This window comes from Streptomyces sp. NPDC006140, assembly GCF_040628815.1.
Taxonomy (GTDB): domain Bacteria; phylum Actinomycetota; class Actinomycetes; order Streptomycetales; family Streptomycetaceae; genus Streptomyces.
In genome coordinates this window covers 1-56,673 of record NZ_JBEXTS010000008.1, presented here as the reverse complement: position 1 = coordinate 56,673, position 56,673 = coordinate 1, and the positions used below count along the sequence as shown (strand labels likewise).

Here is a 56,673-nt window from a genome sequence, read left to right as displayed (position 1 = left end):
CCCGGGGGCCGGCGGTGTGCGCGCAGCTCGTCGTGCCGAAGGCGCGGTCGACGGAGGCGCGCAGCTCGTGCACGAGGAGCCGGTGGACCAGCCGCCCGTCGGTGAACTCCGCCTCCCGCAGCGCCAGCCGGACGCCGTGCACCGCGTCGTCGGCGAGCCGCCGGGCCTCCGCCAGTGAGGTACCGGTCGCGGCGATCGGGTTCCAGGCGCCTGACGCCGCGTCAGTGTGTTGGTCCTGCACGGCGTCCAGGAGATGGGCCAGGCGTCCGAAGAGGCGTCCGGCCTCGGCGAGCGGCGCGGCGTTGCGCGGCCGGCCGGCGAGGACGGCCGTGTGGGCGAAGGCCGCGGCCGTCGCGGTCTCGGTCGGTTCGGTGACCGTCAGGATCGGCGTCCCGGGCCCGGCCAGCGCCTCGATGCCGGTCTGCCGGTCCACGGCGTCGACCAGGAGGGCGGTGTCGAACCCCACGGCGGTGCCGGTACGGGCGCCGGCCGCGTCCCAGCTCGCGGCGACCCGGCGAGCGGCGCGCGCCACCGGCCGGCGGGCCAACAGCCCGTCGCCGTCGATGACGTGGTCGCGCACCTTCGCCGAGGCCAGCACCAGGGACACGGCCGCCGCCAGCCGGGCCCCCTCGCCGTGCGCGACGGAGGCGGTGCGCATGCCGCGCAACGGGCACGGCCCGGCCGTACGCCGCCCCGCCGCACCGGGATCGGCCTGAGCCTCCGTCAAAACTGATATGAGAAGCCCGTCGTAGTTCGTCACTATTCGAGCGAACTGTCCGTGGTCGCCGCGCAGTGCGAGGCACAGTCCGCACAAATGCGCCATCCACTGGCTGGTGAGCTTCTCCCCGAGACGGTGTCTGCAGGGCCTGACGATTCCGAACACGGCGCTCCCCCGAGCTTCGTTACGACGCTGAGCTGCGGCATCGTATCGACCGGGCCATTCACCCGTACGCCCCGCCCGTCACCCGGACGCCGAGAAGAATCGTATTTCACTCACAGTCAGCAGCCGTTTGGGAAACGACCCTTGGGACACACGGACTCTCGACGGATTCGCTGTGCACCAGTACCGTCACAAACCCCCCGCGCGGCGTCTATCCACTTGGCGCGCCATCCGCATCATGGACGACCATAGGGGTGCGGAAAGCAGAAAGACCGCTGTGAGAGGAGGCGTCCATGGGATCGGTACGCAAGGCAAGTGCCTGGCTTGGCCTCGTCGACGACAACGAAGACGAGCGTTACTACGACGACGACTACTCCGACGGGACCGAGCCCGGGGAGGCCTGGGTCACCGATCCGCGCGTCAAGGTGGCCTCGGACGTCGCCGAGGAGAAGGGCCGCCGCATCGGCACGGTGACCCCGGACAGCTTCCGGGACGCCCGCGCCATCGGCGAGCTGTTCCGCGAGGGCGTGCCGGTCATCATGAACCTCACGGCCATGGACGCCGGCGACGCCAAGCGTGTGGTCGACTTCGCGGCCGGGCTGATCTTCGGCCTGCGCGGTTCGATCGAGAGAGTGTCGACCCGTGTGTTCCTGCTGACCCCCGCCAACACGGAGATCGTGAACGGCGACCCGGCCGCGCACCGCACGGACGGCTTCTTCAACCAGAGCTGAGGCAGGGCCGCTCACCGGCCCTGCCCCCGCGGTTCACCGGCCGGGGTCTACCGGAAGGCGTCGAGCCCGGTGAGCGCCTTGCCCAGCACGAGCTGGTGCATCTCGACGGTGCCCTCGTAGGTGAGCACCGACTCGAGGTTCGTCGCGTGCCGCATGACGGGATATTCGAGGGAGATCCCGTTGGCCCCCAGGATCGTGCGGGCCGTGCGGCAGATCTCGATCGCCTCCCGCACGTTGTTGAGCTTGCCGAAGCTGACCTGCTCGGGACGCAGGCGGCCGGCGTCCATCCGCCGCCCCAGATGATGGGCGAGCAGCATCCCCTTGTGCAGTTCCACCGCCATGTCGGCGAGTTTGGCCTGGGTCAGCTGGAAGCCGCCGATGGGCCGCCCGAACTGCTCCCGTGACTTCGCGTAGTCGACGGCGGCCTCGAAGCAGCTGCGGGCCGCGCCCATGGCGCCCCAGACGATCCCGTACCGGGCGTGCGACAGACAGCTGAGGGGTCCGCGCAGGCCGGTGACCTCCGGGAGGACGGCGTCGGCGGGCAGCCGTACGTCGTCGAGGACGAGTTCACTGGTGACGGAGGCGCGCAGGGACCACTTGCGCTTGATCTCCGGCGCGGAGAACCCACGCGCGTCGGTGGGTACGGCGAACCCGCGGATCCCGTCCTCGCTCTGCGCCCAGACGACGGCGACTCCGGCGACCGACCCGTTGGTGATCCACATCTTGCGGCCGTTGAGGATCCAGTCCGTGCCGTCACGCTTGGCGTACGTGCGCATGGAGGCGGGGTCGGAGCCGTGGTCGGGCTCGGTGAGACCGAAGCAGCCGATGACCTCGCCGGCGGCCATGCGGGGCAGCCACTGCTGCTTCTGCTCCTCGCTGCCGAAGCGGTGGAGGGCGTACATGGCGAGGGAGCCCTGCACGGAGACGAGGGAGCGGATGCCGGAGTCGGCGGCCTCCAGTTCCAGGCAGGCGAGCCCGTACTGCACGGCGCTCGCCCCGGCGCAGCCGTACCCCTCCAGGGACATTCCGAGGGCACCGAGGCTCCCGAGTTCCCGGGCGAGCTCCCGGATGCCGGGCAGTTCGCCCTTCTCGTACCACTCGGCGACGTACGGCAGCACCCGGTCGGCGGCCCAGGACCGCACGGTGTCCCTGATGCCGAGGTCCTCCGGTTCCAGCAGGTCGTCGAGCCCGAGGGGGTCGGCGGGATCGAAGGGAGGCAGCTTGGACGGACCGGACATGATCGACACCCTCCGAGACTCTTTAACTAGCACCGCTAGCCAAGACGCTACGACGCCCGCCCACCCCGGCACCACCCGTAACTGCCAACTGAGAGGTCGAGGTCACCTGTGGGGGTACTTCGCCGTCGGCGTCTGCAGGCCCCATGCGCCAGACCCCCGAGCCGCCCGGAACCCGACACGCACCGCAAGCCGCCAACCGACGCGACCCGCCGCCGGGCGACTTCACCTCTCGCCCAACTCCTACGGGCGGCGCACGGATGAACAATGCCCCACGCACCCCGCCAGCCGCCAGGCCGCCCACCCCCACGGGAAACCTCGACCTCTCAGTTGGCAGTTACGGCGGTGCGTGGGTGGGCAAAAGCGACACACCCACCGGCACCCGCCGACGACGAAGCACCCCCACAGGCGACCCCAGCCCCTCCCCCGACAGCTCCGGGCGGGCGTGGTGGGCCAAGGTGGGTCACACCGAGACGCGTGACTCCGCGGCGTCCCGAGGGGCAGGTACCTCCACCGCCCCCGCCTCACACTGCATGACCCGCGGCAACCGCAACGCCATCACCGCCCCGAGCAGCAACAACCCCGCACTCACCAGCAACGTCACATGCAGCCCGTGCACGAACGCGTCCCGGGCCGCATGCCGCAGAGCAACACCCGCGGAACCGCCCAGCTGCGCAGCAACCTCGTACGCCTCCCCCAGCGAATGCCCCGCCGAGGAGGACGCCGACTCCGGCACCCCGCGCACGCCCGACAGCCCGGGCGCGTACGCCGCGTTCATCACGCTGCCGAGCAGGGCGATCCCGATCCCCGCCCCCAGCTGGTACGACGTCTCCCCGATCGCCGCCGCACCACCGGCCTGCTCCTGCGGCGCCTCGCTCAGCATCGACTCGTACGCCCCGAACAGCGTCGTCTCCAGCCCGAAGCCCAGCAGTACGAACCCGGTGAGCATCAGTGCGCAGTCGTCGGTCCGGCCCAGCGCCGTCAGCAGCACCACCGCGAACGCGGTGAGGCAGAACCCGGCGCACACCATCCGCCGCGGCCCGAACCACCGCAGCATCCGCGCCCCGGCCAGCCCGGCCGCCATCGCCGCGAACGTCAGCGGCAGCAGCCGCAGCCCCGTCTCCAGCGGCGACAGCCCGAGCACCAGTTGCAGGTACTGCGCCGCGATCAGCTCAAGGCCCACCAGCGCGAGCATCGCCAGCACGATGCACCCGACGGACGTGCTGAACGCCGGCCGGGCGAACATCGTGAGGTCGACCAGCGGATGCTCCCGCCGCCGCTGCCGCCGCACGAACCCCACGAGCAGCGCCGCGCCCGCCACCAGCGGCAGCACGGTGAACAGGCTCCCCACCGGTTCCCCGCCCCCGAGCCGCTTGACGCCCAGCACCACGCCGAACAGACCGGCGGCCGCCATCAGCGCGCCGACGACGTCCCAGGGCCCGTTGCCGTCGCCCTTCGACTCCGGCAGCAGCAGACGTCCCACCGGGAGGCTGACCAGCATCAACGGAATGTTGACGAGGAAGACCGAGCCCCACCAGAAGTGCTCCAGCAGGAAGCCGCCGAGCAGCGGTCCGACCGCGGCCCCCACCGCGGCCACGGCGCTCCAGACGCCGATCGCGAGCGCCCGCTCCCGCCGGTCGGGGAAGACCTGCCGCAGGATCGACAGGGTCGCCGGCATGATCATCGCGCCGCCCACCCCGAGCAGCGCCCGCGCCACGATCAGCAGTTGCGCGCTGTCCGCGAGGGCGGCGAGGGCCGAGGCGACGCCGAAGAGCGCGTATCCGAGGAGCAGGACCCTTCTGCGGCCGACGCGGTCGCCGAGCGTGCCGAACAGGATCAGCAGCGACGCGCAGACCAGCGGGTAGACGTCGACGATCCAGAGCAGCTCGATCCCGCCGGGCTTGAGGTCCTCGGTGACGGCGGGGACCGCCACGTGCAGCACGGTGGCGTCGACGGCGACGAGCAGCAGGCTGACGCAGAGGACGACCAGGACCACCCAGCGGTTGGCACCGGCCCCGGCCGCCCGACGGCGCAGCGCAGCGGCGGCCGTGGTCGTCCCGGACATGTACGTACCTCCAAGATGTTCCTCGCGATCGGCGGGCTCACGGGGTGGGGGACGCCCCCGCGACTCGGCCGGAGAGGAGCGGTGGTCTCCGGCCCGCGCAAACGAAAAGCGAGTGACACGTCAGCGTACGCGAGTCCGCGCCGGAGCCCAGTGGCGGACCTCTCACAGCTTCGACCAGGAGATGTGGTGTACGTCACTCACCCCCTCGTCGACCACGCCCCGGCCGACCGGCCGGTTCCCGCCCCGGTCGATAATCGGGCCCGTGACCGATCTTGAGACGCGCGCGGCCCCGTCCCGCGCCGGGGCGCTGCGCCGGGCGGCCCCGGCGCTCCTCGGGTACGCGGCCGTACGCGCCCTGGGCCTGATCGTCCTGGCCCTGTGGAGCGCGGCGCGGGACAAGAGCGCGTACACGCTGCTGACCGCCCGCTGGGACGCGCTCTGGTACACCAGGGTCGCCGAACTCGGCTACGGCTACGAGGTGCGGCTGGCGAACGGGGACGTGCACTCGAACCTCGCGTTCTTCCCGCTGCTGCCGTGGCTGGAGCGGCTGGTGGCGGCGGTGTCCCCGCTGTCGTACGCGGACGGGGGTTTCCTGGTCAGCCTGTTCGCCTCGCTCGCCGCGGCGTGGGGGATCTTCGCGGTGGCGGACCGGGTGTACGGCCGCCGGGCCGGGGTGTGCGCGGTGCTGCTGTGGGCCGTCCTGCCGGTCGGGATCGTGCAGTCGATGGCGTACAGCGAGTCCCTGTTCACGGCGCTCGCCGCCTGGTCCCTGTACGCGGTGCTGACCGGCCGCTGGCCGACGGCGGGCGTGCTGGCCCTGCTGGCGGGGCTGACCCGTCCGGTGGGGGTGGCGGTGGTGGCCGCCGTGTGGGTGGCGGTGGTGGCCGCCGTGTGGGTGACGGCGGTGGTCTCGTTCGTGCGGGAGCGGCGCGCGGCCGGGGCGGACGGCGCGCACGGCGGGACGCACGCTGCCGGCTCGGCCGGCGGAGGCGCTCGGCGGGACGACGACCCCGCCGCCCACGCCGGCGACCGCCCCCGGGCCCGCCGCGTCCTGGGCATGCTGCTCGCGCCCCTCGGCACCGCCGGCTACGTCCTCTGGGTCGGCCACCGCACGGGCAAGGGCCCGCTGGGCTATCTCGATGTCCAGGCCGGCTGGCGCAACGGCTTCGACGGCGGTTACGCGTTCGCCCGGTTCGTCGGCGAAAAGTTCACGTCGTTCCCCTCGGCCCTGGCCGGCGTGGGGCTGATCCTCGGGGTCGCGTCAGTCATCTGGCTGTATGCGGTCGGCGTACGTCAGCGCCAGCCGCTGCCGCTGCTGGTCTACACCGGCGTCGTCACCGCGCTCGCCCTGTGCGCGTCGAGCTACTTCGGCTCGAAACCGCGCCTGCTGATGCCCGCCTTCCCCCTGCTGCTGCCCCTCGCCCTGGCCCTGGCGAGGCGGAGTATCCGCAGGTCAGCCTGGGTGCTCGGGGCGGTGGCGGTCGCCTCGGCGGCGTACGGGGCGTTCTGGCTGAACGGCTCCGGTCCGCCCTGACCCGCTGTGAGCGCCGGGAGAATTCCGCCCCATGCTCCGGTGAACGAATTCAAAAGCGCGATAAAACCCGCCCCCGGAATGATCAAAGGAATTGAAGGCCACGGCGGCCGACGATTGCAGATTCGCTGGAAATAAACCCCCTCCTGAGAGGAATCCCACATCACATCGTCATCACAAAGCCGTTGATTCGACCGGGATCTGAGCTCACTCGCTGTAACGTCGATTGGGTGCGTACCGAACCGAAGCTCACCCGTCTGGACCGGGTGTTCGCCCGGCTGGACCGTGAGCCGGAACGACCGGCCCACATCGATGTGCCGAAGATGAGCAGGCACCGCATCGTGCTCTTCGCGGCGACCCTGGCCTTCTACGGCGCGATCGTGTGGGCCGTGATCATCACGTCCTGGCTGGTCCGGCTCGACTGGCAGGTCATGTTCTTCCGGCCGTACCAGCAGTGGTCGGGGATCCACTGGTTCGTCGACTACTACGTGGTGCTCGGCCAGCGCGGCCCGACCGCCGTGATGGTCGCGGCCTGGCTGGGCTGGCGCTCCTGGCGGCAGCACACGCTGCGCCCGCTGCTCGCCCTCGGCGTCTCGCTGCTGCTGCTGAACGTGACGGTCGGCGCCGCGAAGTACGGCATGGGCCGCCTGGGACCGCACTACGCGACGGTGATCGGCTCGAACGAGATGTGGCGCGGCGGCGATATATTTCCGAGCGGTCACACCGCCAACGCCGTGGTGACCTGGGGAATCCTGGCCTATCTGGCCTCCACTCCGAGAGCGCGCCGCTGGCTGTCCGCCGTGTCCGCCGTGACCTCGCTCGGCGTGGGCATGGCGACCGTCTATCTCGGTACGCACTGGCTGAGCGATGTGCTGCTCGGCTGGGCCGCCGGCCTGCTGATCCTGCTCGCCCTGCCCTGGTTCGAGCCGCTCATCGCCCGGTCCGAGGAGCGCATCTTCGACCTGCGGGACCGCTGGCGGGAGCGCCGGAGCCGGGCCGCGACCGCCCCGGCCGGCCCCCCGCCCGCGGTGGTCACACCGCTGCCCGCCGACCGGGAGGACGTCGCGGCCCGCTCGCCCCGTGCCCCGGCCTACCTGGCGCCGGGCCCGCACACGTCCCGCTCGGAGCGCACGCCGATCACCCCCGCCGGCAGCCGCCGGCCCCCGCAGCCGGAGCGCCACCCGCGCGGCTCGACCCCTTCGGCCCGGCCGCTGACGGGCGGCTGACCACGGCGGACGACCGGGCCGGTACGCACACCCGGCCGGACAGGGCGAAGGCCCCGGTTCCCGAGCGGAACCGGGGCCTTCGCCGTGTCTCAGCCCTTCCAGGCCCGCGCCACCCGGCCGCCCTTCACCTCGAAGTTCAGCCGGCCCACGCGGTACTCCATCGTGATGATCGCCCCCGGCGGCAGCGCGCGCACCGTCGCCCAGCCGCGCTCGCGCGCGAGGCGTTCGGCCCGGTCGGCCGCGAGGCCGACATAGGTGTCCGGGCTGTCGTCGGGTTCCGCGGAAGGTGTCGGAATCGGTGCCATGCGGCCACGCTATGTCCTGCCCGGCGACCGGGGAAGGCCGGGCCCGCGACCCCGGTCGCCGTCCGTCTCCTGTCACGCTTCTGTCACAAGATCACGACAGGCGTTTCGGGGAGTGCCGGTCACACGGACGAGCGGTTCCGTAGGCCTTCCGCAGGCATTCGACCGTAATTCCCGGCAGTCGCATGAGCTGATGGAAAAGCCCGTCGGAATGACCCGGGAGAAGTTCCCCCGGGACTCGTTCCATTCCGGCCCCGCACCGGGTCCGCGGGGCGGTACACCGCACCGGAATTGGCAGGGCTTCGGCGTGAAGAGGCCGGTACGCCCCCTGTCGGAGCCCGCGGTGCCGCGAGCATCATGACGTGGGCTCGCGGGGACGTGTGGCGCGGGCTGCGGCGGGCCCGGTACGCGATGAGCGAAGGGGCGAGCGAGCGATGGGGACGCAGACCGTACAGGCGACGGCGCCCGAACAGCGGACGCGGCACGGGCGGGTGGTGGTCGACTGGCTCACGACGACGGACCACAAGAAGATCGGCCATCTCTACCTGATCACGTCGTTCGTGTTCTTCCTGGTCGCCGGCGTGATGGCGCTGCTGATGCGGGCCGAGCTGGCGCGGCCCGGGCTCCAGATCATCAACAACGAGCAGTTCAACCAGGCGTTCACGCTGCACGGCACGATCATGCTGCTGCTGTTCGCGACGCCGACCTTCGCGGGCTTCGCGAACGAGCTGATGCCGCTGCAGATCGGCGCGCCCGACGTCGCGTTCCCGCGGCTGAACATGTTCTCGTACTGGCTGTTCCTCTTCGGCGGGCTGATCGTGCTCGGCTCGCTGCTGGTGCCCTCCGGGCCGGCCGACTTCGGCTGGTTCGCCTACGCCCCGCTCAACAGCGCGGAACGCACGCCGGGCATCGGCGCCGACCTGTGGATCATGGGTCTGGCGCTGTCCGGCTTCGGCACGATCCTGGGCGCGGTCAACTTCATCACCACGATCATCGGGATGCGCGCCCCCGGCATGACGATGTTCCGGATGCCGATCTTCGTGTGGAACACGCTGTTCACGTCGATCCTGATCCTGATGGCGTTCCCGGTGCTGGCGGCGGCGCTGCTGGTGCTGGAGGCGGACCGGCGGTTCGGCTCGCAGGTCTTCGACGCGGCCAACGGCGGGGCGATCCTGTGGCAGCACCTGTTCTGGTTCTTCGGCCATCCCGAGGTGTACATCATCGCGCTGCCGTTCTTCGGCATCATCACGGAGATCATCCCGGTCTTCAGCCGCAAGCCGCTGTTCGGCTATCTGACGCTGGTCGGGGCGACGATGGCGATCACCGGCCTGTCGATGATCGTGTGGGCGCACCACATGTTCGCCACCGGCGCGGTGCTGCTGCCGTTCTTCTCCTTCATGAGCTTCCTGATCGCGGTGCCGACGGGCGTGAAGTTCTTCAACTGGGCGGGCACCATGCTGAAGGGCTCGCTGTCCTTCGAGACGCCGATGCTGTGGGCGACGGGCTTCCTGGTGACGTTCCTGTTCGGCGGGCTCACCGGGGTGATCCTGGCGTCGCCACCGCTGGACTTCCATGTGACGGACACGTACTTCGTGGTCGCGCACTTCCACTACGTGGTCTTCGGCACGGTCGTCTTCGCGATCTTCGCGGGGTTCTACTTCTGGTGGCCCAAGTTCACCGGGAAGATGCTCGACGAGCGGCTCGGCAAGATCCAGTTCTGGGCGCTCTTCGTCGGCTTCCACACCACGTTCCTGGTGCAGCACTGGCTGGGCGCCGAGGGCATGCCCCGCCGCTACGCCGACTACCTGGCGGCGGACGGCTTCACGGCGCTCAACACCGTGTCGACCATCGGCGCGTTCCTGCTCGGCATCTCGACGCTGCCGTTCCTCTACAACGTGTGGAAGACCGCCAAGTACGGCGAGAAGGTCGAGGTCGACGACCCCTGGGGCTACGGCCGCTCCCTGGAGTGGGCGACCTCCTGCCCGCCGCCCCGGCACAACTTCACGACGCTGCCCCGGATCCGCTCCGAGTCGCCGGCGTTCGACCTGCACCATCCCGAGTACGCGGCGGTGACTGCGCAGCCCGAGCCAGAGCCCCATCAAGCCGGTCGCGAGTCCTCCTGACCGCCTCGATCAGCCCCTCCGGCTCCAGCACCTCGAACTCGAAGCCCAGCATCACCACGTGGATGACCATCACGTCGAGGCTGCCCGCGCCGCAGCGCAGCAGGCAGGTGTCGGGACCCTCGGCCTGAAGCACTCCGGCGGAGGGCGAGATGTGCGCGGCGGCCTCCTCCAGGGGCGCCAGGAGCCGCACGACGGCGTGGGTGGCGTACACGCGCGTGGAGACGCCCTGGGAGACGTAGGCGGCGAGGTCCTCGGCGGGCGGCTCGCGGGGCGGGAAGCGGGGGCCGTGCGGCGGCTTGGGCGTGAGGCGGTCCACGCGGAACGTGCGCCAGTCCTGCCGGTCGAGGTCCCAGGCGACCAGGTACCAGCGGCGCTCGGTGCACACCAGGCGGTGCGGTTCGACCGTGCGGCGGGAGGAGGTGCCGTCGTGGCCCTCGTACTCGAAGCGCAGCCGTTCGGCGTCCCGGCACAGGTGGGCGAGTTCGGTCAGCACGGCCGGGTCGACCGCGGAGGGCGCCGGGCCGCGCAGCATGGGCACGGTGAAGGCGTTGAGGGCGCCCACGCGGCGGCGCAGCCGGTCGGGCAGCACCTGTTCCAGCTTGGCGAGGGCGCGGACGGAGGTCTCGCCGATGCCCTCGATGCCCTGTCCGGCGGCCGTGCGCAGTCCGACGGCCACGGCCACGGCCTCGTCGTCGTCCAGCAGCAGCGGCGGCAGTTCGGCGCCCGCGCCCAGCTGGTAGCCGCCGCCGGTGCCGGGGCTGGCGTTGACCGGGTAGCCGAGTTCGCGCAGCCGGTCCACGTCCCGGCGCAGGGTGCGGGCGCTCACGCCGAGCCGGTCGGCCAGGTCGGCGCCGGACCACTCGCGGTGGGCCTGGAGCAGGGACAGCAGACGCAGCAGACGTGCCGAGGTCTCCAACATGGGGCGAGTCTGCCAGCCCTTGCGGACAGCTGCTGTCCTCAAGGCGTGTAGGGCAGTTGCGGGACGGTGAAGCAGGTGCGGTTCATGTCCCCCTGGCCGACCCAGCCCTTCCCGTCCTGCCAGCGGGCCACCGACAGGCAGGTGTCGCTGGTCTTCGGCGGCTCGGGCAGCCGTGCGAACTCGACGGGGAGGAGCAGGCCGCCGGCGGTGTAGCCCTGGCTGCGGTTCATGTAGGCGTCGACGCACGCGCGCGTGATGCCCGTGCGCGCGCAGGACCGCGCGGCGTCCGTGAACCAGCGGGCGGCCGCCCAGCCCTCCAGCTGCCACTGGGAGTGCGTCTTCAGGTCCTTCGTCGCCTCGCGGAACTCCCGTACGGCCGGGTGGCGGGTGTCGTCGAAGTTGCGGCTGGAGCCGGTCGCCCAGAGGGCGTTGCGGCAGCGCGGGGCGTCCTTGTAGTCGGCGGCGACGGTGGACGTCCAGTTCTGCACGTTGGTCACCTTGGCGGTGACGTCGGCGCCGACCTCGTCCATGGCCTGGCACAGCCGGGCGTTGCCGTGCCCGTCGATGGCGTCGAACACCAGGTCGGCGCCCTGCTCCTTCAGGTCGGCGGCGACGGCGCGGAAGTTGGGCAGGGCGAAGTCGACCTGCTCGGTGACGACCTGGTAGCCCTCGGCGCGCAGGCCCCGCTCGACCAGCCGGGCGTAGGCGGCGGACGCGGACTGGTTGTAGGAGACGACGGCCGCCGTGCGGGCGCCGTGCTCGCGCTTGAAGTAGCGGTAGACCTCGGTGCCGCCGTACAGGGTGCCGTCCCAGCCGGTGGTGCCGTTCCTGGGCGCGAGGCTGCCGTAGATGCCGTAGAGGTGCGGATAGGTGTCGTAGGCGGCGCCGATGGGCTGGCCGCCGATGTCGGGCACGCGCGCGCGGGAGACGCGCGAGGCGCCCGCGTAGTCGAGGGCGGTGGTGGCGACGAGGGCGACGACCTCGTCCTCCTCGACCAGTTTGTGCACGCACTCGTTGTTGCCGACGCCGCTGCCGCCGTCGTCGCACAGGCGCACCTCGACGCGGCGGCCGTCGATGCCGCCGCGCGCGTTGAGCCGGTCGAACCAGGCCCTGGCCCCGTCGCGCGGGCCGGTGAAGGCGGCGCCGCCGACGGGGCTGGTGGCGCTGGTGATGATGCCGACCCGCAGCGGCGCGGTGTCGCGGGGCGCGGGGCTGCGGTCGTCGTGCTCGAAGTCGCTCTCCGGGAGCCGGCTGCCGCAGGCCGCGCTCAGGGCGAGCAGCAGCGCGGCGGCGACGGCCTCAGCAGCCCGGGACCGGCGACGCATTGCCGCTCAGTTGCACCAGCGCGCACAGCGTCTTGGCGGACACCTTCCAGGTGCCGTCCTGCTCCACGGCCGTCCCGGAGGCGTCGGGCAAGGCGGTGGCGCCCTTCAGGGTGAGCGTGTACGTCACGTCCGCCTCGGTCGCCGAGGTGAACTCGACCTTGGTGACCTGCGCCTGCACCTGCCCGCCGCGCGCGTCACCGCTGAAGGCCTCCAGGACGGGGGCCATCCGGTCGCCGTTCTCCAGGACGGCGACCTTGTCCTGGGCGGAGGTCTTCGGGTCGAAGAACTTCTGCCAGTTCCGCTTGATCTCCGCCTCGGCCGCCGCACGGTCCGCGGGCGCGCTGGCCGGGGCGCTCGTGGTGCGCTCCGCGGTCGGTGTGGGTGGCGTGGTGCCGTCTCCGCCGCCGTTGTCGTCGCCGCATGCCGCGAGGGCCGGGAAGAGGGCCAGTACGAGGGCGGCCGTGATCGCCGTGCCCCGTCCCGCGGTGCGCGGGCCCCCTGTCGCGTTCCCCCGCCTGAGGTCGCTGCCGAGAACCATCTGGCTCACCACCGGGTGTCGGTCCGGGCCATGCGCGCCCGGTGCTTTCAGGGTCAGCTTCCACAGGGCATAGTGCAAGCGATCGGCGGACTTGAACAGGCAGCCAGGCGCGTGCCCAGCCACGACCGACGTGTGGGAGCCAGCGATGCGGACAAGCCGACTGAGGACCGTGCATCCCGTCCTGTGGGCCGGCTGGGCCGCGCTGGCCGCCGGCGCGGTGCTGTGCGTCGTCGGCTGGTACGGCGTCTCCGGCGAGCGTTACGCCGAACGGCAGCTGCCCTACCTGGCCTCCTGCACGGTCCCCGGCGCCGCGCTGATCATCGCCGGGGCGGTGCTGCTGGCGCACGGGAGGGGCTCGGTGGCCGCCGCGCGCGTGGAGGAGCTGTACGGCCTGCTGGTGGCGGCCGAGCCGGCCGAGGCGGAGGAGACCGGGCAGGCCGCCACCGCGCCGCTCGCGGTCAGCGGCGAGCTGCGGATGGTGCCGGGCGGCACGCTGTGGCACCGCGCGGACTGCCCGCTGGTCGCGGGGAAGGCGGAGGCGGTCCCGGTCGATTCCAAGCTGGTGGCGAGCGGTGAGCTGGGCCCCTGCCCGATCTGCGAGCCGGCCGAAGAAACCGACTGATGTCCTCGCTCACGTACGACCTCACCCTCGCCGGCCTCTCCGTCGGCAGCGCGGCGGCGCTGACCGGGATCGGCCTGATCGTGACGTACCGCGCGACCGGGGTGCTCAACTTCGCGCACGGCGCGATCGCGATGGTGTGCGCGTACGCGCTGCGGCAGTGCGTGGTCGAGTGGGGCTGGCCGCTGTGGCTCGGGGCGGTCGTGACGCTGCTGGTGCTGGCGCCAGGGCTGGGGGTGGTCCTGGAGCGGTTCGTCTTCCGGCCCCTGTCGCTCCTCGGCTCGGACCCGGCGCAGACGCTGGTGGCGTCCATCGGGGTGTTCGTGCTGCTGGTGGGCGGGGCGGCGCTGCTGTGGGGGCAGGGGGCGCGGGACGACGCGCCGGAGCTGGTGCGGGACGAGCCGTGGGGTCAGCTGGCGGTGGTGCTGGTGCTGGCCGCCGGGGTCGCGGCGGTGGTGCGCCGGACGCGGTTCGGGCGGGAGCTGCGGGCCGTGGTCGACGACCGGCAACTGGCCGTGCTGGGCGGGATCGACGCGGACCGGGTCGCGGCGGCGGGCTGGGCGTTCGGCTCGTTCACGGCGGGCCTGACGGGCGTGCTGCTGGCGCCCTACGTGCGGCTCGACCCGTACGGGCTGCCGCTGCTCGTGATGGAGGTCGTGGCGGTCGCGGTGGCCGCGCGGATGCGGAGTCTGCCGGTCGCGGTGGTGGTGGCGCTGGGCATCGGGGTGGCGCAGAGCCAGCTGACGCGGCTGCACCCGTCCGGGTGGGGCGAGCCGCTGCTCCAGGCGGCCGGCACGAACCTGTTCGTCGTCGCGCTGCTGGTCGCCGCGCTGGTGCTGCCAGGGGTCGGCACCCGCGACGCGCTGCCGCGCACGGCGACCGCCCGGGTGCCGACGCCGCCCGGCGCGTGGATCGTGGCGGGCGTGCTGTTCCTGCTGCCGCTGGGCCTCGCCGGCCGGGACCTGCACACGTCGGTGCAAGTGCCGGCGCTGGCCGTGATCCTGCTGTCCCTGGTGGTGGTCACCGGCCGCGGCGGCCAGATCTCGCTGGGGCAGGCGGCCTACGCGGGGCTCGGCGCCCTGTTCACGGCGCTGCTGGCGGCCGGCCGCTTCCCGGGCCTGCCGGCCCTGCCGGAGCTGGCGGCCCTCGCGGTGGCGGTCGTCCTGGTGGCGCCGCTCGGCCTGCTGACGGGCTGGCCGGCGATCGGCCGCCGGGGCCTGGCGCTGGCGCTGGCGACGTTCGCGATCGGCGTGGGGGTGAGCCGCTTCGTCTTCGCCCAGCCGTACGCCACGGCGGGCCTGTCGCTGGGCCGCCCGGCCGGTTTCGACGGGGACCGGGCGTACTACGTCCTGGAGCTGGTCCTGCTGGCGGTCGCCCTGCTCGCGGCGCACGCGCTGCGCCGGGGCCGGACGGGCCGGGCGCTGGCGGCCATGCGGGACCACGAGGCGGGCGCGCAGGCGGCGGGCGTCCAGGTGCCGTCCCTCAAGCTGCGCGCCTTCGTGGCGGGCGCCGCGCTCGCCGCGCTGGGCGGCGGCATGCTCGGCATGGGCCTGCGCGCCTTCGACGCCGCCGCGTACGACCCGGTGCGCGGGCTGCTGTGGTTCGCCGCGGTGGTGGTGCTGGGCGCCGACAGCACCCTGGGCGCCCTCGCCGCCGCGGCCCTCCTGGTCGGCCTGGACGCGGGCACCCGCGGCGGCGTCGCGGCGGCCCTGATCGGCGTCCTGGCCGTCCTGGTGGGCCGCTTCCCCGGCGGCCCGTACGAGGCCCTGCGCACGACGACGGAACGCCTGCGGCTACGGCGCGCACCGGCCCTCACACCGGTGGGGGCCCGGGCCCGCCGGCTGCTGCGCCCGGAGCCGCGGACGGCCAGGGCGGCACCGGTGCCGGTGGGGGCGACAGCCACGGGTGCCGGGACATCCCGCACCGGCGGCCGCCCACCGGCCTCCCCGGTCCCCCGCACACCGCCCGCCCCCACCGCTCCCCTGCTCACCGCCCGTCACCTGCACGCCCGCTACGGCGGCTTCACCGCCCTCCACGGGGTCGACCTCGACCTCTCCCCCGGGCGGATCACCGCCGTCGTGGGCCCCAACGGGGCCGGGAAGAGCACCCTGTTCCACTGTCTGGCCGGGACGCTGCGGCCCGCGCGCGGGGCCGTGCGGCTCGGTGGGCGGGACATCACCGCGCTGCCCGCGCACGCCCGCGCCCGCCTCGGGGTCGCGCGGACCTTCCAGCAACTGGCCGTCTTCCCCTCGCTGTCCGTGGCCGAGAACGTCCGGGTCGGTGCCGAGCAGGGCCGGTTGACCGACCGGGGGGCCGTGGAGCGCACGCTCAGGCTGCTCGGGCTGGACGGGCCCGTGCGGGCACTGCCCGCCGCCGCGCTGCCCACGGGGACGCTGCGCCGCGTCGAACTGGCCCGGGTCCTGGCCGGCAGCCCCCGCGTGCTGCTGCTCGACGAACCCGCCGCCGGCCTCGACACCGCCGAAGTCGCCGCCCTGGCACGCGTCCTGAAGGCCCTGGCCGCCGACGGCACGGCCCTGCTCGTCGTCGAACACGACCTGGACCTGGTGGCCGGCCTCGCCGACGTCGTGCACGTGATGACCGCGGGCCGGATCGTCGCCTCCGGTCCCCCCGAGCGCGTGTTGGACGCCCTGGGCACAGGGGCCGACCGATGAGCACCTTGAACGCCCTGGAGCCGGGAGCCAGCCGGTCGGCCTCCCGGACACCCCGGAGCGCGGGAGGCGGCCCATGACCACCGTCTCCCTGCGCCACGCGCGCGTGCGCTACGGCCCGCTGGAGGCCCTGCACGGCGTCACCCTCGCCGCCCCCGGCCCCGGTCTCACCGTGCTGCTGGGCCGCAACGGCTCCGGCCGTACGACGGTCCTGCGCGCGCTGGCCGGCACCGTCCCCCTGTCGGGCGGCGCGGTGGTGTGGGACGGGGCCGACGTGACCCGCGTACCCGCGTACGAGCGGGCCCGGCGCGGACTGTGCCTGGTCCCGGAGCGGCAGGCCGTGTTCGGTTCGCTCACCGTGCGCGAGAACCTCGCACTCGCCGCCCCGGACCACGACGCGGCCCTGGACGCCTACCCGCAGCTGCGGCCTCTGCTGGAGCGCCGCGCCGGCACCCTGTCCGGCGGGGAGCAGCGCATGCTCGCCCTGTCCCGGGCACTGCTGGCCCGCGCGCGCGTGGTGCTCGTCGACGAGCCCGCCCAGGGCATGTCGCCCGCGGTCGCGGCCCGCACCTACGAGCTGCTGGGCGGGCTGGACGCGTGCGTGGTGGTCGCCGAGCAACGGCTGCCGCCCGCCCTGCGCGGCCGGCCCGTCCTGGTGTACGAACTGCGGCGCGGAGCCGTCGTGTTCGCCGGGGAGGCGGGCGAGATCGCGCCCTGACCCGGGACGCCGGAACCCCGCCCGATCAGACCGACCGGACGGGGCCCGTGTCCCGGCGAGGGGGAGCAGCGGCTCAGATCTCTAGACGCAGGCCGGGCACGATCACATCGGGGTCGTCGCCGATGGCTGCCTTGTTGGCGGCGTAGAGGCGCTGCCAGGTGGTCCCGTGCCGGGCGGCGACGCCGCTGAGGGTGTCGCCCTCGCGGACGGTGTAGTCGCCGCGGGACGAGCCGCGGTCCGGGTGTTCCGCCGCACGCGCCGGCGCCGTCGAGGGCTTCGCCGGCGCGGACTCGGGGGCGCTCACCGGGCCGGTGGCGGGCGCGCCGCCGCTCGCCCCGGCGCGTGCCGAGCAGGTCGGCCAGGCGTCCCAGCCCTGCGCCTGCTGGACCTTGGTGGCGACGGCGATCTGCTGGGACCTGCTCGCCCGGTCGGCGGTGGGCGCGTAGGCGGTGCCGCCGTAGGCCCGCCAGGTGGAGGCGGCGAACTGGAGTCCGCCGTAGTAGCCGTTGCCGGTGTTGATGTGCCAGTTGCCGCCGCTCTCGCACTGGGCGATGCGGTCCCACACTCCGCTGTCAGCCGCCGCGGCGTTGCCGGTCGCGGCCAGCAGTCCGAGGGGCGCGAGCAGTGCCGCCCCGGCGAGGACCGCCGTCGTACGGACCTGGTTCTTCCGGGCGTTGGGGCGAGTGGTATCGGCACATTCGGACATCTGGTTCCCTCTCGAAACACCCGGGGTCCCCCAAGGCGGAACGCCACGTCCCGCGCCATGGGACGCGGAGGTCGCGCTCGCCCCGTCCACCGGTGCGGTGCTGTGCCCGGTTCCGGAGAACCGTGCGGCCGGCGGACGTACCCGAGCGGTGCTCGCTGCACACGGCCGAGGAATCTAAGGAGGTTGACGGCCCGGCATCAACCAGTCGCCTGTCGCAGCAGGCCAATTCACCGATACCTCGGGTAACGGCGATTTCCGGACACCCACTTCATTCGCGGATTTCCGGATTTGTCGACCAACCCACCCGATGACCTGTGACCCAGTTCACCGCCCCAACGCCCTTTGCGCGGCGCCCAATTGACGCTGAGTGCGCGATTCCGGACCGAACGTGACCGTGCGCGCTGGATGGTTCGATTCCGTTCGCTCTGGGGCGTGACTCCCGCCACAGATCGCCCGTTGTCTTCTTCATGAGCCGGGACCCGCCCGGACCACGGACCGGGAGCCACCCGGCCCCGCCCCGCACCACATCCCCGAGGGAGCCACCCGTGCCGCGCATGCTCGACGTCAGCGACGAGGTACGCGCCGAGATCGGCGACGAAGAAGCCGACCGCCTGCTCGCCGGAGAGACCGCCCCGGGCAGTTACGACTGCACGTCCTGCCGCACTCCGGGCGACTCCGAGCAGGAGCGCACCAGTACCGTCCTGTTCATCGGGGACGAGACCGCCGTCCTCGCCTTCGCCCACGCCGGCTGCCTGCCCTCGCAGGTCGTCCAGGTCACCGAGGAGCAGCTCCGGGGCGCCGTGAAGTCCATCACCGGCGACACCGTCGACCTGGAGCCCGACAAGGTGGTGCCCGAGCAGGCGGTGCTCGGCGTGACCAGCGGACTGGTCCTGATCGGCGGGGAGTTGCACCCGGCCCTGGTGGTGGAGCCGACCGCGCCCATCGCCCGGCCCGGCACGACCGGCACCGGCGACGACTTCCTGCCACTGCTGATCGAGCAGGGCTTCATGCCGCTGACCGAGCTGTCCGCCGTACCGCCGGTGCTGCACGGCTGGTCGGTGCTGCTGGCGGTGGGCCGGCTGCACGCGGTGCTTCAGCCGGGCAGCAACGGCGGCCAGCCGGTGGCCTGGTGGCAGGCGCACCAGCCGCTGCAGGTCACCGAGGGCTGGCGGGCGGCCGCCAACAAGCACCAGCAGGTGCTGATGTTCGCCGCGCCGGTCGGCTCGATCGGCCGCCAGCCGCGCGAGGACCTGCTGCGGGACGCGCTGGACAAGGCGGCGGCCAACGGACAGCTCGTCGGTGCGGCGCTGCCCCTGGCCGGCACCTGAGCCGCGTGTCACCCGCGTGGGCCGCAGCCCTGCGAAAGCCGTAACCGGGGCCGCATCCCTTGACCCGCGGGGTCGTTTGGACATACGTGCACGCATACGACGTTCCCCGCCGCCAGTCCTTCTCGTCGGTCCCCTCCGCGCGGTCGGCCCAGGACTCCCAGGGCGGCCCATCGGCCACGCCGATCTATGACGCGCTCTACGCCGAGTACGTCAAGTCCTTCCGCGCACTGCCCGGCGACCGCAGCGGCGAGGAGAAGCTGGGCTTCACCGCCTTCGGGAACATTCCGCACAGTACGGGCTCGTACAGCAGTTCGCACGGCAGCTCGTACAGCGCCTACAGCGCGGGGGCGCAGAGCGCCCGGCACGCTGCCGGACAGCAGCCGCAATGGCAGCGTGTCGGGACGATCGGCTCGCACGGCGGCACGGGCATGCACCACGTGCCCGCCGCACTGCCGCCGGGCCGGCGCAGCGGCGTCTGAGCGAGCACCGCACAGTGGAAGGGGCGGCCCCCAGACGGGGCCGCCCCTTCCACTTCTTGCTTCGCTACTTCTTCTTGCCGCGCTTCTCGCGCACCCGCACCGAGATGTGGATCGGCGTCCCCTCGAAGCCGAACTCCTCGCGCAGGCGGCGCTCGATGAAGCGCCGGTAGCCCGCCTCGATGAAGCCGGAGGCGAACAGCACGAACCGCGGCGGCTTGGTGCCCGCCTGGGTGCCGAACAGGATGCGCGGCTGCTTGCCGCCCCGGACCGGGTGCGGGTGGGCGGCGACCAGTTCGCCGAGGAAGGCGTTCAGCCGGCCCGTCGGGACCCGGGTCTCCCAGCCCGCCAGGGCCGTCTCGATCGCCGGGACCAGCTTCTCCATGTGCCGCCCGGTGCGCGCCGAGACGTTCACCCGGGGCGCCCACGCCACCTGGCCGAGCTCGGTCTCGATCTCCCGCTCCAGGTAGTAGCGGCGCTCCTCGTCGAGGGTGTCCCACTTGTTGAACGCCAGGACGATCGCGCGGCCCGCCTCGACGGCCATGGTGACGATGCGCTGGTCCTGCACCGAGATGGACTCGGCGGCGTCGATGAGGATGACCGCCACCTCGGCCTTCTCGACGGCGGCGGCCGTGCGCAGCGAGGCGTAGTAGTCGGCGCCCTGCTGGAGGTGGACGCGCTTGCGGATGCCGGCGGTGTCGACGAACTTCCAGGTGACGCCGCCGAGTTCGATCAGCTCGTCGACCGGGTCGCGGGTGGTTCCGGCCAGCTCGTTGACGACGACGCGCTCCTCGCCCGCCACCTTGTTCAGCAGGGAGGACTTGCCGACGTTCGGGCGGCCGATCAGGGCGATACGACGCGGGCCGCCGATGCCGCCCCCGCCGAACGTCTCGCGCGGCGCCTCGGGCAGCACCTCCAGGACCTGGTCGAGCATGTCGCCCGTACCGCGGCCGTGCAGCGCGGAGACCGGGTACGGCTCCCCCAGCCCCAGCGACCACAGGTACGCCGCGTCGGCCTCACCGCTCGGGCCGTCCACCTTGTTGGCGCACAGCACGACCGGCTTGCCGGCCTTGCGCAGCAGCCGGACGACGGCCTCGTCGGTGTCGGTGGCGCCGACCTTGGCGTCGACGACGAACACGACCGCGTCGGCGGCCTCGATGGCGTACTCGGCCTGGGCGGCCACGGAGGCGTCGATGCCGAGGACGTCCTGCTCCCAGCCGCCGGTGTCGACGACCTTGAAGCGGCGGCCCGCCCACTCGGCCTCGTACGTCACCCGGTCGCGGGTGACACCCGGCTTGTCCTCGACGACCGCCTCGCGGCGGCCGATGATGCGGTTCACCAGGGTCGACTTGCCGACATTGGGGCGGCCGACGACGGCGAGAACGGGCAGCGGGCCGTGGCCCGCCGCCTCGATGGCACCCTCGACGTCCTCGAGGTCGAAGCCCTCCTCCGCGGCGAGCTCCATGAACTCCGCGTACTCGGCGTCGCCGAGCGCCCCGTGGTCGTGCTCGTGCGCGCCCTCGGGCTGGATGTGGTCGTTCATGAAGTCCGTACCTCGTTCATCGTGGTGGTCGGTGGAGTACCCGCTGTCGTCCGGGCTGATCCACTACTCAAGTGTCGCCTAGCGCCTGGTGAGGCGCCTGGCGTTTTCCAGGTGGGCGGCCAGCTGCTTCTGTATGCGCCCGGTCGCCTCGTCGAGCGCCGTGCGCGTACGGCGGCCGCTGCCGTCGCCGGCCTCGAAGGGCTCGCCGAAGACGACGTCGACGCGCGAGCGCAGCGGAGGCAGCGCCTTTATCAACCGTCCGGGCCGGTCGGAACTTCCCAGCACGGCGACCGGCACGATCGGGGCACCGCTGCGCACCGCGAAGTAGGCGAGCCCGGCGCGCAGCGAGGCGAAGTCGCCCTCGCCCCGGGTGCCCTCCGGGAAGATGCCGAGCACGCCGCCGTTCTCCAGGACGCCCAGCGCCCGGGTGATCGCCGTGCGGTCGGTGGTGTCGCGGTCCACCTTCACCTGCCCGATGCCGAGCAGGAAGGGGTCCAGCGGCCCGACGAACGCCTCCTTCTTGATCAGGAAGTGCGTCGGCCGGGGCGCCACGCCCATGACCATCGGGCCGTCGATGTTGTGGGAGTGGTTGACCGCGAGGATCACCGGCCCGCTGGTGGGCACCCGCCAGGCGCCGAGCACCCGCGGCTTCCACAGCCCGTACATCAGGCCGACGCCGATGCGCCGCCCGACCTCGGCGCCCTTTTCCGAAGGGAGGCTCACTTCCCGGCCCGCTTCTCCTCGACGAGGGTGACGACGCACTCGATGACCTGGGCCAGCGTGAGCTCGGTGGTGTCCACCTCGACGGCGTCGTCCGCCTTGGCGAGCGGGGAGGTCTTGCGGCTGGAGTCGGCGGCGTCGCGCTTGATCAGGGCCTCGCGGGTGGAGTGCACGTCGGCGCCCTTCAGCTCACCGCTGCGGCGGGCGGCGCGCGCCTCCGCGGAGGCGGTGAGGAAGATCTTCAGGTCGGCGTCCGGCAGCACGGTCGTGCCGATGTCCCGGCCCTCGACCACGATGCCGTTCTCCGCGGAGGCCGCGATCGAGCGCTGCAACTCGGTGATCCGGGCCCGCACCTCGGGCACCGCGCTGACCGCGCTGACCTTGGAGGTGACCTCCTGGGTGCGGATCGGGCCGGCCACGTCGACGCCGTCGACGGTGATGGTGGGGGCCTGCGGGTCGGTGCCGGAGACGATCTCGGGCTTGCCGGCCGCGGCGGCGATCGCGGCGGGGTCGTCGATGTCGATGCCGTTGTTCACCATCCACCAGGTGATCGCCCGGTACTGGGCGCCGGTGTCCAGGTAGCTCAGCCCGAGCTGTGCCGCCACGGCCTTCGAGGTGCTCGACTTGCCCGTGCCGGAGGGGCCGTCGATGGCGACAATCACTGGCGTGGCGCTTTCCACAGTGGGGGACCTTCCTGGACCGGGCTGGCGGGGTGGGGGCGCGACTGCCCCGCACAAGGTTACTGGGTTCGTGTCACTCGTCCGGCCGCGCGTCCGTGACGGCACCCCAGCACCTCACGGGCTACTGCCGGATCGCCCAGCCCCGCTCCCGCAGCGCGGCGGACAGCACGGGCGCCGCCTTCGGCTCCACCATCAGCTGCACCAGACCGGCCTGCTGCCCCGTCGCGTGCTCGATCCGCACGTCCTCGATGTTGACGCCCGCCATCCCCGCGTCCGCGAAGATCCGGGCCAGCTGTCCCGGCTGGTCGTCGATGAGCACGGCCACGACCTCGTAGGCGCGCGGAGCGGACCCGTGCTTGCCGGGGACGCGGACCTGCCCGGCGTTGCCGCGCCGCAGGACGTCCTCGATCCCGCCGGTGCCCTCGCGGCGCTTGTGGTCGTCGGAGGACTGCAGGGCGCGCAGGGCCCGCACGGTCTCCTCCAGGTCGGCGGCGACCTCCGTGAGCAGGTCGGCGACCGGCCCGGGGTTCGCGGAGAGGATGTCGATCCACATGCGGGGGTCGGAGGCGGCGATCCGCGTCACGTCCCGGATGCCCTGCCCGCACAGCCGCACGGCGGCCTCCTCGGCGTGCTCCAGGCGCGCGGCGACCAGGCTGGAGACCAGGTGGGGCATGTGGGAGACGAGGGCGACGGCCCGGTCGTGGGCGTCGGCGTCCATCACGACCGGCACGGCACGGCAGTGCGAGACCAGCTCCAGGGCGAGGTTGAGCACCTCGGTGTCGGTGTCCCGGGTCGGGGTGAGCACCCAGGGGCGGCCCTCGAAGAGGTCGCCGGTCGCGGCGAGCGGGCCGGACTTCTCCCGGCCCGACATGGGGTGCGTGCCGATGTAGGCCGCGAGGTCGAGGCCGCGGGCCTCCAGCTCGCGGCGCGGTCCGCCCTTGACGCTGGCGACGTCGAGGTAGCCGCGCGCCAGGCCGCGGCTCATGGCGTCGGCGAGCACGTCGGCCACGTGCGCGGGCGGAGCGGCGACGATCGCCAGGTCGACGGGCCCGTCCGGCGCCTCGTCCGTGCCGGCGCCGAGCGCGGCCGCCGTACGGGCCTGCTCGGGGTCGGGGTCGGCGAGGTGCACCGTGACGCCCCGCTGGGACAGGGCGAGGGCGGCGGACGTGCCGATCAGCCCGGTGCCGATGACGAGTGCGGTCCTCACTGGGCGATGTCCTTGCGCAGGGCGCCCGCGGCGCCGAGGTAGACGTGGGCGATGTCGGCGCGGGGCCGGTCGGACTCGATGTGCGCGAGGACCCGGACGACGCGGGGCATGGCGCCCTCGATGTCGAGTTCCTGGGCGCAGATCAGCGGGACGTCGACGATGCCGAGCTTGCGCGCGGCGGCGGCCGGGAAGTCGCTGTGCAGGTCGGGCGTGGCCGTGAACCAGATGCTGATCAGGTCGTCGGCGGTAAGGCCGTTGCGCTCCAGGATGGCCGTGAGCAGGGCTCCGACCTGCTCGTCCATGTGCCCGGCCTCGTCCCGTTCGAGTTGGACGGCTCCCCGGACCGCTCGTACCGCCACGGCGCTGCTCCTTGCTGACGTGCCTGTCGCTCTGTGTGTCAAGCCTAGTCAGCCCGCGCGGCCCCGGTGCGCGGCGCCCGCCGGGTGAGACGCCGAGGTTGCTTCTCCTTGAGCGGGTTCGGTGCCAGGATGCAGCTATTTCCGATTTATCCGTCTTCGGCATCCTCGGAGTGACGACATGACCCCCAGCACGACACGCCGCACGGTCCTCCTCGCGACAGGCGCCACGGGCGCGGCGGCGCTCGTCGCGGCCTGCGGCGGAGGCGGGGACGACAACGGCTCCGCGTCGACGGCCACCCCCACCGACCAGGGGACCACCGGCACGGAGACGGGCGCCCCGGGCGGCAAGGAGCTGTCCTCCACCGACGAGATCCCGGTCGGCGGAGGCAAGATCTTCAAGGACGACGAGGTCGTGGTGACCCAGCCGGAGCGGGGGCAGTTCAAGGCGTTCTCGGCGATCTGCACCCACCAGCGCTGCACGGTGGGCTCGGTCTCGGACGGCACGATCAACTGCCCCTGCCACGGCAGCAGGTTCCACATCGCCGACGGCTCGGTGGCGAACGGCCCGGCGACCCGGCCGCTGCCCGCCGAGCGGATCACCGTGGAGGGAAATTCGGTGCGGCTGGCCTGAGGGTTCCGCGTACCCTCCCGGACATGCAGCCCGAGACCCTGGTACGCGACCACACGATCTACGCCTGCGTGATGGGGTCGCGCGCCTTCGGGCTGGCGACGGACGGCAGCGACACCGACCGCCGGGGCGTGTTCCTGGCCCCCACGCCCCTGTTCTGGCGCTTCGACAAGCCGCCGACGCACGTCGAGGGGCCCGGCGAGGAGCAGTTCAGCTGGGAGCTGGAGCGGTTCTGCGAGCTGGCCCTGCGCGCCAACCCGAACATCCTGGAGTGTCTGCACTCCCCGCTCGTGGAGTACGCCGACGACACCGGCCGGGAGCTTCTCGCCCTGCGGGGGGCGTTCCTGTCCCGGCGGGTCCACGAGACGTTCACGCGGTACTCGCACAGCCAGCGCCGCAAGCTGGAGGCCGACGTCCGCACCCACGGCATGCCCCGCTGGAAGCACGCGATGCACCTGCTGCGCCTGCTCATCAGCGCCCGGGACCTGCTGCGCACGGGCAGCCTCATGGTCGACGTCGGCGAGCACCGCGAGCCGCTGCTCGCGGTGAAGCGCGGCGAGGTCACCTGGTCCGAGGTCGCGTCCCGGATGACCCGCCTGGAGCGGGAGGCCCACGAGGCCGCCGGCCGCAGCCCGCTCCCGGCGGAACCGGACCGGCGGCGCGTGGAGGACTTCCTCGTCCGGGTACGCCGAGCAGCCCTGTGACGGCAGCCGTCACGCGTCCCAGAGCGCCCCGAGGGTCAGCAGGTCGCTCCGGTACTCGATGCGGTCGGCCCAGTCGCTCGGCCAGGCCTCAGCGCCCAGGTGGGCGCCCGCGAAGGCCCCGGCCAGGCAGGCGATCGAGTCCGAGTCGCCGGCGGTGCAGGCGGCGCGGCGCAGGGCCGTCACCGGCTCTTCGGGGAAGAGCAGGAAGCACAGCAGCCCGGTCGCCAGGGCCTCCTCGGCGATCCAGCCCTCGCCGGTGGCCAGGCACGGGTCGGTCTCGGGCGAGACGGTGCGCACGGCGTGCTGAAGGCGGTCGAGGATCTCCAGGCACTCGTCCCAGCCGCGCGCGATGAACTGCTCGGGGCTCGCATCCTGGGCGCGGCGCCACAGGTCGCCGAGCCAGCGCTCGTGGTAGTGGCTGCGGTTCTCCAGGGCGTACGACCGGAGCAGCCCGACCAGCGCGGCCGGCTCGGTGCCCTGCGCGAGCAGGCGTACGGCGTGCGCGGTGAGGTCGGCGGCCGCGAGGCCCGTCGGATGCCCGTGGGTCAGCGCCGCCTGCAACTGGGCGGCGCCCGCCCGCTGTTCGTCGCTCAGGCCGGGCACCAGGCCCAGGGGCGCGACGCGCATGTTGGCACCGCAGCCCTTGGAACCGATCTGGCTGGCGTCCTGCCAGGGCCGGGCCTCGTCCTTCAGCAGCGAGCAGGCCCTGAGGCAGGTCCCGCCGGGGGCGCGGTTGTTCTGCGGCGACTGGTACCAGTCCACGAACTCCTCACGCAGGGTCCGGGCCAGCACCATCGGGGTGAGCAGCCCCCGGTCCATCGCCGAGCGCACCGCCCGTCCCACCGCCAGGGTCATCTGCGTGTCGTCCGAGACGTAGGCGTGCTTCGGCAGCGGCAGCTCCCGCCACGGCCCGTGCTGGGCGATGATCGTCGGCACGTCGTTGAACTCGGTCGGATATCCCAGCGCGTCCCCGAGGGCGAGCCCCGTGAGTGCTCCGGTGGCGGCTTGCTTGTGAACGAGCGTGGTCATGCGGGGTGTCCTTCCCGGGACGGCCGGAGGAGAGGCGGATGGAGGGTGGTGGCGGTGCCGGCGCGGTACAGCGCGGCGGGCTTGCCCCGGCCGCCGGTCAGCCGCGCGGCACCGGGGACGGGTTCGACGAAGCCCGGCGTGGCGAGCACCTTGCGTCGGAAGTTGGGCCGGTCGAGCGCGGTGCCCCACACGGTCTCGTAGACCCGCTGGAGCTCGCCGAGGGTGAACTCGGGCGGGCAGAAGGCCGTGGCGAGGCAGGTGTACTCGAGCTTGGCGCCGACGCGGTCGTGGGCGTCGGCCAGGATGCGGTCGTGGTCGAAGGCGAGCGGCCCGGCCGTGCCGTAGGGCACCCAGTCGGCCCGGGCGGCGTCGCTGCCGCCGTGCGCCTCGGGCGCGTCGGGCAGCAGCGCGGCGAAGGCGACCGACACGACCCGCATCCGGGGGTCGCGGCCGGGCTCGCTGTATGTCCGCAGCTGCTCCAGGTGCAGCCCCGAGACGTCCGACAGGCCGGTCTCCTCGGCGAGTTCACGCCGCGCGGCCGTCTCCGCGGACTCGTCCGGCTGGACGAACCCGCCGGGCAGGGCCCGGTGTCCGGCGTACGGTTCCTGCCCGCGCTCGACGAGCAGCACGTGCAGGGCGCCGTCCCGGACGGTGAAGACGGCGAGGTCGACCGTGACGGCGAAGGGTTCATGGGCGTACTTGTCGTAGCCGTCCATGACCTGCACCCCCTTTTATAGTCGCCACGACTATAAAAGGGGGTGCAGGTCACTCACAAGTTCTAGAGGTCGACTTCCTGCATCAGCATCCCGACCTCCGTGTTGGACAGCCGGCGCAGCCAGCCCGACTTCTGGTCGCCGAGGGTGATCGGGCCGAAGGCGACCCGCACCAGCTTGTCGACCGGGAAGCCGGCCTCCGCCAGCATCCGGCGCACGATGTGCTTGCGGCCCTCGTGGAGGGTGACCTCGACGAGGTAGTTCTTGCCGGTCTGCTGGACGACCCGGAAGTGGTCCGCGCGCGCGTAGCCGTCCTCCAGCTGGATGCCGTCCTTGAGCTGCTTGCCCAGGTCGCGCGGGATGGGGCCGACGATGTGCGCGAGGTAGGTCTTCTTCACGCCGTACTTCGGGTGGGTCAGCCGGTGGGCCAGCTCGCCGTGGTTGGTGAGCAGGATGACGCCCTCGGTCTCGGTGTCGAGCCGGCCGACGTGGAAGAGCCGGGTCTCGCGGTTGGTGACGTAGTCCCCGAGGCACTGCCGGCCCTCCGGGTCCTCCATCGTCGAGACGACACCGGCGGGCTTGTTCAGCGCGAAGAACTGGTAGCTCTGCGTGGCGACGGTCAGTCCGTCGACCTTGATCTCGTCCTTCTCCGGGTCGACGCGCCGCCCCTGCTCCAGGACGATCTCGCCGTTGACCTCGACCCGGGCCTCCTCGATCAGCTCCTCGCACGCGCGCCGGGAGCCGAAGCCCGCGCGGGCGAGGACCTTCTGAATCCGCTCGCCCTCCTGCTCGGCGCCGGGGAAGGTCTTGGGGAGCTTGACCTCCTTCTTGCCGGCGTACCGGTCGCGGTTGCGCTCCTCGATCTGTGCCTCGTACTCACGGGGGCGCGCCGGGGCCGTACGGCCCTGCTTCTGGGGCTGCTTGGGCCCGCCCTTGGCGCCGCCCCGGGCGGCTCCTCCGCGCCCGGCCTTGGGGCCGTCCTTGGTCGCCCCGGGGCCCACGTCGTAGCGGCGCTCCTCGGGGCGGGGCTTGCGGGGGCGGCCCTGCCCCTGCTTCTGGTCCCTGTTGTTGCCGGCGCCGCGGTGGTTACCGCGCCCGCCGCTCTTGCCGCTGCCGCTGCTTCGCATCAAAGTTCCGTCTGGTCGTCTTCGTCGTCGGTCCCCGGGCTCACCGGGCGGCCCGGCGCGTCGTCGTCGGGCGCGTCCGGGTCGAACGACGGTACGCCCTCCTGGGTCTCGGCCTCGATCGCCTCCGCCTCAGGGAGGAAGGGCGCGAGCTCCGGGAGCTCGTCCAGACCGCGCAGGCCCATCCGCTCCAGGAAGTAGTTCGTCGTCCTGTACAGGATCGCACCTGTTTCGGGTTCCGTGCCCGCCTCCTCTATCAGACCGCGCTGGAGGAGGGTCCGCATGACGCCGTCGCAGTTCACTCCGCGCACGGCCGAGACGCGGCTGCGGCTGACCGGCTGGCGGTAGGCGACGACGGCCAGGGTCTCCAGGGCGGCCTGGGTGAGGCGGGCCTGCTGGCCGTCCAGCACGAAGCGCTCGACGGCGGGCGCGTAGGCGGCGCGGGTGTAGAACCGCCAGCCGTTCGCGACGAACCGCAGTTCGAAACCGCGGCCCTGGAGGGTGTACTCGTCGGCCAGTTCGCGCAGGGCGTCCGCGATCTGCCGCTTCGGCCGCTCCAGTATCTTCGCGAGGTGCTCCTCGGTCGCGGGCTCGTCGACGACCATGAGGACGGCTTCGAGAGCGGGCTTGAGGTCGAGACCGGCGACGTCGCGCAGCCCGGCCGGGACCTCGGTGGTTTCCTGGCTCACGCCTTCTTCTCCTCCTTCGGCGGCTCGGGCGGCCGGTCGAACTCGTCGGTGACGGTCGGGGTCTCGTCCCCGTCCCCGCCGGTCCACCGCACGAGCAGCTCCCCGAGCGCGGCCTCCTGCTCCAGCGCCACGGCCTTCTCGCGGTACAGCTCCAGCAGGGCGAGGAAGCGGGCCACGACGGTCAGGGTGTCGTCGGTGTCCTCCACCAGCGCCCGGAAGCTGGCCTCGCCCAGCTCCCTGAGCCGGGCGACGACGATCTGCGCCTGCTCCTGGACGCTGACCAGGGGGGCGTGGATGTGGTCGACGTACACCTGCGGCTTGGGCCTGGGCTGCATCGCCTTCACGGCGAGCTTGGCGAACCCTTCCGCCCCGATGCTGATGACGACCTCGGGCAGCAGCTCGGCGTGGTGCGGTTCGAGGCCGACGGTACGGGGGTAGCGCCGGGCCTCGTCGTCGAGCCGGCCGCTGAAGATGTCGGCGATCTGCTTGTACGCGCGGTACTGGAGCAGCCGCGCGAACAGCAGGTCCCGGGCTTCGAGCAGCGCGAGGTCGGCCTCGTCCTCCACCTCGGCGGCGGGCAGCAGCCGGGCCGCCTTCAGATCGAGCAGGGTGGCCGCGACGACGAGGAACTCGGTCGTCTCGTCCAGGTCCCAGTCCGGCCCCATGGCCCGGATGTGCGCCATGAACTCGTCGGTCACCTTGGACAGCGCGACCTCGGTGACGTCCAGCTTGTGCTTCGAGATCAGCTGGAGCAGCAGGTCGAAGGGCCCTTCGAAGTTGGCGAGCCGGACCTTGAAGACCCCGTCGTCGGCGTCGGCCGGCACCTGAGTGGTGCCTCCCGGGCCCCCCGTCCCTCCGGCTTCGACCCCGGCCGGGGAAGGTACACCCTCGGCTTCCGGCCCGGCACCAACGGCCACGGGGTCGGAACCGGGCGTCTCGCGCCTTTCCTCCGTCCCGACGGGCTCGGCGGCCGGGTCGGCGGTCCCGGCCGTGGCGACGGACCCGGGAGTGGGATCCTCATGTCCCGCTGCCGTACGAGCGGCTTCGCGCCCCGGCTGCCCGGACGCGCGTTCCGCCTCCGGGGAAACGCCCTCACGGCCCGTCCCGGCACCGCCGGGCGCGAACTCAGCCCGGGCCGGTTCGGCCGCGTACTCGGGCCGGGCAGGTGCGGCCACCGCCTCCGCGGACCCCACGCCGGAGTCGCCGGCGCCCGCGGATTCCACGCCGGGCTCGGCAGCGCCCGTCTCCTCGGGCGGTCCGCCGGAGTCGGCACTGCCTGCGGGCAGCGCACCGGGCCCGACCACGTCCGTCGGCTCGACGTCAGCCGCAGGCTCGGCCGGCCGCGGAGCCCCCGGCCCCCTCCCCAGCGCACGCCGGCGGCCGGCCGGGCCGCCGGGGGGAGGTGGGGAAGCGTTCGAGGTCATGGCCCCCGCAGGCTACCGCTACCGCCCGCGCAGTCGTCGTACGAGGATGCTGGCGTCCCCGCGGGTCTCCAGGTCGGCCAGGACCACGGCGACCGCCTCGCGGACGATGCGGCCGCGGTCGACGGCCAGGCCGTGCTCGCCGCGGAGCACGAGACGGGCGTGCTCCAGGTCCATGAGCTCCTCGGCCGACACGTACACCGTGATCTTCTCGTCGTGCCGCTCACGGCCGCTGGGACGGCGCGTGGCCGCCCGCCCGCGCTTGCGCGGTGCCGCCGCGGCGGCAGCGGCGGCAGAACCTTCCTGCGCCGCCTGCCGACGCCCGGCGCCGGAACGCTCGGCGGCCGCGGAACGACTGCGGGACTCCCCGGCCTCGGCCGGCTCCGCGTCGGCCGCGACATGCTCCGCGCCCTCGCCGTCACCGCCCTGCGCCGGAACCGACTGCGGCGCGTCCTCCGCGCCCGCTGCCGCCGCCGCGTCGCCCTCCCCCGCCGGAGCGGGCACCCGGGCGTCGCCGTTGGCCGGACGCCTGGGCGTGGACGACTGCAGTCCCATCCCCCCTGTCGTACGGAAGAGTTCGTCGGCCCCCGGCAGACTCACTCGGCGTGACACCGGGCGAGCACCTCCCTGGCGAGCTGGCGATAGGCGGCGGCACCGACGGAGTTGGAGGCGTACGTGGTGATCGGCTCACCGGCGACGGTGGTCTCCGGGAAGCGGACCGTGCGCCCGATGACCGTGTGGTAGACGTGGTCGTCGAACGCCTCGACGACACGCGCGAGCACCTCACGGCTGTGCACCGTGCGCGAGTCGTACATCGTGGCGAGGATCCCGTCGAGCTCCAGGTCGGGGTTGAGCCGCTCCTGGACCTTCTCGATGGTCTCCGTCAGCAGGGCCACGCCTCGGAGGGCGAAGAACTCGCACTCCAGCGGCACGATCACCTTGTGCGCGGCCGTCAGGGCGTTGACCGTGAGCAGGCCGAGCGAGGGCTGGCAGTCGATGACGATGAAGTCGTAGTCGTCCAGCAGCGGCTTCAGGGCGCGCTGCAGCGTCGACTCGCGGGCGACCTCGGAGACGAGCTGGACCTCGGCCGCCGACAGGTCGATGTTGCTGGGCAGCAGGTCCATGTTGGGGACCGCCGTCTTCAGCAGCACCTCGTCGGCCGCCATCCCCCGCTCCATGAGCAGGTTGTAGACGGTGAGGTCGAGCTCCATCGGGTTGACGCCGAGTCCGACCGACAGCGCGCCCTGCGGGTCGAAGTCCACGAGCAGGACACGGCGTCCGTACTCCGCGAGCGCGGCACCCAGGTTGATGGTCGACGTGGTCTTGCCGACGCCGCCCTTCTGGTTGCACATCGCGATGATCTTCGCGGGTCCGTGGTCGGTCAGCGGGCCCGGGATCGGGAAGTACGGCAGCGGGCGCCCGGTCGGACCGATGCGCTCCCGGCGCTGTCTGGCCGCGTCGGGCGCGAGAGTGGCCGCGTACTCGGGGTCGGGCTCGTACTCCGCGTCGGGGTCGTAGAAGTGCCCCTCGGGCAGTTCGTCGTAGTCGGCGAAGTGGTTGTGGGGCGCGCCACTTCCGTCGCCGGCCATGGCGTTCACGTGATGGCCATCCATCTTCTGGTGTGCTGTGTGAGTCGCCTGCTGACTCTGGTGGGCTGCGAAGGTGCGCACAGCGACGGAGCCGACAGCCTCGAACCCCGCGGAGCCCTGGCCCCGTGCAGGCATTCCTGGTTGACCACCCCCGGGAGTAAATGTCGACTCATTCACAAGTCGTCTTACCTCCTTGGTGACCAGGAAACTTCTAGACAGGTCAGCGTGGCACCATGCCGACGGTTGGCGACTCTATGGCGTGTCGGGCGTCCGCAGCAACACAATCCGCCGGACCCGGCCCGATGTGTCGGCAATGAAACATCCCGCTGTCAAGGGCGTACGGCCGTCGCACGGCAGGTTTCACCGGTGTGCGAATCGGTTGAAGGGTTACGTTCGAGGCGAGTTGCTCGAGAATCGCGAAGTGACCATACACACATCCGGCCGGACCTTGTCGGGCAAGGTCCGGCCGGTTGCGCGGCGTTGACGGCCTGTGGCGGGGGTCCCTCCGATCGAGCGAAGCCGCGATGGGGGGAGTATCGCCTTTGCCGGTGGGTGACTTAGCCGACTTACCGGCTTGCCGGGGCCGGGCGGGCGGCTCAGCCGAGCAGCGAGGACAGCTCCACGTGCTCCACCCCGTGCGCCTCGGCGACCTCGCGGTAAACGACCTTGCCGTCATGGGTGTTGAGCCCCTTGGCCAGCGCCGGGTCGCGGCGCAGCGCGCCCGCCCAGCCGTGGTCGGCCAGTTCCACGATGTACGGCAGCGTGGCGTTGGTCAGCGCGTAGGTGGAGGTGTTGGGGACCGCGCCGGGCATGTTGGCGACGCAGTAGAAGACCGAGTTGTGGACCTGGAAGGTCGGCTCGGCGTGGGTGGTCGGACGGGAGTCCTCGAAGCAGCCGCCCTGGTCGATCGCGATGTCGACAAGGACACTTCCCGGCTTCATCCGGGAGACGAGCTCGTTGGTGACCAGCTTCGGGGCCTTGGCGCCGGGGACCAGGACGGCACCGATGACCAGGTCGGCCTCCAGGCAGGCCTTCTCCAGCTCCAGGGCGTTGGAGACGACGGTCTGGATCTTCGTGCCGAAGATCTTGTCCGCCTCGCGGAGCTTGTTCACGTCCTTGTCGAGCAGGGTCACGTGGAAGCCCAGGCCGATGGCGATCTGCGCCGCCTGCCAGCCGGAGACACCGCCACCGATGACCACCGCCCGGCCGGCCGGCACACCAGGGACACCGCCGGGGAGCACGCCCCGGCCGCCGTTGGCGCGCATCAGGTGGTAGGCGCCGACCTGCGGGGCCAGCCGGCCCGCGACCTCGGACATCGGGGCGAGCAGCGGCAGCGCGCGGCTGGGCAGCTCGACGGTCTCGTAGGCGATGGCCGTGGTGCCGGACTCCAGCAGGGCGTCCGTGCACTCCTTGGAGGCGGCCAGGTGCAGGTAGGTGAAGAGCGTCTGGTCCTTGCGGAGGCGGTGGTACTCCTCGGCGATGGGCTCCTTGACCTTCAGCAGCAGGTCGGCCGTGGCCCACACCTCGTCGGCGGTGTCCAGGATCCGCGCACCGGCGGCGACGTACTCCTCGTCCGTGATCGAGGAGCCGACGCCGGCGCCGCGCTCGACGACGACCTGGTGGCCGTGGCGCACCAGCTCGTGCACACCGGCGGGGGTGATGGCCACCCGGAACTCGTTGTTCTTGACCTCGCGGGGAATGCCGACCTTCACGTCGATCACGGTCCTTGGCTCAGAGGGTATGGGGGTATTTCTTAGACATACCCGGGCACGTACGGGCACACCGGGAGAGACCGCAGGAGAACGTGCGGCAGAGCCAGTCTAATGAAGGTGTTCCCGCTGTCTAGCCTTTCATTGCATCAATCTTCAGCGGATGCGGCACGGATTTCGCAGGCGTCGGGTTCACTTTGAAGGTTTGAGTCGCCGAGGAGCCGCTCGGCGGCGCCCCGGTGCAGCCCGGCCGACGCGGGGTCCCCGAGGTGCTCGAGGGTGTCGGCGACCCGCAGGTGCAGCGCCGCCTGCAACCGCGTGTCCTCGGCCCGCCGCGCCCACTCCACGGCCTCCCGGCAGGTGCGCAGCGACTCCTCGGGCCGGCCCGCGTACTCCTGGACCCGCGCCAGCTCGCTCAACGCCCGCGCCTGCGCGGCCACGTCGCCGCAACGGCGGTGCCCGGCGATCGCCGAGCGCCAGTTCCGCAGGGCCTCGCCGTAGCGGCCCGCGTAGGTGTGGGCGGCGGCGATCCGCCCGTACAGCCGGGCGGCGTCGGCGCGCTCGCCCCGGGCCAGCCGCTCGGTCAGGGCCCGGCCGAACCAGTCGGCGGCCCGGTCGAAGTCGCCGAGCTCCAGGTGCGCGCCCCCTACGGATTCCATCGCGCGGCCGGTCGCATACGGGTCGTTCACCTCGCGTCCGGCGTCCAGCGCGGCCCGGTAGCGCGCCAGGGCGTCGGCCGTGCGGCCGGTGCGAGCGTCGAGGTCGCCCAGGTTCAGCAGGGCGGCGGCCCGCTCCCGGGGCAGGTCGCGGCGCTCGGCGATGTCGAGGACCAGGCTGTGGATGCCGTACAGGTCGGGCGCCGCCGCCTGGGTGCCGATGTGGGCCACCATCGCCCGCACCAGCTGGGACATCAGCCGCCGGGCCAGGGTGTCCAGCTCCCCGTCGGCGACGGCGAGCCGGGCCGCGGCCAGCAGGGCGGGCCGGGTCAGGCGCAGCCAGTCGGCCGCCGCCCGGGGGGTGGGGAAGCGCAGGGCGCGCGGCATGTCGAGGAGTTTCTGACGCGCCTGGGGGCTGTCGGTCTCGGTGATCGCGCGGCACGCCTGGAGCAGCCGTACGGTCCGCTCCAGCATGCGGGCGCGGGCCAGCTGGAGCTCGGCCGGGCGCTCGTGGTGCCTGGCGAGGGCGCGGAGCAGGGGGTGCAGGCAGCCGGGCACCTCGTACTGCGGCAGCGGCGAGTCCACGGCGTGCAGGAAGCCGAGGGCGACCAGGTCGTCGAGGGTGGTGCGGGCGGTGCCGACCGAGCAGCCGACGAGCGCGGAGGCGACCTGCGGGTCGACCAGTCCGGCCGGGGCGAGGGCGAGCAGGCGCAGCATCCGGGCGGCGGTGGCGGGCAGCGCGGCGTAGGCGAGGCGGAAGACCCGGGTCAGGGCGGTCCCCTCGGGCTCCTCGGCGCGCAGCTGCTTGGCGAGGTCGGAGACGGCCGCCTTGGGGCGGGCGGCGAGCCAGCCGCCGGCCAGCATCAGCGCGGCCGGCTGCCCCTGGCACTCCTCGGCGAGGCCCTCGGCGGCCCGGGGGTCGACGGTGATGCGGACCGAGCCGGTGTGCCGGGACAGCAGCTCCACCCCGGACTTGGCGTCCAGGCCGCCCAGCGTGCAGGGGCGGACATCCGAGATACCGGTCAGCGGGCCCTCGGAGACCGCGACGACCAGGCAGTCCGGGGCGTCGGGCAGCAGGGCGTCGACCTGCTCGGCGTCGGCCGCGTCGTCCAGCAGGAGCAGGGCCCGGCGGTCGGCGAGGGCGGCGCGCAGGGCGTCGCTGAGGTCGTCCTCGCTAGCGCCGGCCGGGGCCTGCTCGTCCAGGGCGGTGAGCAGGTCGCGGGCGGCGCGCTCGACGGGGACGGGGGTGCCGTCGAGATCGGTCAGGCGGGCGCGCAGCACGCCGTCCGGGTAACGGTCCGCGACCTGCCGTACGAGTTCCTCCGCGAGTGCGGTGCGGCCCGAGCCGGGGCGGCCGGCGATGAGCAGGACACGGGCGCGTGGCGGTTTGCGGCCCGCCAGGGTGTCCAGTCCGGCGCGCTCGATATCGGCGCGCAGTTCCTTCAACTCCCGTGTGCGGCCCAGGAACCGGTTCTCCCCGGCAGCGCGTCCGGTCAGCCGCACGTCGCCTGTCTCCACGACCTGATCCGTCACGGGCCACACTCCCGTCCCACCGCACACGCAAGCCCGCCGGGACTCCGGTTCGGGCGTGTCCCAGAGCCTAGTTCACGCTCTGCAACGTTCCGGGTGGAGCGCGGCGGAGGCATCGCCTGATCGGATCAGCAGATCGTAGGACTGACAGCGTCAGGATCGCGCCTCAAAAGGGGCGCGGGGAACTGCGCGACCAGCCACGGCGAAAGCCGCACCCGACCGACGACCTTCCCGGCATCTCCAGCGGAGCGCTACGCCTCGAACGGACGAGCCGGCCACGGCGCCTGCGCCGGGCGCAGCGCGTCAAGGCCGTCCCCGGCCCGCGCGGCCACCAGCGACAGCACGCCGACGACGAGGCAGTTGTTGTGCAGCTCCCCCGCCAGGACACCCCGGACGAGGTCCTCGACCGGCACCCGGTCCAGCTCCATGTCGGCCTCTTCCTCCTCGACCGCGAAGCGCTCCCCCTCCGCCTCGGACAGATCACGCGCGAGGAAGATCCGCACGGCCTCGTCACAGCCGCCGGGGGTGGTGTACACGTCGGTCAGCACCCGCCAGTCCTCGGCCTTGACGTGCGCCTCCTCGTACAGCTCGCGCTGCGCGGCGTGCAGCGGGTTCTCGCCGGGGACGTCGAGCAGTCCGGCCGGGATCTCCCACAGCTTGTGGCGCACGGGGTGGCGGTACTGGCGCAGGACCAGGACGCGGTCGGCCTCGTCGAGGGCGAGGACGGCCACGGAGCCGGGGTGGACCTGGTAGTCACGGCCGACCACGGTGCCGTCGGGCATGACCACGTCGTCGGTGCGCACGGAGGTCTTGTTGCCCACGAAGGGGGTGTTCGTCGCCCGGACTTCCCACTCCTCGGGAGTGTCCTTGATCGTCATGCCTGTCCTTCCACGCGCCCTGCGCGACCTGCCGAAAAGAAACCGGGGTGCACACCCTTTGAAGGGATGCACCCCGGCCACCGTACAACTGGTGTGTTACTTCGAAGTCTTCCGCTCGACCGCGGCCTTGACGAGCCCGGCGAACAGCGGGTGCGGACGCGTCGGGCGCGAGCGCAGCTCCGGGTGCGCCTGGGTGGCGACCAGGTACGGGTGGACGTCGCGCGGGTACTCGACGTACTCGACGAGCTTGCCGTCCGGCGAGGTGCCGGAGAACAGGATGCCCGCCCTCTTCTCCAGCTCGGCGCGGTAGGCGTTGTTCACCTCGTAGCGGTGCCGGTGGCGCTCCTCGACGTACTCCTTGCCGTCGTACACCTCGCGCACGATCGAACCCTCGGCCAGCTTCGCCGGGTACATGCCGAGCCGCATGGTGCCGCCCATGTCGCCCTCACCGGCGACGATGTCGAGCTGCTCGGCCATCGTGGAGATGACCGGGTGGGCGGTCGCCGGGTCGAACTCGGTGGAGTTGGCGTCGGAGATGTCCGCGAGGTTGCGCGCCGCCTCGATCACGATGCACTGCAGGCCGAGGCAGAGGCCGAGCAGCGGGATCTTGTTCTCGCGCGCGTACTTGATCGCGCCGACCTTGCCGAGCACACCGCGGTCGCCGAAGCCGCCGGGGATGCAGATGCCGTCGACGTCGCCGAGCTGCGCCGCGGCACCGGCCGGGGTCTTGCAGTCGTCGGAGGTGACCCACTTGATCTTCACGCGGGCGCGGTTGGCGAAGCCGCCGGCGCGCAGCGCCTCGGTGACCGACAGGTAGGCGTCGGGCAGGTCGATGTACTTGCCGACCAGTGCGAGGGTGATCTCGTGGTCGGGGTTGTGGACGCGGTCGAGCAGGTCGTCCCAGGTCGTCCAGTCGACGTCCCGGAACGGCAGGTCGAGCTTGCGGACCACGTAGGCGTCCAGGCCCTCGCCGTGCACGGTCTTCGGGATGTCGTAGATCGAGCGGGCGTCGGGGCAGGCCACGACGGCGGCCTCGTCGACGTCGCACATCAGCGAGATCTTCCGCTTGATCGCGGTGGGCACCTCGCGGTCGCAGCGCAGCACGATCGCGTCCGGCTGGATACCGATGTTGCGCAGGGCCGCAACCGAGTGCTGGGTGGGCTTCGTCTTCAGCTCACCCGAGGGGCCGATGTACGGCAGGAGCGAGATGTGGACGACGAAGACGTTGTCACGGCCGACCTCGTGCCGGACCTGGCGGACGGTCTCCAGGAACGGCAGCGACTCGATGTCGCCGACCGTGCCGCCGACCTCGGTGATCACGACGTCGACCTCGTCCGTCGCCATGCGGCGGATGCGGTGCTTGATCTCGTTGGTGATGTGCGGGATGACCTGCACGGTGTCGCCCAGGTACTCGCCGCGCCGCTCCTTGGCGATCACGGTGGAGTACACCTGGCCGGTGGTGACGTTCGCGGAGCCGTCGAGGTCGCGGTCGAGGAAGCGCTCGTAGTGGCCGATGTCCAGGTCGGTCTCGGCGCCGTCGTTGGTGACGAACACCTCACCGTGCTGGAAGGGGTTCATCGTGCCGGGGTCGACGTTGAGGTACGGGTCGAGCTTCTGCATCACGACGCGCAGACCGCGGGCCTTGAGCAGCATGCCGAGGCTGGAGGCCGTCAGGCCCTTGCCGAGCGAGGAGGCGACACCCCCGGTGACGAAGATGTGCTTGGTCGTCGAGTTACGAAAAGCGGCGGGCGGCATGGCCAAGACGGGGCTCCCGTGGTCGCGGTCTGGGGGTGCGGTGCGGCTGCCTGCCGGAAATCTCCGGGGTGCCGTCGCTGCGGTTCGGGGGTTCCCTGTCGGGAAGGGGCCCACCGGTCCACGGGCTACCAGCGTATCAGCGCCGCGGGGGGATGGCTTCCGGCCACGCTCCGCGCACGCACCGACACGGAGACGATCGCCCACACCGGTCTCTCACCCGTTGCTCACTCGTTCGGCGTACTCACCTTGCCCAGAGCGGCACACACATCATCTGCGTGCGTCGTATCCTGCTCGGACACTCGCTGCCGAGCCCGGCCGGCCCAACGGCACCACCCACCGCCCGTGAGTACCGGAACAACGTGAGCTCGTCAGTTCGTTGAGCAACAATTGGCGCTTTGCATCACGGCAGAGCGACCTGTTTTGCTTCACCGCTCAACGACGCATTGCAAGACTTGCCGAAAACCCCCCTTGACCGCACTAGCGACAGCCCCCTCGTGGGGTGACGTGGCCGTTCGACTGGAGTTGCACGTGGCCGGGCGCATCGAAGACTACGCACTCATCGGAGACATGCAGACCGCTGCCCTGGTCTGCCGGGACGGGACAGTCGACTGGCTGTGCCTGCCCCGCTTCGACTCGCACGCCATCTTCGCCGGCCTGCTGGGCAACGAGGAGCACGGCTTCTGGCGGCTCGGCCCCGCCTACGCCTCCGACCAGGAGCCCCCCACCGCCGCCCGGCGCAGCTACCGCGGCGACTCGCTGATCCTGGAGTCCGAGTGGGACACCCAGCGGGGCACGGTCCGGGTGACCGATTTCATGCCGCCGCGTGACGGCGCCCCGCAGCTGATCCGGATCGTGGAGGGCGTCTCGGGCCGCGTGCCGATGCGCTCGGCGCTGCGGATGCGGTTCTCCTACGGGCGGGTGGTGCCGTGGGTGCACAAGCACGACGGGCGCACGGTGGCGGTGGCGGGCCCGGACTCCGTGTGGTTCGACACATCCGCCGAGACGTACGGCAAGTCGCTCACCACCTACGCGGACTTCACGGTCGCTCCCGGTGACCGGATCGCGTTCACGATCTCCTGGCAGCCCTCGCACAAGGAGCCGCCGCCGCTGCCCGAGCCGGAGCAGTCGCTGGAGGCGACGGAGGACTTCTGGCGCGAGTGGGTCGACCACTGCACGTACCACGGCCCCTACCGCGAGGCCGTGGTCCGCTCGCTGATCACGCTGAAGGCCCTGACGTACGCCCCGACCGGCGGCATCGTCGCCGCGCCGACCACCTCCCTGCCGGAGGACATCGGCGGCGTCCGCAACTGGGACTACCGTTACACGTGGCTGCGCGACGCGGCGATCACCCTGTCCTCGCTGCTGCGCACCGGCTACCGCGAGGAGGCCCGCGCCTGGCGCGAGTGGCTGCTGCGGGCGGTCGCCGGCGACCCGGAGAACCTGCAGATCATGTACGGCATCGCCGGCGAGCGCGAGCTGGGCGAGGCGGAGCTGGACTGGCTGCCGGGCTACGAGGGCTCCACCCCGGTCCGCGTCGGCAACGGCGCCGCGCACCAGCTCCAGCTGGACGTCTACGGCGAGGTCACCGAGGCCCTGCACCTGGCCCACATGACGGGCCTCGCGCGCAACGACTACGCCTCGCTGCTCCAGCTGAAGCTGATCCGCTACCTGGAGGACCACTGGCAGGACCCGGACGAGGGCATCTGGGAGGTGCGCGGCCCGCGCCGCCACTTCGTGCACTCCAAGGTCATGGCCTGGGTCGCCGTCGACCGCACGATCAAGCTGATCGAGTCCGGCGACGCCGACGGCCCGCTGGAGCGCTGGAAGGAACTGCGCGACGACATCCACCGGGACGTGTGCGAGAAGGGCTACGACAAGGAGCGCAACACGTTCACGCAGTCTTACGGCTCGAAGGAGCTGGACGCCTCCCTGCTGCTGATCCCGCAGATGGGCTTCCTGCCGCCGGACGACAAGCGGGTCATCGGCACGATCGAGGCGATCCAGCGGGAGCTGTCCACGCCGGACGGCTTCATCCTGCGCTACCCCACCTCGGGCGGCGACGAGGGCGTCGACGGCCTGCCCGGTGACGAGGGCGCGTTCCTCGCCTGCTCGTTCTGGATGGCCGACGACCTGGCGATGATCGGCCGCGTGGACGAGGCCCGCAAGCTCTTCGAGAAGCTGCTGTCCCTGCGCAACGACCTCGGTCTGCTGGCCGAGGAGTGGGACCCGCGCCTGCAGCGCCAGGTGGGCAACTTCCCGCAGGCCTTCAGCCACGTGCCGCTCATCGACACGGCGCTGCGGCTGACGGCCTCGGGCGCGTACGGCGGCTGAGCGGGAGCGCTGGGAGCGTCACTCCGGCTTGAGGGCCGTGAGCGTGCGCTCCCCCGCCGGGTCGCCCGCCGTGGCCGGGACCAGGGCTATCTCGTCGAGACCGGCCTCCGCGTAGGCGTCGACGCGGGCGCGGACGGTGCCGGCGTCGCCGACGAGGCCGACCGTGCCCGCGGCCTCGGGCGGCAGGGCCCGCAGCAGGGTGTCCCGGTCGGCGCCCTTGGCGGCCAGCTCGACGACCTCGGCGAACCCGGCGTCGACGAACATGTCGCTGTAGCCCGGCACGGCGAGGTAGCCGACGACGCTGCGCAGGATCTGCCGGAGCGACTCGGGCTCCGGGTCGACGGCGGCGGGCAGCCAGGCGGCCAGCCGCGGGGGCGTACGGCCCGCCCGCTCGGCGGCCGCGAGCATCCGCGCCCGCAGCATGCGGACCTGCTCCGGGGAGACGAGGTCGAGCAGCATCCGGTCGGCGTGGGCGACGGCCGTGGCGACGGCGCGCTCACCGAAGGCCGCCACGGTGAGCATCCCCCCGGGCGGCGGCAGCCGGCGCGGGAAGCCGCTGCCGGGCACGACCGGCTCGCCCGGCACGCTGTCCATCAGCGCGCGCACCGCCGCGGCCGACTCCTCCAGGGTGGCGGCGGGCCGGGTGCGCGGCCGGCCGTGCACGCCCTCGACGACCCGCTTGCTGGACGTGCCCAGGGCGACCCCGACGGGCCGGCCGGTGACGGCCGCGGTGGACGCGGCGCCCCGGACGACGGTGAGCGGGTCGCGCACGTTCACCGGCACCGGCCCGGCCGTCAGCGTGGCCTGTCGTGTGGCCGCGCCGATCGCCGTCGCCAGGACGAACGAGTCCCACGTCGGCCCCTCGCCCGCCCACACCTCCCGGTAACCGAGCCGGTCCGCGAGCACGGCGACCCGCAACGGCTCCTCGACCGGACTGTCGTCTTCCCGCCCCACGGCGACCACGCTGATGTCCATGACGGCGCCCGTACCCGGACGATCACACGGTAATCCCGTACGTGATCGCCCCCGGGCGGCCGCGGAGATGTCCGGGAGGCACCCGCGCGGGTAGCGTCCGGCCCATGGACAGCGGGACGGGCAGCGCGTACGACACCCAGGGCGCCGGGATCACCGTGCAGCGGGCGCTGGAGCTGCCAGGGCTGCGCAGCGGGCTGCCCGAGGTGCTGGCGGGCGCCGACCGGCTCGGGCGCACCGTGCGCTGGGTGCACGCGGGCGAGGTGCCGCACATCGCCTCGCTGCTCAAGGGCGGGGAGCTGCTGCTGACCACGGGCTACGGCCTCGGCGCCCGCCCGGCCGAGCAGCGGGCGTTCGTGCGCACGCTGGCCGAGCGCGGCATCGCCGCCCTGGTCGTGGAACTCGGCCCGCGCTTCACCCGGCTCCCCGCGGCGCTGGTCGACACGGCCCGCTCGGCCGGACTGCCGCTCGTCCAACTGCACCGCGAGGTGCCGTTCGTCACCGTCACGGAGGAGATCCACACCGAGATCGTCAACGGCCACTACGCGCTGCTCCAGCGGGCCGAGGAGGTGCACCGCCGCTGCACGGAGGCCCTGCTGGGCGGCGGCGGAGTGCCCCAGGTACTCGGCATCCTGGCCGACTTCGGCGGCAACCCGGTCTTCCTGGAGACGGCCGACGGGCAGTTGCTGTACGCCGCAGGGGCCGGTCCCGAGGGCGCGGACCCGCTCCAGGTGTGGGAGGGGCTGCGCGGGCAGCACAGGGACGAGCCGCCGCTCGCGGGCTCGCTCCTCGTGGACGTGCCGGGCGGCGGACCCGGCAGCGGGGGCGTCCGCGCGCGTCTCGTCCTGCTGCCCGTGCGGACTCCCCTGGCGCCCGTGCACCGCATGGCGGCCGAGCGGGCGGCGGGCATCCTGGCCGTGGTGCTGATGCAGGCGCGGCAGGAGGAGGAACTGGCGGCGCGCGGCCGCGGCGACTTCCTCACGGACCTCGCCGAGGGCCGGGTCACGGCGGAGGACGCCCCGGCGCAGGCACGCGTGCTGGGCTTCCGGCCGGGTGAGGGACCGCTGCTGCCGGTCGTCATGCGGCTGGGGGACGCGCTGCAGCCGGGGGGAGGCTGGGCCGTGCTGGCCCGGGCGGTCTCCGAGGAGCTGGCGGCGGTGGGCGTGCCGGTGCTGCTCGGGGTGCGGCCGGTGGAGGGCCGGGTGCCGGTGCTGCTGGGGCTGCGCGCGGAGTCGGAGCGGGCGACGGTCGCGGACCGGGTCGCGGCGGCGCTGCGGGCCGGTGTGGAGCGGGCCGGGATGCTGCGGCCGGGCGTGCCGCCGCCCGTGGTGGTCGTGGGGGTGGCGGGCGGCTGGACGGCGGCGGCCTCGGGGCTGCGGCACGCCGCCGAGACGGCCGCGGCGGCCCAGGGCCTGCCGGACCGGCCCTGGTTCGACGCCCGCCGCCTGGACATCGACCTGCTGCTGTGGCGGCTGCGCGACCACCCGGACCTGGCCGCCTTCGTCGACCGGGCGCTCGGCCCGCTGCTGGACCACGACCGCCGCTCCCGCCCGCCGCTGCTGCCCACCCTGACGACCTACCTCGCCCACGCGGGACGCAAGGCGGAGACGGCCCGGGAGCTGCACCTCAACCGGCAGACCCTGTACAACCGGCTGGCGCGCATCGGTGAGCTGCTGGGCACGGACCTGGACGACCCGCAGACGGTACTGGCCCTGAGCCTGGCGCTACGGGCCCGCAGACACGTCCCTTAGAGCTTTCCGTGAGGGACCGGGACCGGGTCAACTATTGCTTTCACGTCAGGGGCCGGGGCTGGGTCAACTCGTCGTAGACGCTGAGGACCTGGGCGACCGTCTCGTCCTCGGTCGGCCAGCTCGCCGCCTGCCGGGCGCCCTTGTCCTTCAGCAGCTCCCGGCGGGCGGGGTCGCCGAGCAGGCGTACGACGGAGTCGGCGAGGGCCTTCGCGTCGCCGTACGGCACGAGTTCGGCCGCGTCGCCGACGAGTTCGGGGATGCCGCCGACGTCGGTCGCGACGAGCGGCACGCGCGCGTGGAGCGCCTCCTGGGCGAGGACGGAGCGGGCCTCCCAGCGGCTCGGCAGCAGGGCGAGGTCGGCGGCGGCGAGCAGGTCGCTGATGTCGTCGCGCCGCCCGATGAGCCGGACCGGCAGCCCCTCCTCCTCGATCCGCCCCTGGAGTTCGCCGTGCAGCGGCCCCTCCCCGGCGATCACGACGAGGGGAACCGGGTCGAGGCGGCGCCACACGCGCGCCGCGTCCAGCAGTACGTCGTACCCGCGGTGGCGTTCCAGGGAGCCGACGGCCATGAGCAACGGCCGTCCGATGGCGCCGAGTTCGGCGCGGACCTTGGGCCGCAGCCGGTCGGGGTCGTCGGGCTCCACGGGCCGGCGGGAGCCGGGCAGCGCGACGGCCGCGAGCCGCGCGTCCCGCGCGCCCGTCCGCCGGGCCCGGTCCACGAGCGCCGATGTCGTCCCCAGCACGACGGTGGCCGCCTTCGCGACCCGCCGCTCCAGCACCTTCAGCAGTTGGGCACGCGCACCGTCGACGTGCGCCCGGTCGTGCCACGTCACCACCAGCGGGGTCCGCACGCGCCGCCCGCTGAGCGCGAGGACGGTACGGAAGGAGGCGTGCAGCCCGTGCGCGTGCACCAGATCGGCGTTCGCGCAGGCCGCCCGCAGCGCCGCCACCGACACCGGGTCGCTGCTGCGCGGCACGTGCACATGGTCGGCGCCGACCCCGCTGAAGTCATAGGCGCGATCCGCCTCGAAAGGGGCGCACACCGTGACTTTCACGCCCCTCGCGACGAGCCCCGCGGCCAGCGAGCGGACATGCGCACTGCTGGCGGCGTTGCCTCCGCCCAGCACCTGCACGGTGCGCAGCGGGGACTGGCCAGGCGGTGAGTGGCTGCTCACGGGGGTCACGTGGCCGGGCTCCTGGTTCGGGTCGGGCGGTCACGACGCGGTTTCCCACGCGTACTCCGCCAAGGATGCCAGGACATACGGGGGTTCCGGGAACGCCGGAACCCCGGCGGCGCGACCGTGGGGCGCGGCAGCGGGGGAATGCGCCGGGCCGGGTCACCCACACGAGTGAAGTTGGGCGACCCGCCCGGTCTGGTCCGCCCGCCGGCTACAGGTCCGCCCGGGCCGTCGCCAGCAACTCCTCCGCGTGCGCCCGGGCCGTCTCCGAGTCCTCCTGGCCGGCGAGCATCCGGGACAGTTCCCGCACCCGGTCCTCCCCTTCCAGGACCTTGACGCCGGAGCGGGTCACGGACCCGTCGTTCGTCTTCTCGACCAGCAACTGCCGGTCGGCGAAGGCGGCCACCTGCGGCAGATGCGTCACGACCACGACCTGCGCGCTCTTCGCCAGGCGCGCGAGCCGCCGGCCGATCTCGACGGCCGCCTTGCCGCCGACCCCGGCGTCGACCTCGTCGAAGAGGTACGTCGGCACGGGATCCGTCCCCGCGAACACGACCTCCACGGCCAGCATCACACGGGACAGCTCACCGCCGGAGGCGCCCTTGGCGATCGGCCGGGGCGGCGCGCCCGGGTGCGGGGCCAGCAGCAGCTCCACCTCGTCCACACCGGCGGGCCCGTAGGCGACGGGCCGCCCGCCGACCTCGACGCCGTCGGGGTCCTCGGTCTGCCGGATGTCGAAGGACACGCGCGCGTGCGGCATCGCCAGCGAGGCCAGTTCGGCGGTCACGGCGGCGGCGAACCGCTCGGCGGCCTCCGTCCGCGCGTCCGTCAACGCCTGGGCGAGCCCGCCCAGTTCGGCGCGCAGCGCGTCCCGCTCGGCGGTCAGCTCCCCGATCCGCTCGTCGTCGCCGTCGAGTTCGGTCAGCCGGGCCGCGCCGTTCTCCGCCCAGGCCAGCACGGCGGCGATGTCCTCGCCGTACTTCCTGGTCAGCCCGGTGAGCGCGGCCCGCCGCTCCTCGACGGCCGCCAGCCGCAGCGGATCGGCGTCCAGGTCGTCGGCGTACCCGGCCAGGTCCCCCGCCGCGTCGCGCAGCAGGATCCCGATCTCGCCGATGCGGTCGGCGAGCGCGGCCAGCGCCGGGTCGTGCGACCGTACGGCGTCCAGGGCCCGCTGGGCGCCCGCGACGAGCGTCCCGGCGTCGACGCCCTCGGGGTCCTCGGGATTGCCCGCCAGGGCGGCGTGAGCGGCCGCGGCGGCGGACGCCAGGGCCTCGGCGTGCCCGAGCCGCTCGGCCTCCTCGGCCAGCTCCACGTCCTCACCGGCCCGGGGCTCGACGGCGGCGATCTCGTCGAGGCCGTAGCGCAGCATGTCGGCCTCCTGGGCCCGTTCCCGCGCGCGCGTGGTGATCTCGTCGAGCTCGGCGGAGACGGCCCGCAGCCGCTTGTACGCCTCGCCGTACTTGGCCAGCGGCACGGCGACCGCGTCGCCGGCGTACCGGTCGAGCGCCTGGCGCTGCCGGGACAGCTTGAGCAGCCCCTGCTGGTCGGTCTGCCCGTGCACGGCCACCAGCTCGTCGGCGAGCTCGGCCAGCACGCCCACGGGCACGCTGCGTCCGCCCAGGTGCGCCCGGGAGCGCCCCTCGGCCGAAACGGTACGGCTGATCAGCAGGGCCCCGTCGTCGAGCTCGGCCCCGGCCTCCTCGGCGCGCAGGGCGGCCGTGTCGTCCGGGGAGACGGTGATCCGCCCCTCCACGACGGCCTTCCCGGCCCCGATCCGTACGAGCGCCGGGTCCGCCCGCCCGCCCAGCAGCAATCCCAGGCTGGTGACCACCATGGTCTTGCCCGCACCCGTCTCACCGGTGACCGCGGTGAACCCCGGCGACAGCTCGACGACGGCGTCGTCGATCACACCGAGCGACCGTATCCGCATCTCCTCCAACACGGACACGACCTTACGAGGTCCGGGCCGAGGATTGCGACTGGCCTGCCCTTGTCACCCACGCGAGTGGATCGCCCTCAAGGGGCGCGGGGCTGTATCAATATGCGGCTCCGCCGCGTGGGCGCGAACAACCACAAACGACCCGCACCCGCCGCCGACGAGCAACCACGCTAATGAGGGGCGCCCCGCCACCCGGAAACAGGCAGCGCGAACTTGGCCACCAGCCGGTCCGTGAACGAGGCATGGTGCAGCCGGGCCAACCGCACGGGCACGGCCCCCCGCCGCACCTCGACCCTGGCGCCCGGCGGCAGCTCCACCGTCCGCCGCCCGTCACACCACAGCACACCCGGCGGAATGTGGGGCAGAACCTCCACAGCCAACACAGAATCCGGCGATGTCACCAACGGCTTCGCGAACAGCGCGTGCGCGGAGATCGGCACCATCAGCAGCGCCTCGACCTCCGGCCACACCACCGGCCCGCCCGCGGAGAACGCGTACGCCGTCGACCCGGTCGGAGTCGACAGCACGATCCCGTCACAGCCGAACCCGGTCACCGGCCGCCCGTCGATCTCCAGGACGACCTCCAGCATCCGCTCGGCGGACACCTTCTGCACGGCCGCCTCGTTCAGCGCCCAGTCCGTGTGCACGATGTCGCCGTTGCGGTGCACCACGACGTCGACGGTCATCCGCTCCTCGACCTCGTACGCCTTGGTCACCACCCGGTCGACGACCTTGTCGAGGTCGTCCCGCTCGGCCTCCGCGAGGAACCCGACCCGCCCCAGGTTGACGCCGAGCATCGGCACGCCCGACGCCCGCGCGAACTCCGCGCCGCGCAGCAGCGTGCCGTCGCCGCCGAGCACGATGAGCAGCTCGCATCCGTCGAGGCACTGCGGGGTCGCCTCCTTGACCAGCTCCACCTCGTCCGGCAGCGGCAGGTCGCGTGCCTCGGCCTCCAGGACGCGGACGCCGAGGCCGGAGCGCAGCAGCCCCTTCACGACGAGCTCGGCACTGCGCACGGCGGCGGGCCGCCCCGTGTGGGCGAGCAGGAAAACAGTACGAGCTCGGTTCTCGGTCAACGCGGCCCCTCCGCCACAGCACGGTCAACGTCGGCCGGGTCCAGTTCCGGTGCCCCGGCCCGCAGCCACAAGAAGTATTCGACATTCCCCGACGGCCCGGGCAGCGGACTGGCCGTCACGCCCTTCGCGCCGAGCCCCAGCCCCCAGGCCTTCTCGGCCACCCCCCGGACCGCTTCGGCCCGCAGCTGGGGGCTGCGTACGACTCCCCCGCTGCCCAGCCGCTCCTTCCCCACCTCGAACTGCGGCTTGACCATCATCACCAGGTCGGCGTCCGGCTTCACGCACCGCACCAGGGCGGGCAGGACCAGCCCGAGCGGGATGAAGGACAAATCCCCCACGACAAGATCCACAGGCTCCCCATCGATCGCTTCAAGCGTCAACTCGCGTACGTTCGTACGATCCTTGACGGTGACGCGTTCATCGTTCTGCAGGGACCAGGCGAGTTGTCCGTATCCGACGTCGACGGCGACGACGTGGGCGGCACCCGCGCGCAGCAGGACGTCGGTGAAACCGCCGGTGGACGCGCCGGCGTCGAGCGCCCTGCGCCCCTCGACGGTCAGCCCCTGCGGCACGAACGCCTCCAGCGCACCGGCGAGCTTGTGGCCGCCGCGCGAGACGTAGTCGGGGTCGTTCTCGTCGGCCGCGACGACGATCGCCGCAGCCGTCTCCACCTGCGTGGCGGGCTTGGTCGCGACGGTCTTGCCGACGGAGACGCGCCCGGCGGCGATCAGCTGGCCGGCATGCTCACGCGAGCGCGCGAGCTTCCGGCGAACCAGCTCCGCGTCCAGACGGCGGCGTGCGACTCCTGCCACGTTCGGTTCAGCTCCTCGGTCCAGGCGGCGAGGGGGGCGCCGGAGGTCCCGGGCGTACGTCGAGCGCGGTCAGCGCGTCGCGCAGCCCCCGGTGTACATCCTCGTACACCTCGAGGTGCCCGTCCGTGGCGAGGTGGTCCGCGTCACCGAGCCGGTCCAGGGCCGCGTCCACGTCGGCGTCGCCGGTGGGGGTGCGGGGCACGTTCAGGGGAGCGGGGGCGGCGGGGTCGTACGCCTCGTGCGTGGCTTCTTCCTCCGCCACCGCCGGGGTCTCGGGAACTGCGTCGTCCATGCCCCGACGCTACCGCGAACGGCTGCGGTACCGTCGAGCGCGATGGCCACGATCGAGGAGTGCCGCAGCGCACTCGACAAGCTCTCGGACAACATGCAGCGCGCCGAGGGGGACGCCCGCGAGGCCGCGGCCCTGGACCGCTCGGTGAGCTGCCACATCACGGACCTGGACGTCACCTTCGCCGGCCGGATGCGGGGCGGGCGGATCGAGGTGCACGACACGGTGCCGGGGCCGCCGCCCGGCAAGGCCGAGATCAGACTGGCCATGACCGGCGACGACCTGGTGGCCCTGGTCGACGGCGAGCTGAACTTCGCCACCGCCTGGGGCTCGGGCCGGGTGAGACTCCACGCGGGGCTACGGGACCTGCTCCGCCTCAGGAAGCTCCTGTAGCGCCCGGCCTCAGGAGGCTTCCGCGGCGGTCACCTTCTCCACGCCGGCCTCGGACTCCGTCCCTGCCGCGTCCCTGATCCGGGCCTTCCGCGCCGCCGGCACGATCAGCGGTGTGCCCGTCTCCGGGTCGTCGATGACCTGGCAGCGCAGTCCGAAGACCTCCTCGACCAGCTCGGCCGTGACGATGTCGTTCGGCGCGCCCTGCGCGATGACCCTGCCCTCGCGCAGGGCGATGAGGTGGGTGGCGTAGCGGGCGGCGTGGTTCAGGTCGTGCAGTACGGCGACGAGCGTGCGCCCCTGCTCCTCGTGCAGCTCCGCGCACAGGTCCAGCACGTCGATCTGGTGCTGGATGTCGAGGTACGTCGTCGGCTCGTCGAGCAGCAGCAGCGGGGTCTGCTGGGCGAGCGCCATGGCGATCCACACCCGCTGGCGCTGGCCGCCGGACAGCTCGTCGACGTAGCGGTCGGCGAGCTCGGCGACGCCGGTCTGCCGCATGGACTCCTGGACGACCCGCTCGTCCTCGGTGGACCACTGGCGCAGGATGCCCTGGTGCGGGTAGCGCCCCCGGCCGACGAGATCGGCGACGGTGATGCCGTCGGGCGCGATGGACGACTGGGGCAGCAGGCCGAGGGTGCGCGCGACCTTCTTCGCGGGCATCGACTGGATGACCTGCCCGTCGAGCAGCACCCGGCCCGCGCTGGGCTTGAGCATCCGCGACAGCGCCCGCAGCAGCGTCGACTTGCCGCACGCGTTGGGGCCGACGATCACGGTGAAGGAGTTGTCGGGTATCTCCACCGACAACTGCTCGGCGATGACCCGCTGGTCGTAGGCGAGGGTGACGTTCTCGGCGGACAGACGGTTCACGGTGCTCCTTCGGTTGTTCAGCCCGCTGCTGATGCTGCGCTCGGCGTTCGTGCCCACGCCGGTGCCGGTGCTCATATCCGCCCCGCCTTGCGTTCGGTGACCAGCAGCCACAGCAGGTAGACACCGCCGAGCACGCCGGTGACCACGCCCACGGGCAGTTGCTCGGCGCCGAACGCCCGCTGCGAGGCCCAGTCGGCGGTGACCAGCAGGGCGGCGCCCATGCACAGCGACGGCAGCAGGTTCGGGCCGGGCGAACGGGTCAGGCGCCGGGCCAGCTGCGGCGCGGTGAGCGCCACGAAGCTGACGGGCCCGGCCGCGGCGGTCGCGGACGCGGTGAGCAGCACGGCCGCCACCATCAGCAGCAGCCGGACGCGCTCCACCCGCACGCCGAGGGCGTACGACACGTCGTCGCCCATCTCCATCAGCCGCAGCCCGCGCGCGTTGACGAGCACGAGCGGCACGAGCACGGCGCACAGCGCGAGCAGCGGCCAGACCTGGGCCCAGTCACGGCCGTCGAGGGACCCGGTCATCCACACGACGGCGCGGGCCGCGTCCACCAGGTCGGACTTGGTGAGCAGATAGCCGTTGACCGCGGTGACGATCGCGGAGACGCCGATGCCGACCAGCACCAGCCGGTAGCCGTGCACGCCCCGCTTCCAGGCGAGGACGTAGATGGCGAGCCCGGTCGCCAGGCCGCCCACGAGCGCGCCGACAGCCACCTCGTTCGCGCTGCCGGAGAACAGCACGATCACCGTGAGCGCGCCGGCCGCCGCGCCCTGGCCGAGGCCGAGCACGTCCGGACTGCCCAGCGGATTGCGGGAGATGGACTGGAACAGCGCACCGCCGAGTCCGAGCGAGGCGCCGACCAGCAGCCCGACCAGGACCCGCGGCAGCCGCAGTTCGTTGACGATGAACTCCTGGCCCGCGTTGCCGTCGCCCACGAGCGTCCTGAGCACGTCGGCGGCCGGGATCGGGAAGTCGCCGGTGCCGATGAGCACGACACTGGCCACGAGCGCCGCGACCAGCAGCAGGAGCACGACGGTGAAGGCCCGTACGTCCAGGCGTACGGAGAGCCCGCCGGGGGTTCGCAGAGCACGGTTGGTGGTCTTCACAGCTGCGCCGTCCTCCGCCGTCGTACGAGGTAGATGAACACCGGTCCGCCGAGGATCGCGGTGACGATGCCCACCTGGAGTTCCGAGGGCCGGGCCACGATCCGGCCGATGACATCGGCGCCGAGCAGCAGCACGGGCGACAGGATCGCCGCGTACGGCAGGATCCAGCGCAGGTCGGGCCCGGTGAAGGAGCGCACGACGTGCGGCACCATCAGCCCGACGAACACGATCGGCCCGCAGGCGGCGGTCGCGGCCCCGCACAGCACGGTCGCGGCCAGCATGGACAGCGCCCGCGTCCGATTGAGGTCGGCGCCGAGCGCCTTGGCGGTGTCGTCGCCCATGGCCATGGCGTTGAGCGGCCGGGCGAGGGCCAGCGCGAGGACCATGCCGGCCAGCAGGAACGGCAGGACCTGCGTGATGGTCGAGTCGTTCGCCGCGGACAGCGAACCGATCGTCCAGAAGCGCATCTTGCCGAGCGCCGCGTCGTCCATGATCATCACGGCCTGGAGGTAGCCGTAGAGCGCGGCGCTGATCGCCGTGCCGGCCAGGGCGAGCCGTACCGGTGTCGCGCCCCGGCTGCCGCCGAGGAACCAAACCAGCGCCCCGACCGCGGCCGCGCCGAAGAAGGCGAACCAGACGTAGCCGCTGAGCGAGGTGATCCCGAGGTAGGTGATGGCCGTGACGACCGCGGCGGAGGCGCCCGCGTTGATGCCGAGCAGTCCGGGGTCGGCCAGCGGGTTGCGGGTGAGGGCCTGCAGGACCGCCCCGGCCAGGCCGAGCGCGGCACCGGCGAGCAGCCCGAGCACGGTCCGCGACAGCCGCTCCGCGACGACGACATCGCCGTACGTCCCCGCATCCTCGAACAAGCCGTGCCAGACCTGCCCGAGGGACAGCTCTTTCGCTCCGATCGCGATGCTCGCCAGCGCGACGAGCACCAGGATCGCGACGGACAGGAGCAGCCCGAAGGCTCGTACCGCCCGTCGGGTCGGGGGCGCGGGGGCGGTCTCCGCGCGCTGTTCAGGGGGACTCTCGACCAACACGCAGTTAGGTTAGCCTACCCTCGCATTCGATCACGATTTCGGATCCTGGCCGCCGCGCGGACGCCTCGCTCCAGCGTGCCCGCGAACCATCACATCCAACCGTCCGTCAGAACCCCAGCCGCACGAGGGCCTTGGCCCCGTCCAGCTCGCACCCGCCGTCGCCGGCGGCCGTCCAGGCCACCGCGCACAAGGCGCGCAGGCCGTCCAGGGCTTCGCCGTCCCCGTCGAGCTCCAGGCGGTCCGCGCCGGCCGTCGCCGTCCAGCCGCCGCACCGGAACCCGCCGTCGCCCACGGCGACGACGTCCGGCTGGCCGCTGAGCATCCCGCGCAGATCCGCGTCCACGTAGGTCGGCCGGTGCTGCGGCGGCGCGGCCAGCAGCTGCGCCCCGTCGGTCACGCCGGTCAGGACGAGCAGCGAGTCGACCTCTCCGTTGAACGCGCCCTCGATGTCCGTGTCCAGCCGGTCCCCGACGACCAGCGGCCGCTCCGCCCCCGTCCGCAGGATCGTCTCCCGGTGCATCGGCGGCAGCGGCTTGCCCGCGACCTGCGGCTCGGCGCCCGTGGCGATCCGGACGACCTCCACCGCCGCGCCGTTGCCCGGGGCGATGCCGCGTCCGCTCGGAATCGTCAGGTCGGTGTTGGACGCGAACCAGGGCACGCCCCGCGCGACGGCATAACAGGCCTCGGCGAACCGTCCCCAGGGCAGCTCGGGCCCGCCGTATCCCTGCACCACCGCCGCCGGATCGTCGTCCGCCGACTCGACGGGCACCAGCCCACGCTCGCGCAGGGCCACCCGCAGCCCCTCCCCGCCGACCACCAGCACCCGGGCGCCCTGCGGCACTTGCTCGCTGATCAGCCGCGCGACCGCCTGCGCCGAGGTGATGACGTCGTCAGCGCCCGTGGGTATCCCCAACTCGGTCAGATGCTCGGCCACCGTGCCGGGAGTGCGCAGCGCGTTGTTGGTGACGTACGCCAGCCGCATCCCGCCCGCCCGGGCCGCCGCCAGCGACTCGACCGCGTGCGCGATCGCGCTCCCGCCCGCGTAGACCACGCCGTCCAGATCGAGCAGCGCCGTGTCGTACGCCTCGCTCAGGGCCTGCCCACTGCCCTCGGGCCTCGTCCTGACGCTCCGGCTCATCCCGCATCGCTCCTCGTTCGACGGCTTTCCCCCGATCATCCCCCATGCCACTGACACCCGTACGATGCCGGGATGAACACAGCAGGTCACTCGGCGGCAACGGCGCACCGAGGCCTGGAACTCACCCCGTTCCGAGGCCTTCGTTACGACCCCGACCGGGTCGGCAGCCTTGCCGCCGTCACATCTCCGCCGTACGACGTCGTGGTCCGCCCCGACGGCCTGCACCACCTCGAGTCCTCCGACCCGCACAACATCGTCCGCCTGATCCTCCCCCAGGCCGCCACCCCCAGCGCCCGCAACGAACAGGCCGCCGTCACCCTGCGCCGCTGGCTGTCCGAGGGCGTCCTGACCACCGACCCCGAGCCCGGCCTGTACGTCTACGAGCAGCGCGACGGCGACGGCATGCTGCAGCGCGGCATCATCGGCGCGCTGCGCGTGTCGGACCCCGTCGAGCAGGTGGTCCTGCCGCACGAGGACGTCATGCCGCACGTCGTCGCCGACCGCGCGGCCCTCATGCGGGCCACCTCCGCGAACCTCGAACCGCTGCTGCTGACCTACCGAGGCGACGACTCGGCGACCGCCACCGCGGACCTGATCGAGCGCACCGCCGACCGGCCTCCGCTCCTCGCCACCACCACGGAGGACGGCTTCAGCCACCGCCTGTGGTCGCTCACCGCCCCCGCCGACGTGGCCACGATCCAGACGGACCTGGCCCGCCACCAGGCGCTCATCGCCGACGGCCACCACCGCTGGGCGACCTACCGCCGCCTCCGGGCGGAACACCCCTCCCCCAGCCCCTGGGACCACGGCCTGGTCCTCCTGGTCGACACGGCCCGCTACCCCCTCCGGGTCCGCGCCATCCACCGCCTCCTGCACGACCTGCCGGTCGACGCCGCCGTGGCCGCCCTGGACGGCCGTTTCCGCGTCCGCCGCCTCGACGTCCCGCTGCCCGAGGCCCTGGCGGCGCTGGCGGACGCTGCCTGCGCGGGCAACGCGTTCCTGCTGGCCGGCGACGGTTCCTTCCACCTCGTCGACCGGCCGGACCCGGACCTCCTGGCCCGCACGGTCCCCGCCGACCGCCCCACCGCGTGGCGCACCCTCGACGCGACAGTCCTGCACGCCACGCTCCTCGACCACGTCTGGCACATCCCCGAGGACTCCCCCGACCGCATCGCCTACATCCACGACACGGCCGCCACGGTCGCGAAGGCGGAACGCGACGGCGGTACGGCGGTGCTGATGCACCCGGTCCGCGAGGAGGTCGTCCGCGACCTGGCCCGGCAGGGCGTGACGATGCCCCGCAAGTCCACGTCGTTCGGCCCGAAGCCGGCGTCGGGCCTGGTCCTGCGCGCACTGGACCTCTGACACGCGTGAGGGGGCGGATCCCGGTCGGGATCCGCCCCCTCTATGTCACCTGACGTCAGTCCTTCTCCTCCGAGGAGGCGTCCTCGCCCTCAGTCTCGTCCTCGTCCTCGGCCAGGGCGTCCACGAACTCCACCCCGTCCAGCTCGGCGAGCCGGTCCGAGGCGTCCGTGCTGCCGTCCCGGTCGGCCTCGACGGCCTTCGCGAACCACTCCCGCGCCTCGCCCTCCCGCCCGGCGGCCAGCAGCGCGTCGGCGTACGCGTACCGCAGCCGCGCGGTCCAGGGCTGCACGGAGTTGGAGGCCAGCTCCGGGCTCTGCAGCGTCACGATGGCCGCGTCCAGCTGCCCCATGTCCCGCCGCGCACCGGCCGCGACGAGCCGCATCTCGACCTGCCCGGCCTTGTCGAGCTTGTGCACCTCGGGCGCACCGGCCATGTCCAGCGCCTTCTCCGGCCGCCCGAGCCCACGCTCGCAGTCGGCCATGACGGGCCACAGGTCGATGTTCCCGGTCATCCGCTTGGCGGCCCGGAACTCGGCCAGCGCCTCGCCGTACTTCTGGTTGGCGTACGCGGCGAACCCGGCGGCCTCGCGCACGGCGGCGACCCGCGACGCCAGCCGCAGCGCGATCCTGGAGTAGGCGTAGGCGCCCTCGGGGTCCTCGTCGAGGAGTCGCGCGACCATCACCAGGTTCCTGGCGACGTCGTCCGCGAGCGTCTTGGGCAGGCTCTGCAGCTCCTGCCGCACGTCCTTGTCGATCTCGTCGCCCGTGACGTCCTCGGGGATCGGCAGCCGCTTGATCGGCTCCCTGTCCCGCTCGCGCTCCTCACGGAACCGGCCGCCGCCCCGCCTGTCGTCCCGCCTGTCATCGCGCCTGTCGTCACGGCCTCGGAAGCCCCCGGGCCGCCCACCGCGGTCGTCGCGCCGGGGCCCGCGCCCGCCACGGTCGTCCCGGCCACGGAAGCCGCCGCGATCGTCACGACGGTCACCACGGTTGTCGTCGCGCCGGAACTCACCGCGATCGGTGCGAGGTCCGTCATCCCGGCGGAAGCCGGTACGCCCGCCCCGACCGCTGTCGTCACGCCGGAAGCCGCCACGGTCCCCGCGGTCGTCGCCACGGCGCTCGTCACGCCCACGGAAACCGCCGCGATCGTCACGACGGTCGTCCCGCCGGTCATCACGCCGGTCATCACGCCGGAATCCGCCACGATCCCCGCGCTCGTCGCTACGGAAGCCACGGTCACGGTTGTCGCGGCGCTCGCCACGGTCGTCGCGGCGGGGGAATCCGCCGCGGTCGCCCTCGCGCCTGTCGTCACGACGGTCATCCCGCCTGTCGTCACGACGGTCATCGCGCCTGTCATCCCGACGGTCGTCCCGTCGGAAGCCACCGCGCGGCCCACGGTCGTCTCCCCGGCGGACATCGCTACGGCGGTCGTCGCGCCGGCCGTAGCCACCGCCGCGGTTGTCGTCGCGGCGGTTGTCGTCGCGACGGAAGCCGCCACGGTCGTCACGGCGATCGTCACGGCGGTCATCCCGGCGCTCGCCACGATCGTCGCGCCGGAAGGCGGGGCGGTCACCGCGGTCGTCGCGGCGGAATCCGCCCCGGTCGCGGTCGTCTCGGCGCGGCCCGCGGTCACGGTCGTCGCGCCGGCCGTACCCGCCACCACGGTTGTCGTCACGCCGGAAGCCACCGCGGTCGCCACGGTCGCCTCGGTCCCCCCTGTCGCCTTCGCGACGCCCGTAGCCACCACGGTCGCCGTCGCGGCGGAAGCCACCACGGTCGCCACGGTCCCCGCGCTGTCCGCCGCGGTCGCTCCGGTCCCCCTCCCGTCGCCGCTGGTCGCGCTCCGGTCGGTCGTCGGGAGAGTTGGTGGACATGGTGACTCCTGTCTTCGGTACCGCAAGTCATTCTCGCGCAGCCGGGTGCCCAGCGCGCAGTGCAAAAACGAAAGGACCCCTGGTCCCAGCTGAACGCTGGTGACCAGGGGTCCTTCCAAAGATTGTTCGGCGGCGTCCTACTCTCCCACAGGGTCCCCCCTGCAGTACCATCGGCGCTGTAAGGCTTAGCTTCCGGGTTCGGAATGTAACCGGGCG

Annotated in this window: 50 protein-coding genes, 1 rRNA gene and 1 pseudogene (1 of these 52 only partly in view); 15 read left to right on the top strand and 37 right to left on the bottom strand. The window is 72.9% G+C overall.

Annotated elements, in window-relative coordinates; genetic code table 11:
* Positions 1 to 883, bottom strand: partial view of a DUF5685 family protein gene (locus ABZ386_RS21350; RefSeq protein ID WP_351342923.1) — the 5' portion only. Its footprint begins 308 nt before the window's first position; 883 of the gene's 1,191 nt are visible here — the first part of the coding sequence; it begins with the start codon at positions 881 to 883; its stop codon lies beyond the left edge, outside the window.
* Positions 884 to 1,173: 290 nt separating this feature from the next.
* Between ABZ386_RS21350 and ABZ386_RS21345 the strand changes: the two genes are divergently transcribed.
* Positions 1,174 to 1,611 carry a cell division protein SepF gene (locus ABZ386_RS21345; protein ID WP_114251168.1) on the top strand — a complete coding sequence of 146 codons (438 nt, stop codon included), beginning with the start codon at positions 1,174 to 1,176 and terminating at the stop codon, positions 1,609 to 1,611.
* A 47-nt stretch (positions 1,612 to 1,658) separates the two neighbouring features.
* Here the strand turns inward: ABZ386_RS21345 and ABZ386_RS21340 are convergent, their stop codons facing one another.
* Both ABZ386_RS21340 and ABZ386_RS21335 read right to left on the bottom strand, forming a co-directional pair.
* A complete protein-coding gene (locus ABZ386_RS21340; RefSeq protein WP_358965545.1) occupies positions 1,659 to 2,849 on the bottom strand; it encodes an acyl-CoA dehydrogenase family protein in 1,191 nt (396 codons plus the stop codon).
* 460 nt (positions 2,850 to 3,309) lie between these two features.
* Entirely contained in the window at positions 3,310 to 4,911 is a 1,602-nt protein-coding gene (locus tag ABZ386_RS21335; protein ID WP_356618041.1) for an MFS transporter, read from the bottom strand.
* A gap of 262 nt (positions 4,912 to 5,173) precedes the next feature.
* Between ABZ386_RS21335 and ABZ386_RS21330 the strand changes: the two genes are divergently transcribed.
* Together ABZ386_RS21330 and ABZ386_RS21325 are read left to right on the top strand one after the other, a co-directional pair.
* Entirely contained in the window at positions 5,174 to 6,445 is a 1,272-nt protein-coding gene (locus tag ABZ386_RS21330) for a hypothetical protein (RefSeq protein WP_358965543.1), read from the top strand.
* Positions 6,446 to 6,672: 227 nt separating this feature from the next.
* Positions 6,673 to 7,668: a phosphatase PAP2 family protein gene (locus ABZ386_RS21325; RefSeq protein WP_351342932.1), complete on the top strand. Its 996-nt coding sequence runs from the start codon at positions 6,673 to 6,675 to the stop codon at positions 7,666 to 7,668.
* 89 nt (positions 7,669 to 7,757) lie between these two features.
* On the opposite strand, the gene ABZ386_RS21320 is transcribed toward ABZ386_RS21325, so the two are convergent.
* A complete protein-coding gene (locus ABZ386_RS21320) occupies positions 7,758 to 7,973 on the bottom strand; it encodes an I78 family peptidase inhibitor (protein WP_351342934.1) in 216 nt (71 codons plus the stop codon).
* 431 nt (positions 7,974 to 8,404) lie between these two features.
* On the opposite strand from ABZ386_RS21320, the pseudogene ctaD reads away from it, so the two are divergent.
* Positions 8,405 to 9,928, top strand: a pseudogene (ctaD, locus tag ABZ386_RS21315) (cytochrome c oxidase subunit I); the annotation flags it as partial.
* A 43-nt stretch (positions 9,929 to 9,971) separates the two neighbouring features.
* On the opposite strand, the gene ABZ386_RS21310 reads toward ctaD, so the two are convergent.
* The 3 genes from ABZ386_RS21310 to ABZ386_RS21300 are packed head-to-tail and all read right to left on the bottom strand — an operon-like array spanning position 9,972 to position 12,875.
* Entirely contained in the window at positions 9,972 to 11,012 is a 1,041-nt protein-coding gene (locus ABZ386_RS21310) for a YafY family protein (RefSeq protein ID WP_351342936.1), read from the bottom strand.
* A 38-nt stretch (positions 11,013 to 11,050) separates the two neighbouring features.
* On the bottom strand, positions 11,051 to 12,337 hold the full coding sequence (locus tag ABZ386_RS21305) for an ABC transporter substrate-binding protein (protein ID WP_351342938.1): 1,287 nt from the start codon (positions 12,335 to 12,337) through the stop codon (positions 11,051 to 11,053).
* Positions 12,312 to 12,875: a hypothetical protein gene (locus tag ABZ386_RS21300; RefSeq protein ID WP_351342940.1), complete on the bottom strand. Its 564-nt coding sequence runs from the start codon at positions 12,873 to 12,875 to the stop codon at positions 12,312 to 12,314. The genes ABZ386_RS21305 and ABZ386_RS21300 overlap by 26 nt, the downstream gene beginning before the upstream one ends.
* A gap of 145 nt (positions 12,876 to 13,020) precedes the next feature.
* On the opposite strand from ABZ386_RS21300, the gene ABZ386_RS21295 reads away from it, so the two are divergent.
* The 3 genes from ABZ386_RS21295 (at position 13,021) to ABZ386_RS21285 (ending at position 16,881) form a co-directional block, all read left to right on the top strand.
* Complete coding sequence (locus ABZ386_RS21295) at positions 13,021 to 13,497, top strand: hypothetical protein (protein WP_351342942.1); 477 nt, start codon at positions 13,021 to 13,023, stop codon at positions 13,495 to 13,497.
* Entirely contained in the window at positions 13,497 to 16,166 is a 2,670-nt protein-coding gene (locus ABZ386_RS21290; protein WP_358965541.1) for a branched-chain amino acid ABC transporter permease/ATP-binding protein, read from the top strand. Before ABZ386_RS21295 ends, ABZ386_RS21290 begins: the two co-directional genes overlap by 1 nt.
* Before the next feature lie 73 nt (positions 16,167 to 16,239).
* Positions 16,240 to 16,881 carry an ATP-binding cassette domain-containing protein gene (locus ABZ386_RS21285; RefSeq protein WP_358965540.1) on the top strand — a complete coding sequence of 214 codons (642 nt, stop codon included), beginning with the start codon at positions 16,240 to 16,242 and terminating at the stop codon, positions 16,879 to 16,881.
* A 73-nt stretch (positions 16,882 to 16,954) separates the two neighbouring features.
* On the opposite strand, the gene ABZ386_RS21280 is transcribed toward ABZ386_RS21285, so the two are convergent.
* Entirely contained in the window at positions 16,955 to 17,587 is a 633-nt protein-coding gene (locus tag ABZ386_RS21280; protein WP_355728380.1) for a transglycosylase family protein, read from the bottom strand.
* A gap of 545 nt (positions 17,588 to 18,132) precedes the next feature.
* Here ABZ386_RS21280 and ABZ386_RS21275 point away from each other — a divergent pair.
* Positions 18,133 to 18,915 carry a hypothetical protein gene (locus ABZ386_RS21275; RefSeq protein ID WP_351342950.1) on the top strand — a complete coding sequence of 261 codons (783 nt, stop codon included), beginning with the start codon at positions 18,133 to 18,135 and terminating at the stop codon, positions 18,913 to 18,915.
* Between the two features lie 86 nt (positions 18,916 to 19,001).
* Positions 19,002 to 19,394, top strand: a complete 393-nt coding sequence (locus ABZ386_RS21270) for a hypothetical protein (protein WP_351342952.1) — start codon at positions 19,002 to 19,004, stop codon at positions 19,392 to 19,394.
* 64 nt (positions 19,395 to 19,458) lie between these two features.
* On the opposite strand, the gene der is transcribed toward ABZ386_RS21270, so the two are convergent.
* From der to aroH, 5 genes are all read right to left on the bottom strand, one after another.
* On the bottom strand, positions 19,459 to 20,934 hold the full coding sequence (gene der / locus ABZ386_RS21265; protein ID WP_031121139.1) for a ribosome biogenesis GTPase Der: 1,476 nt from the start codon (positions 20,932 to 20,934) through the stop codon (positions 19,459 to 19,461).
* A 78-nt stretch (positions 20,935 to 21,012) separates the two neighbouring features.
* Complete coding sequence (locus tag ABZ386_RS21260; protein WP_351343012.1) at positions 21,013 to 21,600, bottom strand: lysophospholipid acyltransferase family protein; 588 nt, start codon at positions 21,598 to 21,600, stop codon at positions 21,013 to 21,015.
* Positions 21,601 to 21,653: 53 nt separating this feature from the next.
* Complete coding sequence (gene cmk, locus ABZ386_RS21255) at positions 21,654 to 22,334, bottom strand: (d)CMP kinase (protein WP_114251179.1); 681 nt, start codon at positions 22,332 to 22,334, stop codon at positions 21,654 to 21,656.
* Between the two features lie 121 nt (positions 22,335 to 22,455).
* Positions 22,456 to 23,541, bottom strand: coding sequence for a prephenate dehydrogenase (locus tag ABZ386_RS21250; protein ID WP_351342955.1), 1,086 nt, complete (start codon positions 23,539 to 23,541; stop codon positions 22,456 to 22,458).
* Complete coding sequence (gene aroH, locus ABZ386_RS21245) at positions 23,538 to 23,900, bottom strand: chorismate mutase (RefSeq protein ID WP_114251181.1); 363 nt, start codon at positions 23,898 to 23,900, stop codon at positions 23,538 to 23,540. The genes ABZ386_RS21250 and aroH overlap by 4 nt, the downstream gene beginning before the upstream one ends.
* 178 nt (positions 23,901 to 24,078) lie before the next feature.
* Here aroH and ABZ386_RS21240 point away from each other — a divergent pair, with 178 nt between their 5' ends.
* Complete coding sequence (locus tag ABZ386_RS21240; RefSeq protein WP_351342957.1) at positions 24,079 to 24,531, top strand: Rieske (2Fe-2S) protein; 453 nt, start codon at positions 24,079 to 24,081, stop codon at positions 24,529 to 24,531.
* 23 nt (positions 24,532 to 24,554) lie between these two features.
* Positions 24,555 to 25,232 (top strand): nucleotidyltransferase domain-containing protein, encoded by a 678-nt coding sequence (locus ABZ386_RS21235; RefSeq protein ID WP_358965538.1) that lies wholly within the window; start codon positions 24,555 to 24,557, stop codon positions 25,230 to 25,232.
* 9 nt (positions 25,233 to 25,241) lie between these two features.
* On the opposite strand, the gene ABZ386_RS21230 is transcribed toward ABZ386_RS21235, so the two are convergent.
* The 11 genes from ABZ386_RS21230 to ABZ386_RS21180 form a co-directional block, all read right to left on the bottom strand.
* Positions 25,242 to 26,261, bottom strand: a complete 1,020-nt coding sequence (locus tag ABZ386_RS21230; RefSeq protein ID WP_351342961.1) for an ADP-ribosylglycohydrolase family protein — start codon at positions 26,259 to 26,261, stop codon at positions 25,242 to 25,244.
* Positions 26,258 to 26,977 (bottom strand): NUDIX domain-containing protein, encoded by a 720-nt coding sequence (locus ABZ386_RS21225; protein WP_351342963.1) that lies wholly within the window; start codon positions 26,975 to 26,977, stop codon positions 26,258 to 26,260. Before ABZ386_RS21225 ends, ABZ386_RS21230 begins: the two co-directional genes overlap by 4 nt.
* Before the next feature lie 62 nt (positions 26,978 to 27,039).
* A complete protein-coding gene (locus ABZ386_RS21220) occupies positions 27,040 to 28,101 on the bottom strand; it encodes a pseudouridine synthase (protein WP_351342965.1) in 1,062 nt (353 codons plus the stop codon).
* Entirely contained in the window at positions 28,101 to 28,787 is a 687-nt protein-coding gene (gene scpB, locus ABZ386_RS21215) for an SMC-Scp complex subunit ScpB (protein ID WP_355722374.1), read from the bottom strand. Before scpB ends, ABZ386_RS21220 begins: the two co-directional genes overlap by 1 nt.
* The gene (locus ABZ386_RS21210; RefSeq protein ID WP_358965536.1) at positions 28,784 to 30,211 is read right to left on the bottom strand and encodes a segregation/condensation protein A; all 1,428 of its coding nucleotides are present in this window, start codon (positions 30,209 to 30,211) and stop codon (positions 28,784 to 28,786) included. Before ABZ386_RS21210 ends, scpB begins: the two co-directional genes overlap by 4 nt.
* An 18-nt stretch (positions 30,212 to 30,229) precedes the next feature.
* Positions 30,230 to 30,820: a hypothetical protein gene (locus tag ABZ386_RS21205; RefSeq protein WP_356669573.1), complete on the bottom strand. Its 591-nt coding sequence runs from the start codon at positions 30,818 to 30,820 to the stop codon at positions 30,230 to 30,232.
* Complete coding sequence (locus ABZ386_RS21200) at positions 30,805 to 31,932, bottom strand: ParA family protein (protein ID WP_078651145.1); 1,128 nt, start codon at positions 31,930 to 31,932, stop codon at positions 30,805 to 30,807. Before ABZ386_RS21200 ends, ABZ386_RS21205 begins: the two co-directional genes overlap by 16 nt.
* 461 nt (positions 31,933 to 32,393) lie before the next feature.
* Positions 32,394 to 33,518, bottom strand: coding sequence for an alanine dehydrogenase (gene ald / locus ABZ386_RS21195; RefSeq protein WP_351342972.1), 1,125 nt, complete (start codon positions 33,516 to 33,518; stop codon positions 32,394 to 32,396).
* Positions 33,519 to 33,655: 137 nt separating this feature from the next.
* Positions 33,656 to 35,695, bottom strand: a complete 2,040-nt coding sequence (locus tag ABZ386_RS21190; protein WP_358965534.1) for a tetratricopeptide repeat protein — start codon at positions 35,693 to 35,695, stop codon at positions 33,656 to 33,658.
* Positions 35,696 to 35,943: 248 nt separating this feature from the next.
* Positions 35,944 to 36,570: an NUDIX hydrolase gene (locus ABZ386_RS21185; protein WP_351342976.1), complete on the bottom strand. Its 627-nt coding sequence runs from the start codon at positions 36,568 to 36,570 to the stop codon at positions 35,944 to 35,946.
* Positions 36,571 to 36,666: 96 nt separating this feature from the next.
* Positions 36,667 to 38,325: a CTP synthase gene (locus tag ABZ386_RS21180; RefSeq protein WP_031121122.1), complete on the bottom strand. Its 1,659-nt coding sequence runs from the start codon at positions 38,323 to 38,325 to the stop codon at positions 36,667 to 36,669.
* 528 nt (positions 38,326 to 38,853) lie between these two features.
* Here ABZ386_RS21180 and ABZ386_RS21175 point away from each other — a divergent pair.
* Positions 38,854 to 40,656 (top strand): glycoside hydrolase family 15 protein, encoded by a 1,803-nt coding sequence (locus ABZ386_RS21175; RefSeq protein ID WP_351343015.1) that lies wholly within the window; start codon positions 38,854 to 38,856, stop codon positions 40,654 to 40,656.
* 18 nt (positions 40,657 to 40,674) lie between these two features.
* Here ABZ386_RS21175 and ABZ386_RS21170 read toward each other — a convergent pair whose 3' ends face one another.
* Positions 40,675 to 41,631, bottom strand: a complete 957-nt coding sequence (locus ABZ386_RS21170) for an LLM class F420-dependent oxidoreductase (protein ID WP_351342978.1) — start codon at positions 41,629 to 41,631, stop codon at positions 40,675 to 40,677.
* Positions 41,632 to 41,735: 104 nt separating this feature from the next.
* Here ABZ386_RS21170 and ABZ386_RS21165 point away from each other — a divergent pair, with 104 nt between their 5' ends.
* On the top strand, positions 41,736 to 43,379 hold the full coding sequence (locus ABZ386_RS21165; protein WP_356506146.1) for a PucR family transcriptional regulator: 1,644 nt from the start codon (positions 41,736 to 41,738) through the stop codon (positions 43,377 to 43,379).
* Positions 43,380 to 43,419: 40 nt separating this feature from the next.
* Here the strand turns inward: ABZ386_RS21165 and ABZ386_RS21160 are convergent, their stop codons facing one another.
* From ABZ386_RS21160 to ABZ386_RS21140, 5 genes are all read right to left on the bottom strand, one after another.
* Positions 43,420 to 44,562 carry a glycosyltransferase family 4 protein gene (locus tag ABZ386_RS21160; RefSeq protein WP_358965532.1) on the bottom strand — a complete coding sequence of 381 codons (1,143 nt, stop codon included), beginning with the start codon at positions 44,560 to 44,562 and terminating at the stop codon, positions 43,420 to 43,422.
* Positions 44,563 to 44,767: 205 nt separating this feature from the next.
* Positions 44,768 to 46,486: a DNA repair protein RecN gene (gene recN / locus ABZ386_RS21155; protein WP_351343017.1), complete on the bottom strand. Its 1,719-nt coding sequence runs from the start codon at positions 46,484 to 46,486 to the stop codon at positions 44,768 to 44,770.
* Positions 46,487 to 46,665: 179 nt separating this feature from the next.
* Positions 46,666 to 47,571, bottom strand: coding sequence for an NAD kinase (locus tag ABZ386_RS21150; protein WP_114251197.1), 906 nt, complete (start codon positions 47,569 to 47,571; stop codon positions 46,666 to 46,668).
* Positions 47,568 to 48,383, bottom strand: a complete 816-nt coding sequence (locus ABZ386_RS21145) for a TlyA family RNA methyltransferase (RefSeq protein ID WP_114251198.1) — start codon at positions 48,381 to 48,383, stop codon at positions 47,568 to 47,570. The genes ABZ386_RS21150 and ABZ386_RS21145 overlap by 4 nt, the downstream gene beginning before the upstream one ends.
* 7 nt (positions 48,384 to 48,390) lie before the next feature.
* Positions 48,391 to 48,675, bottom strand: a complete 285-nt coding sequence (locus ABZ386_RS21140) for a hypothetical protein (RefSeq protein WP_114251199.1) — start codon at positions 48,673 to 48,675, stop codon at positions 48,391 to 48,393.
* 42 nt (positions 48,676 to 48,717) lie between these two features.
* Here ABZ386_RS21140 and ABZ386_RS21135 point away from each other — a divergent pair, with 42 nt between their 5' ends.
* A complete protein-coding gene (locus ABZ386_RS21135) occupies positions 48,718 to 49,065 on the top strand; it encodes an SCP2 sterol-binding domain-containing protein (protein WP_356506144.1) in 348 nt (115 codons plus the stop codon).
* A gap of 9 nt (positions 49,066 to 49,074) precedes the next feature.
* Here ABZ386_RS21135 and ABZ386_RS21130 read toward each other — a convergent pair whose 3' ends face one another.
* From ABZ386_RS21130 to ABZ386_RS21115, 4 genes are all read right to left on the bottom strand, one after another.
* The gene (locus ABZ386_RS21130; RefSeq protein ID WP_351342989.1) at positions 49,075 to 50,004 is read right to left on the bottom strand and encodes an ABC transporter ATP-binding protein; all 930 of its coding nucleotides are present in this window, start codon (positions 50,002 to 50,004) and stop codon (positions 49,075 to 49,077) included.
* Entirely contained in the window at positions 50,001 to 51,041 is a 1,041-nt protein-coding gene (locus ABZ386_RS21125; protein ID WP_351342991.1) for an iron chelate uptake ABC transporter family permease subunit, read from the bottom strand. The genes ABZ386_RS21130 and ABZ386_RS21125 overlap by 4 nt, the downstream gene beginning before the upstream one ends.
* Entirely contained in the window at positions 51,038 to 52,081 is a 1,044-nt protein-coding gene (locus ABZ386_RS21120; RefSeq protein WP_114251203.1) for an iron chelate uptake ABC transporter family permease subunit, read from the bottom strand. Before ABZ386_RS21120 ends, ABZ386_RS21125 begins: the two co-directional genes overlap by 4 nt.
* Before the next feature lie 106 nt (positions 52,082 to 52,187).
* Positions 52,188 to 53,219, bottom strand: coding sequence for an HAD hydrolase-like protein (locus ABZ386_RS21115; protein ID WP_355726949.1), 1,032 nt, complete (start codon positions 53,217 to 53,219; stop codon positions 52,188 to 52,190).
* 72 nt (positions 53,220 to 53,291) lie between these two features.
* Between ABZ386_RS21115 and ABZ386_RS21110 the strand changes: the two genes are divergently transcribed.
* Positions 53,292 to 54,584, top strand: a complete 1,293-nt coding sequence (locus ABZ386_RS21110) for a DUF1015 domain-containing protein (RefSeq protein ID WP_358965530.1) — start codon at positions 53,292 to 53,294, stop codon at positions 54,582 to 54,584.
* 55 nt (positions 54,585 to 54,639) lie between these two features.
* On the opposite strand, the gene ABZ386_RS21105 is transcribed toward ABZ386_RS21110, so the two are convergent.
* The 3 genes from ABZ386_RS21105 to rrf all read right to left on the bottom strand — a co-directional run.
* Positions 54,640 to 55,326, bottom strand: coding sequence for a hypothetical protein (locus ABZ386_RS21105; RefSeq protein ID WP_356670903.1), 687 nt, complete (start codon positions 55,324 to 55,326; stop codon positions 54,640 to 54,642).
* Positions 55,263 to 56,357, bottom strand: a complete 1,095-nt coding sequence (locus ABZ386_RS21100) for a hypothetical protein (RefSeq protein ID WP_358965528.1) — start codon at positions 56,355 to 56,357, stop codon at positions 55,263 to 55,265. The genes ABZ386_RS21105 and ABZ386_RS21100 overlap by 64 nt, the downstream gene beginning before the upstream one ends.
* A gap of 224 nt (positions 56,358 to 56,581) precedes the next feature.
* A 5S ribosomal RNA gene (rrf, locus tag ABZ386_RS21095) occupies positions 56,582 to 56,673 on the bottom strand; the annotation flags it as partial.

Coding starts and splice junctions, on each gene's coding strand:
- ABZ386_RS21345 (WP_114251168.1), top strand. CDS start 1,174: ATGGGATCGGTACGCAAGGCAAGTGCCTGGCTTGGCCTCGTCGACGAC.
- ABZ386_RS21340 (WP_358965545.1), bottom strand. CDS start 2,849: ATGTCCGGTCCGTCCAAGCTGCCTCCCTTCGATCCCGCCGACCCCCTC.
- ABZ386_RS21335 (WP_356618041.1), bottom strand. CDS start 4,911: ATGTCCGGGACGACCACGGCCGCCGCTGCGCTGCGCCGTCGGGCGGCC.
- ABZ386_RS21320 (WP_351342934.1), bottom strand. CDS start 7,973: ATGGCACCGATTCCGACACCTTCCGCGGAACCCGACGACAGCCCGGAC.
- ABZ386_RS21310 (WP_351342936.1), bottom strand. CDS start 11,012: ATGTTGGAGACCTCGGCACGTCTGCTGCGTCTGCTGTCCCTGCTCCAG.
- ABZ386_RS21305 (WP_351342938.1), bottom strand. CDS start 12,337: ATGCGTCGCCGGTCCCGGGCTGCTGAGGCCGTCGCCGCCGCGCTGCTG.
- ABZ386_RS21300 (WP_351342940.1), bottom strand. CDS start 12,875: ATGGTTCTCGGCAGCGACCTCAGGCGGGGGAACGCGACAGGGGGCCCG.
- ABZ386_RS21295 (WP_351342942.1), top strand. CDS start 13,021: ATGCGGACAAGCCGACTGAGGACCGTGCATCCCGTCCTGTGGGCCGGC.
- ABZ386_RS21290 (WP_358965541.1), top strand. CDS start 13,497: ATGTCCTCGCTCACGTACGACCTCACCCTCGCCGGCCTCTCCGTCGGC.
- ABZ386_RS21285 (WP_358965540.1), top strand. CDS start 16,240: ATGACCACCGTCTCCCTGCGCCACGCGCGCGTGCGCTACGGCCCGCTG.
- ABZ386_RS21280 (WP_355728380.1), bottom strand. CDS start 17,587: ATGTCCGAATGTGCCGATACCACTCGCCCCAACGCCCGGAAGAACCAG.
- der (WP_031121139.1), bottom strand. CDS start 20,934: ATGAACGACCACATCCAGCCCGAGGGCGCGCACGAGCACGACCACGGG.
- ABZ386_RS21260 (WP_351343012.1), bottom strand. CDS start 21,600: ATGTACGGGCTGTGGAAGCCGCGGGTGCTCGGCGCCTGGCGGGTGCCC.
- ABZ386_RS21240 (WP_351342957.1), top strand. CDS start 24,079: ATGACCCCCAGCACGACACGCCGCACGGTCCTCCTCGCGACAGGCGCC.
- ABZ386_RS21235 (WP_358965538.1), top strand. CDS start 24,555: ATGCAGCCCGAGACCCTGGTACGCGACCACACGATCTACGCCTGCGTG.
- ABZ386_RS21230 (WP_351342961.1), bottom strand. CDS start 26,261: ATGACCACGCTCGTTCACAAGCAAGCCGCCACCGGAGCACTCACGGGG.
- ABZ386_RS21225 (WP_351342963.1), bottom strand. CDS start 26,977: ATGGACGGCTACGACAAGTACGCCCATGAACCCTTCGCCGTCACGGTC.
- ABZ386_RS21220 (WP_351342965.1), bottom strand. CDS start 28,101: ATGCGAAGCAGCGGCAGCGGCAAGAGCGGCGGGCGCGGTAACCACCGC.
- ABZ386_RS21210 (WP_358965536.1), bottom strand. CDS start 30,211: ATGACCTCGAACGCTTCCCCACCTCCCCCCGGCGGCCCGGCCGGCCGC.
- ABZ386_RS21200 (WP_078651145.1), bottom strand. CDS start 31,932: ATGCCTGCACGGGGCCAGGGCTCCGCGGGGTTCGAGGCTGTCGGCTCC.
- ABZ386_RS21185 (WP_351342976.1), bottom strand. CDS start 36,570: ATGACGATCAAGGACACTCCCGAGGAGTGGGAAGTCCGGGCGACGAAC.
- ABZ386_RS21180 (WP_031121122.1), bottom strand. CDS start 38,325: ATGCCGCCCGCCGCTTTTCGTAACTCGACGACCAAGCACATCTTCGTC.
- ABZ386_RS21170 (WP_351342978.1), bottom strand. CDS start 41,631: ATGGACATCAGCGTGGTCGCCGTGGGGCGGGAAGACGACAGTCCGGTC.
- ABZ386_RS21165 (WP_356506146.1), top strand. CDS start 41,736: ATGGACAGCGGGACGGGCAGCGCGTACGACACCCAGGGCGCCGGGATC.
- recN (WP_351343017.1), bottom strand. CDS start 46,486: ATGCGGATACGGTCGCTCGGTGTGATCGACGACGCCGTCGTCGAGCTG.
- ABZ386_RS21140 (WP_114251199.1), bottom strand. CDS start 48,675: ATGGACGACGCAGTTCCCGAGACCCCGGCGGTGGCGGAGGAAGAAGCC.
- ABZ386_RS21135 (WP_356506144.1), top strand. CDS start 48,718: ATGGCCACGATCGAGGAGTGCCGCAGCGCACTCGACAAGCTCTCGGAC.
- ABZ386_RS21130 (WP_351342989.1), bottom strand. CDS start 50,004: ATGAGCACCGGCACCGGCGTGGGCACGAACGCCGAGCGCAGCATCAGC.
- ABZ386_RS21115 (WP_355726949.1), bottom strand. CDS start 53,219: ATGAGCCGGAGCGTCAGGACGAGGCCCGAGGGCAGTGGGCAGGCCCTG.
- ABZ386_RS21110 (WP_358965530.1), top strand. CDS start 53,292: ATGAACACAGCAGGTCACTCGGCGGCAACGGCGCACCGAGGCCTGGAA.